This is a genomic window from Hydrogenophaga sp. GW101-3F08 (assembly GCF_059424585.1).
Genome location: NZ_JBWKZP010000016.1, coordinates 1 through 56,308 on the forward strand (window position 1 = coordinate 1; position 56,308 = coordinate 56,308).

Sequence of the window (56,308 nt, forward strand, 5' to 3'; positions counted from 1 at the left end):
GGGCGCCGCAGACCCAGAGCCAGACCGGGGCCACGTCGGCGGCCTGCCAGTCGCCGTCGGCGGGCGCGCCGCCGCGCAGCGTGTCGGCCACGGCCTGCTCGGCCAGGGCGGCGCGCCCGCGCAGGCCGGACACGGCCGGGCGCTGGGCCAGGTGCATATCGCGCAGACGCTCGTAGCGCGGGTGAAAACCGGGGAAGGCCTCCAGCGCGCGCCGGGTGGCGCGCCGGTTGTCGCCCACCCAGCTGCCGCTGTGGCGCCAGTGGGCCGTGAGCAGGGCCAGCCAGAGGTACAGGTCGCGGTTGAGCGCGGGTTCGGCGAACACCGCCACGCTCGGCGGCAGGGCCAGCACCTCGGGCTCCATCACGGCGAGCGCCGCGCGTTCACCGCTGCCCGCGAGCCGGTGCAGCCAGTGGCGCGGGGCGGTGGTGCGCTGCAGGCCCGCCTCGGCCAGCCGCACGTGGGCCTGCCCGCCCGCGGCGCGAAACAGCAGGCCGATGGCCGCTTTCATCTCGGGCAGGTGCACGGCGGCGGCCGCGTGTTCGGGCCGGGTCAGGCGCGTCAGGGCCACGTGCCACCAGCGTCCCACCATCTCTTCCATCAGCTGTGCTCCGGAGGGTGGGCGCGGCGCTGCCGCAGGGTTTCGCGCAGGGCGTCCGCGCCGATGCGCCACTGCAGGGTGGGGCTGCGGCCCTGGGCGGTCTGGGTGCTGTCGCAGGCGTCCAGGCATTGGCCGCACTGCACGCAGGAAAACATGCGCCGCTTGATGTTGCGCGGCTGCAGCCGCATGGGGCACACGCTGTCACAGGCGTTGCCCAGCGGGGCGCTGGGCGCGGCCAGGGCGGCGTGGGCCGGGCCGCTGCGCTGCTCGCTCTGGCAGCTGCGGCAGTCGCGCGCGCGTTCGCGCTCGAACGAGACCACCAGCCCGCGCGGGTTGGCCATCCAGGCCAGGCTCTGGAACAGGCCCACCGCGCAGCCAAAGCGGCAGAACAGGTGGCGCGCGAACGCGAACTCGGCGCTGAAGACGGCCGTGCCCACCAGCAGGAAACGCAGCTGGTTGGCGCTGAGCGTGCCGCTGAACAGGCCGCTCCAGATCAGCTGCGGCGGCAACAGGTAGGTCAGCAGGGTGATGGCCCAGGCAAAGCCCGCGATCAGGCAGCTCAGCGCGAACAGCGGCCACCAGCGCCGCTGTGGCGTGACGCCAGCGCGGTGCACCGGCGTGCGGTCCCACAGGCTGAGCTTGCCGCAGGCGCGGTGCAGCAGGCTGTTGAGCGACTCCACCAGCGAAAAATGCGGGCACAGCCAGCCGCAGTAGATGCGGCCGTAACGGTAGGCCAGCGCGAGGAAGCCGCCCACCAGCAGCACGGCGGGCAGCAGCGCGCGCCACAGCAGGTTCAGGCCGGCCTGGGTGGCGCTGATCTCGCCGGTGAGCAGACCGTCGATGCCGAGCGACCAGCGCATGCCCAACACCCAGAGCTGGGTTTCGTACAGGTCGAAACGCAGCAGGTTGAGGCTGGGCGCGAGCAGGAACAGGACAAAGAAGCCGATCTGGGTGCGCCGCCGCCAGACCTGCAGGGCCTGGGCGCGGCCCGCTGCGGCGCCTGCGGGAGGGGCGGTGGGGGCCAGCAGATCCATGGGGCGGCGCGTTCAGCCCGCGTCGCCCAGCACCGCGCGCACCACCTCGAACAGCGCCTCGGCGGTGCCGGGGTCGTCGGTCAGGGCGTTGACGATGGCCACGCGGCAGGCCCGGGGCGGCGGCAGGCCGCCGGCCATCAGCCGGGCCGCACAGACCAGCAGCCGGGTGCTGGCGGTCTCTTCGAGGTCGTGTTCGGTCAGGCGGCGCAGGGCCTGGGCCAGCTGCACCAGCTGCGCGGCCTGGTCGGCCCCGATGCCGCCCTCGTTCATCACGATCTGGCGTTCGGTGTCGGCCGGCGGGTAGGCCAAGTCCAGCGCTACGAAGCGCTGGCGGGTGCTGGGCTTGAGGCCCTTGAGCAGGTTCTGGTAGCCGGGGTTGTAGGACATGACCAGCATGAAGCCGGGCGGCGCGATCAGCTGCTCGCCGGTGCGCTCAATGGGCAGGCAGCGCCGGTCGTCGGCCAGCGGGTGCAGCACCACGGTGGTGTCCTTGCGGGCCTCGACCACCTCGTCCAGGTAACAGATGGCGCCGGTGCGCACGGCGCGCGCCAGCGGCCCGTCGGACCACACGGTCTCGCCCTGGCCGATCAGGAAGCGGCCGACCAGGTCGGCCGCGCCCAGGTCGTCGTGGCACGACACCGTGATCAGCGGGCGGCCCAGGCGGGCCGCCATGTGTTCGACGAAGCGGGTCTTGCCGCAGCCGGTCGGCCCTTTGATCAGCAGCGGCAGCTGGGCGCGCCAGGCCTGGCTGAACACCTCGCACTCGCCCGCCTGCTCGGCGTAGTACGGCAGCGGGTTGGCCCGGGCGTGCAGTTCGGTGACGGTCATGGCGCTCACCCGGGACTCAGGCGCCGCGCATGCGCAGGGCCGAGGCGCCCTCGGGCACTTCGCGGGGCACACCGCCGACGAAGAAGCTGGAGAGGTAGGTCATCAGGCCGAGCAGGAAGCCCACCCCGCCGCCGACGCGGATCCAGTAGAAGAAGCGCAGCTGGTCCTGGGTGTCCATGAAGGACATCGCGCCCGAGGTCGGCATGCGCTGCAGCCAGATCTGCAGGATGCCCGCGCCGGTGAGCGCCAGCACCATCACGGCCATGCCGATGGTCATCATCCAGAAGCTCCACATCTCCACGTTCTGCGCCTTCTGGCTGTTGGCCACGCGACCGCGAAGGATGGGCATGGCGTAGCTGATGATCGCCAGCACCACCATCACGTAGGCGCCGTAGAAGGCCAGGTGGCCGTGGGCGGCCGTGACCTGGCTGCCGTGCGTGTAGTAGTTGACCGGGCTCAACGTGTGGATGAAGCCCCAGACACCGGCGCCCAGGAAGGCCACCACCGAGCAGCCCACGGCCCACAGCAGCGCGGCCTGGTTGGGGTGTTCGCGGCGGCGGCGCTGCACCATGTTGAAGGCGAACACCGTCATCATGAAGAAGGGGATCGGCTCCATGGCCGAGAAGATCGAGCCCACCCACAGCCAGTAGCCGGGCATGCCGATGTAGAAGAAGTGGTGACCGGTGCCCAGGATGCCGGTGATCAGCGCCATGGCGATGATCACGTAGAGCCATTTGTCGATCACCTCGCGGTCCACGCCGGTGGTCTTGATCAGCACGAAGGCCAGCAGCGCGCCCATGATCAGCTCCCAGGTGCCTTCCACCCACAGGTGCACCACGAACCACCAGTACATCTTGTCGCGCACCAGGTTGTGCGGGTTCACGAAGCTGAACAGGAACAGCAGGGCCAGGCCCCACAGGCCGATCATCAGCACCAGGCTGATGCTGGTCTTGCGGCCCTTGAGCACGGTCATGCTGATGTTGAACAGGAAGCCCAGCATCACCGCCACGATGCCCAGCTTGGTGGGCAGGGGCTGCTCCAGGAACTCGCGGCCCATGGTCTGCAGCAGGTCGTTGCCCGTGAGTTCGGCCAGCTTGGCGTAGGGCACCGCGAGGTAGCCCACGATGGTCAGCGCGCCGGCCACGAGGAAGATCCAGAACAGGGCGATCGCCAGCTTCGGGCTGTAGAGCTCGGTCTCGGACTCCTCGGGCACCATGTAGTAGGCCGCGCCCTGGAAGCCGAACAGCAACCACACGATCAGCAGGTTGGTGTGGACCATGCGGGCCTGGTTGAACGGGATGTAGGGGAACAGGAAGTCCCCCAGCAGGTACTGCAGGCCGAGCGCCAGACCGAAGACGATCTGGGCCGTGAACAGCGCCAGCGCGGCGATGAAGTAGTACCGGGATACCGACTGCGAGGCGTAAGGGAGTCTGGTCGCGGGCATGGGGAAGTTCCTTGTGGTGTCGGGTGTGCGCATGGCTCTCAGCCTTCGATGTTCGGTGGCCATTTTTCGGTGTCGACGCCACCGGTCCAGCGCAGGAACTCGACCAGGTCGTCGAGCTGCTGTTCGGTGAAGTTGAACTGCGGCATCTGGCGCCGGCCCTCCACGTGGGTGGGCTGGATCTTGATCCAGGTCTTGATGAAGTCGGGCCCGCGGCGCGCGTACACATTGCCCAGCTCGGGCGCAAAATAGGCGCCTTCGCCGAGCAGGGTGTGGCAGCCGATGCAGTTGCGCGTCTCCCAGAGCTTCTTGCCGTTGATCACGGCCGGGGTGATGGCCTGCGCGTTCGAGCGCGTGGGAATGCGGCGTTCGCTGTCCCAGATCAGGCCGACGAACACGAGAATGAAGAACACCGATCCTCCATAGAACATGTTGCGGGCCATCTGCTTGGTGAATCCGCTGGAATGGGGTTGGCTCATTGGGGTACGCTCCTGTGGCTGTAATGCTGGAGCCGAGTTTGGGAGCGGGTGGGTTTTCTTTCCTTGAACCGGTTCAAGTTTCCCGTCGAAAATGCCAAGAATCGGCCGGGGATATCCGGCTGGATTCCGGCCCCCCACACCTACAATCCGGCACCGCCGCAGCCCCCACACGGGCAAAGGAACCGATGGACACCAGCGACTTCAACATCCCGCGCTTCCTGGCGACCCAGGCGCTCTTCACCGACCTGTCCACCGAAGAGCTGGAGCGCGTGGCCCAGGGCTGCCAGGTGCGCCGCCTGGCCCGGGGCGACACCGTGTTCCGCTACGGCGAGCCCTGCCGCGAATTCCACGTGCTGGTCATGGGCCAGGTCAAGCTGTTCGTGCTCTCGCCCGCCGGGCAGGAAAAGGTGATCGAGCTGGTGCAGCCCGGCCACAGCTTTGCCGAGGCGCTGATGTTCACCGACAAGCCCTACATCCTGAATGCACAGGCCCTCACCAGCAGCCTGCTGCTGAGCGTGGGCAAGCAGGTCATCGTCAACGAGATCCAGCGCGACCCCCGTTTCTCGCTGCGCATGCTGGCCGGCATCTCCCGGCGCCTGCACGGCCTGGTGCACGACATCGAGACCGGCGCGCTGCACACCGGCATGCAGCGGGTGATCGGCTATCTGCTGCGCGAACACCAGGTGGAAGACTGCTCCACGGGCGAGGTCTACATCGTCTCGCTGCCGGTGAGCAAGGCCACCGTGGCCTCGCGGCTGTCGCTCACGCCGGAGTATTTCTCCAAGGTGTTGCACGAGCTGGAAGCGGCGCAGCTGATCCGCATCGACAAGCGCGACATCCACATCGTGGACGTGCCCCGGCTGGCGAACTACGGCGTGCAAGCTTAGGGAACACCCCCGCCGCGCTGCAGGCGATTCCCTCCAGGGGGCTGCGGGCCGGGCGAGCGGTGCGCCATGGCCCGCCCGTCGGGCTCAGACACCCAGCTGGAACCGCTCGACGAGGAACTCTCGTGTCAGGGGCTTCACCAGGTAGCCACTCACACCGGGGATCGAGCCCGCCATTTGCTTGTCCTGCGTCGATCCGGAGGAGGTGAGGAAGTGCAGCTCGAAGCCTGGGGTGTTCTGCAAGACCGGCGAGACACTGCGCGCGACGTCGAAGCCGCTGAGCAAGGGCATGTTGATGTCCAGGAAAACGCAGGTTCGCAGACTCAGGGCATCCTGTTTCAAGAACGCCAGGAAATCGGTGCCCGACTCAAACACCCGGACCTCACCCTTGAAACCGGTCTTGCGGATGACGATCTCGTGAAAGACGTTGTCCAGGTCGTTGTCGTCCACGAGGATGATGCGTTCTAGAGGGTTCATGCCAAAGGGTCACCCGACGGGTTCGAAACACATGACGGCAAATGCAGCGAAAAGCAGCTGCCGACGCCCGGCTCGGATTTCACGCTGAGCCAGCCCCCATGCATTTGCGCGATGCGCTTGCAGATCGCCAGCCCCAATCCCGTGCCTTCGTACGTTCTTCGGTTGTGCAGACGCCGGAAGGCATCGAACACCTCGGCCTGGTGTTCGTCTGAAATGCCGATGCCATTGTCTTCCACCTGCAGGACCACGTCGCTTCCCTCGGTGATCGACGAAACCCGAACAATGGGCGTGATCGATGGATGCCTGAACTTGAGCGCGTTGGACACGAGGTTCTGCAGCGCGATCCTCAGAAACGAAGCGTTGCCCTCAACCACCGGCAATTCGTCGATGTGGAGTTGCGCTCCCACGTCGAGGGTCGCCGAGAGCAGGTCGTCGCGCACCTGGGCCGCCAACTGGTTGAGGTCGACCGCTTCGAGGTCCAGGGTGTAGTTCTCCAGTTCCGTGAACCGGATGAGGTCGTTGAGCAGCCGCGTCATGCGCGCGCCCCCCGCGGACACATAGTCCAGGTAGCGCTGAGCCTCCCGGGGCAGGCTCTCGCGGTGGTCCTGCACGAGAAGCGAGGTGAAGTTGTTGATCGAGTTCAGCGGTTCGCGCAGATCGTGCGAGACGATGTGGATGAAGCGCTGCTGCTCGATGGTCTTGCGTTCGAGCAGTTGCACGGTTTTTTCGAGCTCGAGCTCATGGCTCTTGAGTTCGTGGATGTCTTGTACCCGGACAACAACGCCCTTGCAGGGGACCCCCACTCTTGCACCTGAGGGCAGATAGGTGATCTTGACGTGTCGCTCGCCTTTGCCAGGAAAGTTCACGACAGACTCGTAGGAAACGACCTGGCCCCCAAAAGCCCGATCCAGAGCGGGCTTGGCGACTTTCTGGAACATGTCTTCGCCCAGCAGCGAGGCAACGGACTTTCCGACGATCTCTTCCCTTCGCCGTTCCCAGTACTTCAGGTAGGCATCGTTGGCGAAGCGGTAGGTGTACGTCCGGTCAACATACGAGGTGAGGTCCAGCGCGGCTGAACTCACCGCCTGGAGGAACTCCTCTTCCTGCTCCCATTGCACGAACCGGGCCTGGGACCGCGCTCGCATCGATTCGGCATGCTCCAGCAGTCGCGCCGCCAGACCGGCCAGGTTTTCCAGCGAGCGGCGTTGCCCGCCGCTCAGCCGCCGGGCAACGCGATCGAGCACGCAGACAGCCCCGCGTGCGATTCCATCGGACGTCACGATGGGTGCCCCCGCGTAGAAGCGGATGTTGGGCCCACCGGTGACCATGGGATGCGCAGCAAACCGCACATCGGTCGTGGCATCCTGGACTTCCATGACCTGGGTGGGTTCCAAAATCGCGTGCGCGCAGAACGACCGATCCGGGTCCATCTGGCCGATATCCAGCCCACGTGCGGACTTGAACCACTGCCTGTCCTGGTCGACCAGGGCAATCACCGCGATGGGCGTTTCGCAAATCGAGCATGCCAACTCGGTCACGCTGTCCAAAGCCGCGTCTGGCAGGGCATCCAGGAACCCCATGCCCTGCGGGTGCTTCGAACGCCGGTTCTTGTTCGCGACAAAGCCCTTCGCCGTGTGGAAGGTCTCTTTCATGGGGCGCCTCGTTCGGTGAAGCCACCAGGAGCGCGGATTTCACATGAACAAGGGGTTGGGTGCTTCCCCCATGGGAGGAAGGCAGAACCCCAGTGAAATCGATCGCCAGAAAGAGCGCGCATGTTTTGGCCGAAAGGAATGTGGCCAAGGTTAGCGCAAGCCTGCCCCCTGAATCGTTAAAAAACTCATGGATACGGCACCCAGTTCGGGCCTTTGGACCCCAAGGTCGTGGATGGACCGGACAGTATCAAGAACCCATCAGCTGATCAAACAGCGGCGCCATGCGGGCCGTCACCGCCGGGTCCATGGCCATCACCCGGCCCCATTCGCGTTGTGTTTCGCCGGGCCATTTGTTCGTCGCGTCCAGGCCCATCTTGCTGCCCAGGCCGCTCACGGGCGAGGCGAAGTCGAGGTAGTCGATGGGGGTGTGCTCGATCAGCATCGTGTCGCGCACCGGGTCCATGCGCGTGCTCATGGCCCAGATGACTTCGCCCCAGTTGCGCACGTCGATGTCCTCGTCCACGACCACGACGAACTTGGTGTACATGAACTGGCGCAGGTGGCTCCACACGCCCATCATCACGCGCCGCGCGTGGCCGGCGTAGGCCTTGCGGATCTGCACCACCGCCATGCGGTAGCTGCAGGCCTCGGAGGGCAGGTGGAAATCGGTGATCTCGGGGAACTGGCGCTGCAGCAGCGGGATGAACAGCTCGTTCATCGCCAGCGCGAGCATGGCGGGTTCGTCCGGCGGCTTGCCGGTGTAGGTGGAGTGGTAGATGGCGTCGCGCCGCTGCGTGATGCGCTCCACCGTGAACACCGGGAACTCGGCGCGTTCGTTGTAGTAGCCGGTGTGGTCGCCGTAGGGGCCTTCGAGCGCGTGCTCAAAGCCGCTGGGGTGCAGCGGGTCGGGCCGGATGTGGCCTTCGAGCACGATCTCGGCCGAGGCCGGCACCTGCAGCGGCACGCCCAGCGCCCGCACAACCTCGGTGCGTGCGCCGCGCAGCAGGCCGGCGAACTGGTATTCGGAGAGGCTGTCGGGCACCGGCGTGACCGCGCCCAGGATGGTGGCCGGGTCGGCCCCCAGGGCCACGGCCACCGGGTAGGGTTGGCCCGGGTGCTGCCGGCCGTGGTCGCGGAAATCGAGCGCGCCGCCGCGGTGCGCGAGCCAGCGCACGATGAGCTGGTTGCGCGAGAGCACCTGCTGGCGGTAGATGCCCAGGTTCTGCCGCGTCTTGTGCGGCCCGCGCGTGATCACCAGGCCCCAGGTGATGAGCGGGGCCACGTCGTCGGGCCAGCAGTGCTGGATGGGCAGGCGCGCCAGGTCCACGTCGTCGCCTTCCCACACCCGATCCTGGCAGGGCGCCGAGCTGCGTTCCTTGGGGCTCATGTGCCACAGCGTCTTGAGCAGGCCGCTCAAGGCCACCATGTCTTTCAGCCCGCCCGGCGCCTGCGGCTCCTTGAGGGCGGCGAGCACTTCGCCGAACTGGCGCAGCTCGCCCAGGCTGCCCACGCCCATGGCGCGCGCCACGCGGCCCGTGGTTCCAAACAGGTTGCCCAGCACCGGCATGCTGTGGCCGGTGGGCCGCTCGAACAGCAGGGCCGGGCCGCCCGCGCGCAGCACGCGGTCGCACAGTGCGGTCATTTCCAGGTGCGGGGAGACCGGCTCGCTCACGCGCCGCAGCTCGCCGGTCTGTTCCAGCTGGGCCATGAAATCGCGCAGGTCGTGGTAGGTCATTCGAGACCTTCCCAGCGGCGGCTCAGCGCGTGCGGCACGTCGAGCAGGTCCAGCACGCGCGCCACGCTGGCGTCCACGATGTCGTCCAGGCTCTGCGGGCGCAGGTAGAAAGCGGGCATGGGCGGGCAGACGATGGCGCCCATTTCCGTCACGGCGGTCATGTTGCGCAGGTGGGTCAGATGCAATGGCGTCTCGCGCGCCATCAGCACCAGGCGGCGGCGCTCCTTGAGCATCACGTCGGCCGCGCGCGTGACCAGGTTGTCCGACAGGCCGTGCGCGATGGCCGCGAGCGTGCGCATGGAACACGGCGCGACCACCATGCCCTGGCAGCGGAACGAACCGCTGGCCGGCGCGGCGCCCAGGTTCGCCGCGTCGTGCAGCGTGTGCACCAGCGGGCGCAGCGCCTCGGGCGCCAGGTTCAGTTCGTGGCGCAGCGTGAGCCAGCCGGCGTCGGACACCACCGCGTGCGCCTGCACCCCGGGCGCGTGTTGCAGGGCCTGCAGCAGGCGCAGGCCGTAGACCGCGCCGCTGGCGCCGGTGATGGCCACCAGCAGGCGACGAGGTTCAGGCAGTTGGGGGCTCATCGGGTGGCGGGGCGGTGTCTTGCAAGAGGCGCTGCAGGTCGTTGCGCACCCGGAACAGCACGGCCTCGGCCTGGTCCGGGTCGAAGTCCTCGTGCAGGCGCTTGCGCACGCCGTAGATGTTCAACTGGTGGTGCTGGGTGGGTTCGATGCCGTGGCGGCCCAGGCAGTGGCGCGCGCATTCCAGGGGGCAGCCGTCCAGGACCACGATGGGCCGCCCCGAGCGGGCTGTCTTTAGCAGGCTGGGCACGTCACCACCGATGCCCGCGATGCAGGACATCTCGGCCGTGCCCATGCGGTCCAGGCGCACCGCCACGTGGTTGGCCAGCTGCGCGGCGCTGGAGCACCCGGAGCACGCGTAGACGATGGGCAGCTTGGCTTCAGCGCGGGCCATGGCGGGGCTCCGGCGCCCACGACGGGCGCAACTGCCGCAGGCGGGACAGCACCGCCGTCGGCGCCCACGGCGCGAAGTCGAACACCGGCAGTTCCAGCGCGTCGAGCGCGTTCTTGACCACCAGGCCCAGCTCGGTGTCGCCCTCCATGGAGAGGCGGCGGTTGAAGAACAGGGTGTCGGGGTCGTCCAGCCGCTGCGCCAGGCGCAGGAAGTCGTGCGCGTTGGCGCTCAGGGTGAGCTCGGTGGCGGGCTGCGGCGCGCTGGCGCGAAACATTGTGCCCCGCCAGGCAAAGTCGAACTTCAGGCCGGCGTCCCGCACGTGGATGCGGATGCGCTGGCCCTGCAGGCGCTCGACCACGTCGGCGGGCAGCTGCCGCGCCAGCACCAGGTTGAGCCCGGTGACCAGCAGCAGCGAGCCGGGGTAGGCGGGCAGGCGCGAGAGCAGCGCGGCGAGCGGCGGCGGGACGGTGTGGCGCTGGGCGTTGGCAAGGGTGTTGGTCATGGGCGGTGGGGGTGTTCAGGCCAGGGCGGGTTCGACGCGCTCCTGCCCGGGCTGGCCGTGCCAGTAGCCGTTGCAGTCGCGGTCGGGCAGCAGGCCGAGCAGCGCGGCGCGCGCCGCCGGGCCGTTCAGCGTTTCGCGGCGCACCGCGTCGTACAGCGCGATCACCTCCGCCGTGTGCAACGACTGCGGGCTGATGCGCGCCACGTCCACACCCAGCGCCGTCAGATCGTCCCAGGCGTCGATCAGGCTGTGCACCCGCGCCGACTGGGTCTGGATGCCGTTGAGCACCAGGAACTCGGCGTTCTCGCGCGTCTTGAGCATCAGGCCGTCGGGGTGATCGATGCAGCTGAAGCGGCAGTCGTCCTTGGGCAGGTTGCGGTGGCGCGCCGTGAAGCAGCGGGCCGAAAACGCCAATGGCAGGCGGCCGTGCACGAACACCTCGGTCTGCAGGCCGGCCGGGCGCTGCTGCTGCAGCAGGGCCAGGTCTTTGCGCGGCATCTCCAACGGCGCGACCCAGCGCGATGCGCCCAGCGACGCCATCCATTGCAGCGTGGGGCCGTTGTAGACGTTGAGGTGCGGGCCGGCGACGAAGCCGCGCTGGCCGGTCAGCGCGCTCACCGCGCCCATGTCGTTGGCCTCGATGCCGAAGTCGGTGTTCGCCGCGATCTTCTGCATCGCGCTCACGTCCGAGCCCGATTCGAGCAGCACCTGGGTGGAGAGCACCGCGGTCTTGCCCGAAGCGCGCATCAGCTCGGCCACGTCCAGCCAGTCCGACAGGCGCAGCTCGTGGCGGCGCGAGCAGGTGACCTCGCCGAGGTAGACGATGTCCACCGCGGTCGCGGCCATGGCTTCGTAGAAGTCGAACACGGTCTGGCGCGGCCAGTGGTACAGCAGGGGTCCGAGGGATAGTTTCACTTCAGTTGTTCCAGTGTGTGCGGCGGCCCCTCACCCCAACCCTCTCCCCAGAGGGGCGAGGGAGTGAATGCCAAGCCTCCGGGGCGCGTGCCTTGCCAAGCACACGCCGAAGATCCGGCTCCGCCGGTCCAAGGGCGTGGTCCCCCTGGGGGGAAGCCGCGAAGCGGCGCAGGGGGGAGCCATCATTTCCACGGCCGGTGGTAGGCACCCAAGGTGTGCTGCTGACCTTCCGCGACTTGGTCGAGCGAGGCCATCCAGGCGCTTTTGGGCGTGTAGTGCTGGGGCTGGGCCTGGCAGCTGTCGATGGCCTCGCGCCAGACCTTCGTGACCTGGGCCACGTAGGACGGGCTGCGCTGGCGGCCTTCGATCTTGATCGCGCGCACGCCCATCTGCGCCAGCTGCGGCAACAGCGAGAGCGTGTTGAGGCTGGTCGGCTCTTCGATCGCGTAGTAGCTCGTGTCGTCTTCCACGTCGAAGCGGCCCTTGCACAGCGTGGGGTAGCCCGCGCTTTCACCGCTGGCGTAGCGGTCGATCAGCACACCGTTGAGCCGCGACTCCAGCCCCTTTGGCGTTTCCTGCCAGCGCACCGCCTTGGCCGGCGAACACACGCCGTGCGTGTTGGGCGACTCTCCAGTTACGTAGGACGAGAGCGCGCAGCGCCCTTCGACCATCACGCACAGGCTGCCGAAGCCGAACACCTCGATCTCCACCGGGGTCTTCTGCACCACCTGGCGCACCTGGTCGAGCGAGAGCACGCGCGGCAACACGGCGCGCGAAATGCCGAACTCGCGGTGGTAGAGGTTGATCGCCTCGTGGTTGGTGGCCGAGCCCTGCACCGAGAGGTGCAGCCGCAACGTCGGGTGGCGCTGCGTGGCGTAGCGCATCAGGCCCGGGTCGGCCAGGATCACCGCGTCCACGCCCAGGTTCACAGCCTTGTCCATCGCCTCGCGCCAGCGCTCCGGCTGCGCGGCCTGCGGGTAGGTGTTGAGCGCCATGAACACCTGGCAGCCACGCGCATGCGCGTAGGCCACGCCGCTGGCGATGGCCGCGTCGTCGAAGTTCAGGCCGGCGAAGTTGCGCGCGTTGGTGGCGTCGCGCAGGCCCAGGTAGACGCAGTTCGCCCCATGGTCCACCGCGGCCTTGAGCGCGGGCAGGCTGCCGGCCGGGCAGACCAGGTCCAGGGTGTTGGAATTTTCGTGCGTGCGGTCGATGGCCATGGGGGAGTTGCGTCGTGAAAAGGGCAGCGCGGACAGGCCGGTGCCAAGCGGGCGCGACCTTAGCAACCGCCCGCTGTGCGGGCGTTGACCTGGGTCAATGGGCTCATGGCTTGATTTGGCGCAAGTGGGTCTGGCCTCAAGCGCAGCCGCAGGCCGAGCCGCAGCCGGTGGCGGGTTGTTGCTGTTCCGCTTCTTCGAATTGCGGGAACAGCAGGTTGTTTTCCGTGTGGATGTGGTTGATCAGGTCGTCGGAGAACTGCGCGATGCCCGTGTACAGGGCGCGCCAGGTGTTGCAGGCGCCCATCGGCGGCGTGGCGTCGTTCGTCAGCGCCATCAGCCGGTCCAGTTGCACGCCGTGGCTGGTGTGCTCGCCGCGCATCACGTTGATCGGCCCGGCCGCCAGCGAGCGGCCACCGCTTTTGAGCAGAGGGAACAGGATCTGTTCTTCCTTCTCCATGTGGTCCAGCAACTCGGCCTCCATGATCTCCAGGTGCTCGGCCAGGCCGGCGGGCACGTCGGGGTTGTTGCAGTGCACCGCTTCCACGCGGCGCGCCATGCGGATCAGCTCGGGCAGCTGCTCGCGGTGCACCGCGTGGTAGCGCAGCAGGAGGTGGTCGACCATCGCCTCGGGCGATTCGGTGACGGGCAGGGTGTTCGGGCGCTCCAGCTGCGAGAGCTCGTCGAGCACCGCGTCCAGCGGCAGGCCCTTGCTGGCGCAGGCCTGTTGCAGCGGAATCTGGCCGCCGCAGCAGAAGTCGAGCTTGAGGCGGCGAAAGACCGCGGTGGAGCCCGGCAGGTCAACGGCGATCTGGCCGATGGCCTGCTGCGCGCGGTCGGCAGCGGCGGCTTGGGTGGGGCGGGCTTCGGTGGTGGTGTGGTTCATGGGGTTTCCTGAAATATGCATTGTGACTGCATGTATTAGAAGATAAAATTCATATGAAGTGAATATTTCCATAGAACAACACGGGGTATCCGAAAGAACGATGACCCACCGGCCCCGGGAGATCACCGCATGCGACTGACCCACTGGACCGACTACAGCCTGCGCGTGCTGATGTATTGCGCGGCCTGCACGCAGCGCGAGAAGCCCGCCACCATCAGCGAGATCGCCGGGGCGCACGGCATTTCGCGCAGCCACCTCACCAAGATCGTGATGACGCTCTCCGGCCTGGGCCTGCTGGAGACCACGCGCGGGCGGGGCGGCGGCCTGCGCCTGCTCAAGCCGGCGCACCTGATCGTGCTGGGCGACGTGGTCCGCCAGACCGAGACCGACTTCACCCTGGTCGAATGCTTCAGCGCCGAGCACAACACCTGCCGGCTCGAAGGCTATTGCCGACTCAAGGGCACGCTGCAAAAGGCGATGGACCGCTACCTCGCGGAACTCGACGGCGTGACGCTGGCCGATCTGCTCGAACCCATGCCCCCGGGCGCCGGCGTGCGCAAGGTTGTGCAGCTGAAGCATATTCCGGGGATGCCTGATTTGTAGGGGCGGTTCAGCGGTCTCTTCAATGGGGCAGCGGGAAGCTGGTTCACAACAAGAAGCGCGCCCAATAGGTGCAGGCCTGCGCCGCCCGCCGGCTTATAGTGCGATTCGCGGCTGCCTTCGTGCACGGGGTTCAGCCCGCGGCCGGAAAACAGCCAATCAGGCATCAAGACATACCATGACCACCGCTCTTCTCATCATCGATGTTCAGCACGCCCTGTGTTCCGGCGAGCACGCGGCCTTTGAGTCCAGACGCGTCATTGATCGCATCAACGTTGTCGCCAGAAAGACGCGCGAAGCTGGCGCACCGGTCGTTGTGATCCAGCACGAAGCGCCGGGCAGCCCGCTGGAGTACGGAACGGAGGGCTGGGGCCTTGCCGCCGGGCTGGATGTCCAATCCACCGACATCCGCCTCCGCAAGCGGGCAACGGACTCGTTTCACAACACAGATCTGCAGGCCCTCCTGCAGGCACACGGGGTGACGAAGCTGGTGATCTGCGGTTTTCAGAGCGAATTCTGTGTGGACACCACGACCCGCAGGGCGCTCGCCCTGGGTTATCCGGTCACGCTCGTGTCGGATGCCCACTCCACTGTGGACAACGCCGTCTTGTCGGCCGCACAGATCACGGCCCACCACAACGAAACGCTGGCCAACATCACCAGCTTCGGGCCTCGGGCCGTGGCAGTGCCTTCGGACGAGGTGAAGATTGATGTCTCATGAGAACCAACCGGCTGTCACAGCGTCCATCGCCCAGCAACAGCCTCTGAACGGAGCGCACCTCTCACGCAAACGTCGGGCATCTGGGGACTGTTGAGTGTTCAGCAAGTTGTTGAAGCGTGAGCCAGCGCGACTGTTTCTCGGTGCGCTGAGTATCACCACGGGCCGCAACTTGATCCGCCATCTGGAGAGTCTGCCCGGTGGTGCACCTCCCGCGCTCGATCGAGCACTTCTCGTCGAGCTCACCGAGTTGCTTTCTTTCCCAATGGCTGCCACGGTCGAGGCGCCACGGTCAACAGACATGGCCTTCGATGTCGTTTTGCAAGGCTATCGGTTTGGGAGCGCAACAGACCTGTCGCTGGATGCGGTCGGCCTTCCCATGTATGGGAGGCCCAAAATTCGCCTCGCGGCAAGGCTCTTCGATCTTCAATCGAACAAGACGAAGACGACCTTCCATGTCACTCAGAAAATGCCTTGGCCCGTGTATCTGAACAGAGCGCTGTCTTGGCGCGTTCTGGTGGGTCTGGAGCGGCCAGCTCGACGAAGCGAGATGGAGGCCCTCTTGCGTCAGGCCTGCGAGAAGCTGGTGGCCCGGCTTCGGGATGCCGCATGACGCACGCCCCTTCGCGCGCGTTCCCCTCAGCTCAAACGTGAGGCCCATTTGAATCTCTCCAACCTTGCCGCCGCAGCACTGCTGGCCCCGATCCTTGCCTGCGGTGCTGAGAGTCAGTGCTACGGCTCCGTGAGCAACGGGCGAATCGAAAGAAGCGTCAAGCTCCCCCTCAGCGGGGCCAACTTCTCCGCGTACAGCACGCTTGCCGCCACCGCTGGCCGGACGCACGTTCACTCCACAGTCGCAGCAATTCTCTCAACCAGCTACAAGGCTCTGGCCGCAGCGAACCCCGATGTGCACTACGTTTACGGTGAAACCGGTTGGCCCGCGGGGGGAAGGCTGCGGCCGCACCGCACCCACCAGAACGGGCTGTCCGTCGACTTCTTTGTCCCGGTGAGGGACGGCAAGGGCCGGTCCGTGCCTCTGCCCACAAACCTCTCGGACAGGTTGGGCTACGACGTGGAGTTCAACCAGGAGGCCCTATACGGCGAGTACTCGATCGACTTTGAAGCACTGGCTGAACACCTCTATCAGCTCAGCGTGGCCGCCAAAGGGGCAGGCTCCGGTTTGGCGTTGGTCATCTTCGACCGCCAATACCTACCCCGTCTGTTCGCCACCAGCCGAGGCGCTTACTTGAAAGCGAACCTGCCATTCATGAAGGGGAAGCCTTGGGTGCGTCACGACGAGCACTACCACGTGAACTTTGTCGTGCCTTGCAAGGCGCTGATCCATCAATCGAGAGGACACCCCCGGTAACGGGCGCCACTTCTCATCTCAAACATTCGGTGTCATGAACAGACCAAACTACGGTGAACCGCGCGATCTCTGGGAACGAGATGGCTCGTTCCGGGACGTCTGCATTTTTGATGCCTCTGCGAACGACTGGAACGTCCTGTGCGACCTGGCGAGAGAGTACGGCCATCGATACACATATGACGGATCGGAGAAGCCACTACCGGAAGTCCATGGCATCTTCGAGAACCGCAACGGGTCACATCTACTCCAGATAACTGTGGGCCGAGTGTTCGCCAACTGCCACTTCTTTGTGCCCACCGAAATCGAGCTTGATCTGGATCCTCGTGAAATCAACGATGCACAAGATCACACCGAAGTTCTCCTCTTCCTGGAGCGCTTGTCCGAACGAACGTCCAAGACTGTCACGGTCACGGCGGAGAACGCAGAAGACATCCCCTACTTACAGTACGACCCACATTCACGCGAATGGAGGGTCTACGAGCCTGGGCGAGGTCACGCGCAATGACCCCGCCCACCTCAACGAGATGATGGCGCGTGCGCTGAAGACGCCCTTGACCTCGCTTCAGAAAACGAGACCTACCGGTCACCCGCAGCGCATCAAACGGATAGCATCAATACTGCGGCACGATGAACGTGCTCTTCACCTGAACCGGCTCGCGCGCGCCGCCCGTGTCGGGCCCGATCTGGAACACCACCGCCAGCGTCTGGCCGCTGTGGGCCTGCGCCGTGGTGGCGGGCAGCACCAGACGCAGGGCCTGGTCGCCGGTGCTGGTGGCGGCCACGGTCAGGCTGGCGTCGGTGTCCAGCCGCAGGCCTTCCACGCCCGAGACGCTGGCGGTGTAGCGCTGGGGCTGTTCGGTGCTGTTGGTGATCTGCAGGCGGTAGGTGTTTTCGATGTTGCCGTTGCCCACCATGCGCGCGAGCGCGCCGCGGTCGCGGCTGACGGCCACCACGAAGTCGTTGCGGTTTGACAGGCTCCACACGAAGGCCGTGCCCAGCACCAGCAGCAGGGCGCCATAGATGAGCACGCGCGGGCGCCAGACGCGGCGCAGCATGCGGGCGCGGCTCCAGCCCTTTTCGATGCCGTTGCCCGAGGAATAGCGGATCAGCCCGGGGGCGTAGCCCATCTTGCCCATGACGTCGTCGCAGACGTCGATGCAGGCGGCGCAGGCGATGCACTCGTTCTGCAGGCCGTTGCGGATGTCGATGCCCGTGGGGCAGACCTGCACGCACAGGGTGCAGTCCACGCAGTCGCCCAGGCCCAGCGCTTTCGGGTCGGCCTTGCGCGGGCGGGCGCCGCGGTTTTCGCCGCGGCCGGCGTCGTAGGCGATCACCATGGAATCCATGTCGATCAGCGCGCTCTGGAAACGCGCGTAGGGGCACATCTGTTTGCACACCTGCTCGCGCAGGAAGCCGGCGTTGCCGTAGGTGGCGAAACCGTAGAAGAACACCCAGAAGGTGGCCCAGGGCGAGAGCTGAAGCGCCAGTGTCTGCGCGGTGAGGCCGTGGATGGGCATGAAGTAGCCCACGAAGGTGAAGCCGGTGAACAGTGCGATGGCGAGCCAGGCCAGTTGTTTGCCGCCTTTGCGCAGCAGCTTGGTGGCGCCCCAGGATTGGGCGTCCAGGCGCATGCGTGCGCTGCGGTCGCCCTCCAGGTGGCGCTCGACCCAGAGAAAGATCTCGGTGTAGACGGTCTGCGGGCAGGCGTAGCCGCACCAGAGCCGGCCGGCCAGGGCGGTGAAGAAGAACAGCGCCAGCGCCGAGAGCACCAGCAGCGCGGCCAGGTAGATGAAGTCCTGGGGCTGCAGGACCAGGCCAAAGATGTAGAAATGGCGCTGCTCCAGGTCGAACAGCACGGCCTGGCGCCCGTTCCAGGTCAGCCAGGGTATGCCGTAGAACACCAGCTGCGTGAGCCACACCATCACCCAGCGCCAGCGCGCGAAGCGGCCCGTGACCGAGCGCGGGTAGATCTTGCGGGTGTCCTCCACCATGGAGAACAGCACCGGCTTGGCGGCGATCGGGTTGGCGGGTGGCATGGCGGGTGTTTCAGTGGGGCCGGCCTGGGCGGTGGCCTGGATTTAATATGCATTTTAAATGAATCTAAAATACCCCAGGCTGGCGACCGGGTATCCGGCCCCCGGGCGGGGCGCAAGCCCACCCTCGGCCCGGGCACAAAGCCGCGCAGCCGCGCCGAAAGCCGCTAACCTATGCGCATGAAATCCACCGCCTCCCTGTCGACCAAGCTGGTGCGCATCGGCGCGGGCCTGCTGATCGTGGCGCTGGCCTCGATCGGGTTGACCCTGTGGGTGACCTGGCAGCTCGAAGGCGGTGCCGCGGCGGTCAACGAGGCCGGGCGCATGCGCATGCAGACCTGGCGCCTGACCAGCGCGGTGCAGGCCGGGCTGCCGGCGCCCGAGGTGGCGGCGCTGGTGGCGCAGTTCGACCAGAGCCTGGGCCTGCTGCGCGCCGGCGATCCGAGCCGCCCGTTGTTCGTGCCCTGGGACGACGAGGTCGAGCGCGAGTTCGCCAACGTGGAATCGCTCTGGCAGGTGCAGCGCGGGCTGTGGCTGCGGGACGGCCCGCTGGACGCCCAGCAGTCCATGCACGCGGCCGAGGCCTTCGTCACCGGCATCGACCGCTTCGTGCAGTCGATCGAAAACCACCTCTCGGGCTTCACGGCCATCCTCAACCTGTTCCAGTTCCTCATGATGGCACTGGCCATTGCCGCCGCCGTGGTGATGCTCTACACCGGCTACCTGTACGTGATCAACCCGCTGGGGCATTTGCGCGGGGGGCTGCGCCAGCTGGAGACGGGCGACTTCGCGGTGCGGGTCAACGTGGACACGCACGACGAATTCGGCCAGGTGGCCGCCGGCTTCAACCGCATGGCCGCCACGCTGCAGTCGCTCTACGAGGGGCTGGAGAGCAAGGTGCAGGCCAAGACGCAGCGCATCGAAGCGCAGCGCGCGCGGCTGGAGGCGCTGTACGAGGTGAGCGCCTTCCTGGCCGGTGCCAACACCATCGAAGAGCTTTCGCGCGGTTTCTCGCAGCGGGTGCGCCAGGTGGTGAAGGCCGACGCGGTGGCGGTGCGCTGGTCCGACGAGGCCAACCAGCGCTACCTGATGCTGGCGTCCGACTGCTTTCCGCAGGACATGGTGGACGAAGAGCGCAGCCTGCTGGCCGGGGCCTGCGCCTGCGGCGCGCTCAAGTCCGACGCGCGCACCCGGGTCATCCCCATCCACAGCCACGACGAGGCGCCCATGCGCCACTGCGCGCGTGCGGGCTACCAGAGCCTGGTCAGCGTGCCGGTGCGGCTGCAGCACCGCCTGATCGGCGAGATCGATCTGTTCTTTCGCAGCGAGGTCAGCCTCAACGTGGACGAAATCGGCCTGCTCGACGCGCTGGCCAGCCACCTGGCGAGTTCGCTCGAAGGCCTGCGCGCGGCCGCGCTGGAGCGCGAGGCCGCGGTGGGCGAGGAGCGCGCGCTGATCGCGCGCGAACTGCACGACTCCATTGCGCAGTCGCTGGCGTTCCTGAAGATCCAGGTGCAGCTGCTGCGCACGGCGGTGCAGAAACAGCAGCCGCAGCAGGTGGACGCCACGCTCGACGAGCTCGACGTGGGCCTGCGCGAGAGCATCAACGACGTGCGCGAGTTGCTGGTGCATTTCCGCACCCGCACCAACACCGACGACATCGAGGCCGCGCTGCAGGAGACGCTGCAGAAGTTCCAGCACCAGACCGGCCTGCCGACCCGCCTGCAGGTCGAAGGCGACGGCCTGCCGCTGCCGGCCGACGTGCAGGTGCAGGTGCTGCACGTGCTGCAGGAGGCGCTGTCCAACGTGCGCAAGCACGCGGGCGCCAGCCACGTCAGCCTGGACGTGGCCAAGGGCTCGCAGTGGCGCTTCACGGTGCGCGACAACGGCAGCGGTTTCGACCCCCAGCACACCCGCGGCGCTTCGCACGTGGGTCTGAAGATCATGCGTGAGCGGGCCCAGCGCATCGGCGCCGAGGTGGACGTGGTGTCCAGCGCCGGCCAGGGCACAGCGGTCACCCTGACCCTGCCGCCCTACCCGGTGACCGCCAGCCCGGTGGCCACGCTCGGCCTCAACCTCAACGGCATTGCCACCACCCCATGATCCAGACGCCCCCGCCCCGTATCCAGCTGATGCTGGTGGACGACCACTCCCTGTTCCGCCGTGGCCTGAAAGCGCTGCTGCAACAGGACGAGCGTTTCGACGTGGTCTGCGAGGCCGCCGACGTGGGCGAGGCGCTGCGCGGCGTGGCGCAGCAGCGGCCCGACCTGATCCTGCTCGACAACCACCTGCCCGGGGTGCGCGGGGTGGACGGCGTGGCGGCCCTGAAAGACGCGGCGCCGGGCACCCGCATCCTGATGCTCACCGTGAGCGAGAACGAGGCCGACCTGGCCGCCGCGCTGCAGGCCGGGGCCGACGGTTACCTGCTCAAGACGGTGGAGTCCGACCAGCTGTGCGACGCCATCGTCAAGGTGCTTGACGGCGAATCGGTGGTCAGCCCGGCGATGATGGGCAAGCTCTTCAGCATGTTCCGCGGCCAGCCGGCGGCGGCGGACACGGGCCCGGCGGCCTTGTCGACCCTGGTCCCGGCGACCGAGGCCAAACCCGACCCGGGCATCGACAAGCTCTCGGCGCGCGAGCGCGAGATCCTGGCGCTGATCGCGCGCGGTGGCAGCAACAAGCAGATCGCGCGCGACCTCGACATCGCCGAGACCACGGTCAAGATCCACGTGCAGCACATCCTGCGCAAGCTCAATCTGACCTCCCGCGTGCAGGCGGCGGTATACGCGGCCGGTCGCGGCCTGGGTTGATCTGGGTCAAGACCCGGTGAATCAGGCGCCGAGGTAGTTCTTCAGGACGATGGGGACCGGTGCCCCCATCGTCCGTCTGGCGAGGGCCGGGTGTCCCACCGGTGGATACCGGAAAAACCCTACAGCGCCGACAGTCATGCCATGTCTCTGGAGAAAGAACATGGCCTCTGAACTTCGAAACGAAAGAAAAGCCTGGTCGGTGCTGATCGTCAGCACGCTGGCCTTCACCGTGTGCTTCATGGTCTGGATGATGTTCGGCGTCATCGGCATTCCGATCAAGAAGGCGCTCGACCTCAACTCCACCCAGTTCGGCCTGCTCATGGCCACGCCGGTGCTCACCGGTTCGCTGGTGCGCGTGCCCCTGGGCATCTGGACCGACCGCTACGGCGGCCGCATCGTGATGGCGCTCCTGATGGCGCTCACCGTGCCCGCGATCTGGCTCATGAGCTACGCCACCGCCTACTGGCATTTCCTCACCATCGGCCTCTTCGTCGGCCTGGCCGGCGGCTCCTTCTCGGTCGGCACGCCCTACGTGGCGCGCTGGTTCCCGAAAAACCGCCAGGGCATGGCCATGGGCGTGTACGGCGCGGGCAACTCGGGCGCGGCGGTCAACAAGTTCGTGGCGCCGGTGTTGCTGGTGGCCTTTGGCTGGACCATGGTGCCGCAGGTCTACGCGGCCATCATGCTGGGCACGGTGATCCTTTTCTGGCTCTTCAGCCACAGCGACTCCTCGCACCTGGTGCCGAGCAACGTGAAGTTCACCGACCAGCTCAAGGCGCTGAAAGACCCCAAGGTGCTCAAGTACTGCCAGTACTACAGCATCGTGTTCGGCGGCTACGTGGCGCTCTCGCTGTGGATGGTGCAGTACTACGTGGGCGAGTTCGGGCTGGACATCCGCGTGGCCGCCCTGCTGGCCGCCTGCTTCTCGCTGCCCGGCGGCGTGCTGCGCGCCATCGGCGGCGTGATGTCGGACAAGTTCGGCGCGCACAAGGTCACCTGGTGGGTGATGTGGGTGAGCTGGATCTGCCTGTTCCTGCTGTCCTACCCGCAGACCGACTTCACCGTGCTCACCGTGAACGGCCCCAGGACCTTCCACATTGGCCTGAACGTCTATCTCTTCACCGGCCTGATGTTCATCCTGGGCATCTCCTGGGCCTTCGGCAAGGCCAGTGTCTTCAAGTACATCAGCGACGACTACCCCAAGAACATCGGCGCCATCAGCGGCATCGTCGGCCTGGCCGGCGGCCTGGGGGGCTTCGTGCTGCCCATCATGTTCGGCGCCCTGATGGACCTCACCGGCATCCGCTCCAGCGCCTTCATGCTGATGTACGGCGTGGTCTGGGTCTCGCTGATCTGGATGTACTGGACCGAGGTGCGCAAGGCCCAGGTCATGGGCACCGAAGCCAAATCCTTTTCTTTCCAGAACTGACTCCACCGTCAGGAACCCCACCATGAACACCAAAGCAAACCCCCTGCCTGCCTCGGTTGCTGTTGCCAGCGGCCAGGGCGCGGACATCTCTGACTGGCGGCCCGAAGACGAGCGCTTCTGGGAAAGCACCGGCAAGAAGATCGCCTACCGCAACCTCTGGATCTCGGTGCCCGCGCTGCTGTGCGGCTTCGCCGTCTGGGGCATGTGGGGCATCATCACCGTGCAGATGCTCAACCTGGGCTTCCCCTTCACCCAGGCCGAGCTGTTCACGCTGACCGCCATCTCCGGCATCTCCGGCGCCACCATGCGCATCCCGGCGTCCTTCCTGGTGCGCCTGGCCGGTGGTCGCAACACCATCTTCCTCACCACCGCCATGCTGCTGGCCCCGGCCATCGGCACCGGTGTGGCGCTGCAGCATCCCGAGTGGCCGCTGTGGGTGTTCCAGCTGCTGGCGCTGTGGTCGGGCGTGGGCGGCGGCAACTTCGCCAGCTCCATGTCCAACATCAGCACCTTCTTTCCGAAGCGGCTGCAGGGCACGGCGCTGGGCCTGAACGCGGGCCTGGGCAACTTCGGCGTCACCACCATGCAGATCGTCATCCCGCTGGTGATGACGCTGCCGCTGCTGGGCGCCTTCGGCGGTGAGTCCATGACGCTGGTGAAAGACAGCGGCTGGATCTTCGGAAAGATCGCCGCCGGCACCCCCACCTGGATCCAGAACGCCGGCTTTGCCTGGGTGCTCTCGCTGGTACCGCTGTCGATCCTGGCTTGGTTCGGCATGAACAACCTGAAGACGGTGTCGCCCGAGGCCGGCCACCCGGTGGGCGCCTTCGCCAAGGTCACCTACCTCTACACCCTGGCCTTCGTGCCGGCCATCTTCATCCTCTGGCTCTACCTGCCGGCGCCCACCGGCTTGGGCCTGCTCAACATGTGGGTGGCCATTCCGCTGGACATCATCCTGGCGCTGCTGATGATGAAGCTGGCCGCGTTCGGTTCGATGAAAGAGAACGTGAGCAAGCAGTTCGCCATCTTCCGCAACAAGCACACCTGGTCGCTCACGGCGCTCTACATCGTTACCTTCGGTTCCTTCATCGGCTTCTCAATGGTGCTGCCCCTGGCCATCACCGTGATCTTCGGCTTCCAGCACGTGGCCGACGCGGCCGGCGCGATGACGCACACGCTGAAAAACCCCAACGCTCCCTCGGCCCTGACCTACGCCTGGATCGGCCCCTTCGTCGGCGCCGCCGTGCGCCCGGTGGGCGGCTGGATCTCCGACAAGGTGGGCGGTTCCATCGTCACGCAGATCATCTCCGCCGTGATGGTGTTCGCCTCGGGTGCGGTGGGCTACGTGATGATGCAGGCCTACGGCTCGGCCACGCCCGAGCAGTACTTCCCGGCCTTCCTTGGCCTGTTCATCGCGCTGTTCGTGGCCAGCGGCATCGGCAACGGCTCCACCTTCCGCACCATCGGCGTCATCTTCGACCGCCAGCAGGCCGGCCCCGTGTTGGGGTGGACCTCGGCCGTCGCCGCCTACGGTGCCTTCATCGCCCCGGTGGTGATCGGTGCCCAGATCAAGGCCGGCACGCCGCAGCTCGCGATGTACGGCTTCGCCATCTTCTACGCCGTCTGCCTGGTGCTGAACTGGTGGTTCTATCTGCGCGCTGGTGCAGAGATCAAAAATCCATGAACACCCCCCGCGTCGCCTTCGGCGCCACCCCCCTGGGAGGGGGGCGACACCAGCCGTCTGGCAAAGCCAGCCCGGCGGTGTCCTTGGCTTCGACCCCTTCACGCATTGCGGTTGCACGGGTTGCAACGGCCCCACTTTTTTCCGGAGACCAACGATGAGTCACTTTCTCGACCGTCTGAACCATTTTTCCGCCCCGAAGGAAGCCTTCTCGGGTGACCACGGCGTCACCACCGGCGAAGACCGCACGTGGGAAGACGCCTACCGGGACCGCTGGGCCCACGACAAGATCGTGCGCTCCACCCACGGCGTGAACTGCACGGGCTCCTGCTCGTGGAAGATCTACGTCAAGGGCGGCATCGTCACCTGGGAAACCCAGCAGACCGACTACCCGCGCACCCGCGCCGACCTGCCCAACCACGAGCCGCGCGGCTGCGCCCGCGGCGCTTCGTACTCCTGGTACCTGTACAGCGCCAACCGCGTGAAGTACCCCATGGTCCGCGCGCGCCTGCTCAAGCACTGGCGCGCCGCGCTGGCCGTGGCCAAGAGCCCGGTCGACGCCTGGGCCGCCATCGTGCAGAACGACGAAGCCCGGCGCGAATGGCAGCAGCAGCGCGGCCTGGGCGGCTTCGTGCGCAGCACCTGGGACGAGGTGAACCAGCTCATCGCGAGCGCCAACGTCTACACCGCCAAGAAGTACGGCCCCGACCGCGTGCTCGGCTTCTCGCCCATCCCCGCCATGTCCATGGTGAGCTATGCCGCGGGCTCGCGCTACCTGTCGCTGATCGGCGGCGTGTGCATGAGCTTCTACGACTGGTACTGCGACTTGCCCCCGTCCAGCCCGCAGGTGTGGGGCGAGCAGACCGACGTGCCCGAGTCGGCCGACTGGTACAACTCGACTTTCATCATCGCCTGGGGCTCCAACGTGCCCCAGACCCGAACGCCCGACGCCCACTTCTTCACCGAGGTGCGCTACAAGGGCGCCAAGACGGTGGCGATCACGCCCGACTACGCCGAGATCAGCAAGCTCTGCGACCTCTGGATGCACCCCAAGCAGGGCACCGACGCGGCCGTGGCCATGGCCATGGGCCACGTGATCCTGAAGGAGTTCTATTTCGACAAGCGCTCGGCGTACTTCGACGACTACGTGCGCCGCTACACCGACATGCCCAACCTGGTGCAGCTCGAAGAGCGCACCCTGCCCGACGGCCGCACGGTGCTGGTGCCGGGGCGCTACCTGCGCGCCAGCGACTTCAACGGCAAGCTCGGGCAGGAGCACAACCCCGAGTGGAAGACGGTCGCCATCGACGAGCACGACAAGATCGTGCTGCCCAACGGTTCCATCGGTTTCCGCTGGGGCGCCGAGGGCACGGAAGACGCCGGCCAGTGGAACCTGGAGAACCGCGAAGCGCGCAACGGCGAGACCGTGCAGCTCAAGCTCAGCCTGATGGAGGGCGTGCAGCCCGACTACCAGGTGGGCGAGGTCGGGTTCCCGTATTTCGGTGGCATCGACACCCCCAACTTCAGCGCCAACAAGCAGGCCGGCGCGGTGGCCGACGTGCTGGTGCGCCAGGTGCCGGTGCGCCGCGTCAAGCTGGGCAAGGCCGGTGAAGAGCGCTACGCGCTGGTCGCCACGGTGTTCGACCTGACGGTCGCCAACTACGGCGTCAACCGCGGCCTGCCCGGCGACACGGGTGCCGCCAGCTACGACGACGACACCCCCTACACCCCCGCCTGGCAAGAGAAGATCACCGGCGTCAAGCGCGACCAGGTGATCGCCGTGGCGCGCCAGTTCGCCGACAACGCCGACAAGACCCGCGGCAAGTCCATGGTCATCATCGGTGCGGCCATGAACCACTGGTACCACTGCGACATGAACTACCGCGGCATCATCAACATGCTGATGATGTGCGGCTGTATCGGCCAGAGCGGTGGCGGCTGGTCGCACTACGTGGGCCAGGAAAAACTGCGCCCGCAGACCGGCTGGACCGCGCTGGCCTTCGCGCTGGACTGGGTGCGCCCGCCGCGCCAGATGAACAGCACCAGTTTCTTCTACGCCCACACCGACCAGTGGCGCTACGAAAAGCTGGGCGTGGAAGAAATCCTCTCGCCGCTGGCCGACAAGACCAAGTTCGGCGGCAGCCTGATCGACTACAACGTGCGCGCCGAACGCATGGGCTGGCTGCCCAGCGCGCCGCAGCTGCAGACCAACCCGATGCAGGTGGTGAAAGACGCCACCGCCGCCGGCATGGACCCCAAGGACTACGCCGTCCAGGGCCTCAAGGACGGCACGCTCAAGATGAGCTGCGAAGACCCGGATAACCCGTTGAACTGGCCGCGCAACCTGTTCGTCTGGCGCTCCAACCTGCTGGGCTCCAGCGGCAAGGGCCACGAATACTTCCTCAAGCACCTGCTGGGCACCACCCACGGCGTGCAGGGCAAGGACCTGGGGGTCGACGAGGCCAAGCCCAAGGAAGTGAAGTGGCACGACAAGGCGCCCGAGGGCAAGCTGGACCTGCTGGTCACGCTGGACTTCCGCATGAGCACCACCTGTCTGTACTCCGACATCGTGTTGCCCACCGCCACCTGGTACGAGAAGAACGACCTCAACACCAGCGACATGCACCCCTTCATCCACCCGCTGTCCACCGCGGTGGACCCGGCCTGGCAGAGCAAGAGCGACTGGGAGATCTACAAGGGTTTCGCCAAGGCCTACAGCGAGGTCTGCGTCGGCCACCTGGGCGTGGAGCGCGAGGTGGTGCTCACGCCGCTGATGCACGACACCCCCGCCGAACTGGCCCAGCCGTTTGACGTGAAGGAGTGGAGCAAGGGCGAGTGCGAGCTGATCCCCGGCAAGACCGCGCCGCAGATCCAGGTGGTGGTGCGCGACTACCCCAACACCTACAAGCGCTTCACGGCCCTGGGCCCGCTGATGGAAAAAGCGGGCAACGGCGGCAAGGGCATCGGCTGGAACACCGACACCGAGGTGGCGCAGCTCAAGGAGCTCAACGGCACCGTCAAGGCCGAGGGTGTGACCCAGGGCATGGCCCGCATCGAGAGCGACATCGACGCCTGCGAGGTGGTGTTGCAGCTCGCGCCCGAGACCAACGGCCACGTGGCGGTGAAGGCCTGGGAAGCGCTCAGCAAGATCACCGGCCGCGAGCACGCCCACCTGGCGCTGCACCGCGAAGACGAGAAGATCCGCTTCCGCGACATCCAGGCCCAGCCGCGCAAGATCATTTCGTCGCCCACCTGGTCGGGCCTCGAATCGGAAAAGGTCTCGTACAACGCCGGCTACACCAACGTGCACGAGCTGATCCCATGGCGCACCCTCACCGGCCGCCAGCACTTCTACCTGGACCACCCCTGGATGATCGCCTTCGGTGAAGGCCTCACCAGCTACCGCCCGCCGGTGGACCTGAAGACGGTGGGCGACATGATCGACCGCAAGCCCAACGGCAACAAGGAGATCTCGCTCAACTTCATCACGCCGCACCAGAAGTGGGGCATCCACAGCACGTACAGCGACAACCTGCACATGCTCACGCTCAACCGCGGCGGCCCGGTGATCTGGCTGAGCGAAGACGACGCCAAGGGCGCCGGCATCGAGGACAACGACTGGGTGGAACTGTTCAACGCCAACGGCGCCATCGCGGCGCGCGCGGTGGTGAGCCAGCGCGTGAACCCGGGCATGGTGCTCATGTACCACGCGCAGGAAAAGATCATCAACACCCCCGGCTCGGAGATCACCGGCACACGCGGCGGCATCCACAACTCGGTCACCCGCATCGTCACCAAGCCCACCCACATGATCGGCGGCTACGCGCAGTTCAGCTACGGCTTCAACTACTACGGAACCATCGGCACCAACCGCGACGAGTTCGTCATCGTGCGCAAGATGCGCAAGATCGACTGGCTCGACGGCCAGGGCACCGACACCGTTCAGGCTTGATCAGCACAGGAGAAAACAACATGAAAGTTCGTGCCCAAATCGCCATGGTGCTGAACCTGGACAAATGCATCGGTTGCCACACCTGTTCGGTCACCTGCAAGAACGTCTGGACCAGCCGCCCCGGCGTGGAATACGCCTGGTTCAACAACGTCGAGACCAAGCCCGGCATCGGTTACCCCAAGGAGTGGGAGAACCAGGACAAGTGGAACGGAGGCTGGGTGCGCAAGGCCGACGGCTCCATCGAGCCCAAGCAGGGCGGCAAGTGGAAGCTGCTCATGCGCATCTTCTCCAACCCCAACCTGCCACAGATCGACGACTACTACGAGCCCTTCACCTTCGACTACGACCACCTGCAGTCGGCCGCCGAGACCAAGGCGCCGCCGACCGCGCGCCCGCGCAGCCTGATCACCGGCCAGCGCATGGAGAAGATCGAGTGGGGTCCGAACTGGGAAGAGATCCTGGGCGGTGAGTTCAGCAAGCGCAGCAAGGACGCCAACCTGGCGAACTTCGAGCAGGTCCAGAAAGACATGGTGGGCCAGTTCGAGAACACCTTCATGATGTACCTGCCGCGCCTGTGCGAGCACTGCCTGAACCCGGCCTGCGTGGCCTCGTGCCCCTCGGGTTCGATCTACAAGCGCGAGGACGACGGCATCGTGCTGATCGACCAGGACAAGTGCCGTGGCTGGCGCATGTGCGTGAGCGGCTGCCCCTATAAGAAGATCTATTACAACTGGCAGACCGGCAAGGCCGAGAAATGCATCTTCTGCTACCCGCGCATCGAGGCCGGCCAGCCCACCGTGTGCAGCGAAACCTGCGTGGGCCGCATCCGCTACCTGGGCGTGGTGCTGTACGACGCCGACCGCATCCAGGAAGCCGCCAGCGTGGAAGACGAGAAAGACCTGTACCAGGCCCAACTCGACATCTTCCTCAACCCGAACGACCCCAAGGTGATCGAGCAGGCCCGGCTTGACGGCATCCCCGAGAACTGGATCACCGGCGCGCAGAACAGCCCGGTCTACAAGATGGCGATCGACTGGAAGGTCGCGCTGCCGCTGCACCCCGAGTACCGCACCCTGCCCATGGTCTGGTACGTGCCACCGCTCTCGCCCATCTCCTCGGCGGTCAACGCCGGCCAGATCGGCGTCAACGGCGAGCTGCCCGATTTCACGCAGATGCGCATCCCCGTGCAGTACCTGGCCAACCTGCTGACGGCCGGCGACACCGGCCCGGTGGTGCGCGCGCTCGAACGCATGCTGGCCATGCGTTCCTACCAGCGCGGCAAACACGTCGACGGCGTGCAGAACCTGGCGGTGCTGGAGCAGACCGGCCTCACGGTGGCGCAGGTCGAGGAGATGTACCACGTGATGGCGATCGCCAACTACGAAGACCGCTTCGTGATCCCGACCTCGCACCGCGAGTACGCCGAAAACGCCTTCGACCTGCGCGGTGGCTGCGGCTTCTCGTTCGGCAATGGCTGCTCGGACGGCGCTTCGGAAACGAGCCTGTTCGGCGGCGACAAGCGCCGCACGATCCCGATCCAGTCGGTTGTATGAAAGAGCGCAAGACCATGAAAAACACCCGTTATTCCCTGCGCGCCCTGGCCCGCCTGCTGGCCTACCCGGACGCTGCCTGGCGCGCCGAACTGCCGGCCTTGCTTGACGTGATCGACGAGGAGCAGGCCGTGCCGGTCGCGCGCCGCGCCGAGCTGCGCGCCCTGGCCGCTGAACTGCTGCGGCTCGATCCGTTCGAGGTGGAGGCGCGCTACGTGGACACCTTCGACCGGGGCCGCGCCACCTCGCTGCACCTGTTCGAGCATGTGCACGGCGACTCGCGCGACCGCGGCCCGGCCATGATCGATCTGGTGCAGACCTACGAGAAGGCCGGCCTGTTCCTCGGTCCCGAGGAACTGCCCGACCACCTCTGCGTGGTGCTGGAGTTCGCCTCCACGCAGCCGTCGCAGCTGGCGCGCGCCTTCCTCGCCGAGATGGCCCACATCCTCAACGCCATCTTCAGCGCCCTGCTCAAGCGCGAGAGCCCCTACGCCGCCGTGCTGGCCGCCGTGCTGGAGCTGGCCGGCCAGAAGGCGCAGGCCGTGCCGTTCGCGGCCGACGAAGCCATGGACGAGGCCTGGGCCGAGCCACAGGCCTTCGACGGCTGCAGCACGCGCGGCCAGTCGCGCCCCGGCGAACCGCAGCCGATCCACATCGTGCGCCAGTCGCCCGCGGCCCGCGCGGCCGCTTGAGACCCCTTGGAGACGCTCATGACCCCCCTTGACCAATTCCTTTTCGGCTACTACCCCTACATCGCCCTCACCGTGTTCCTGCTGGGCAGCCTGATCCGTTTCGACCGCGACCAGTACACCTGGAAAAGCGACTCCTCGCAGCTGCTGCGCGCCGGGCAGCTGCGCTGGGGCAGCAACCTGTTCCACGTCGGCATCCTGTTCCTGTTCTTCGGCCACAGCGTGGGCATGCTCACGCCGCACTTCGTGTACGAACCCTTCATGGCGGCCGGCGCCAAGCAGCTCATGGCCATGATCTCGGGCGGCCTGTTCGGCCTGCTGGGCTTCATCGGCGTGAGCATCCTGCTGCACCGCCGGCTTTCCGACGTGCGCATCCGCGTCAACTCCAAGACCAGCGACATCGTGTTGCTGGTCCTGCTGTGGCTGCAGTTCGCGCTGGGTCTGGCCACCATTCCGCTGTCGGCCCAGCACCTGGACGGCGGCATGATGATGAAGCTGGCCGAGTGGGCGCAGCGCATCGTGACCTTCCGCGCCGGAGCGCCCGAGCTGCTGGCCGAGGCCGGCTGGGTGTTCAAGGGCCACATGTTCCTGGGCATGAGCATCTTCCTGATCTTCCCCTTCACCCGCCTGGTGCACGTGTGGAGCGGCTTTGGCACGCTGGCCTACGTGGTGCGCCCTTACCAACTGGTGCGCAGCCGTCGACTGGGCATGGCGCCGCGCGCGCCACTGAGCCAGCGCGACCGCGCCGCCTGAAGCTTCCGGAGACTTTCCATGAACGCAACATCCACCACCGGCTGCGGCAGCAGCACCTGCGCCTGTTCCGAGCTGGCGCAGCCCGCGATTGCCCATGTCAACGGCATCGCCCTGCACGAGCCGGGCGAGACCCTGGACACCCAGACCCTGCGCGAACGCGCCTGCACCGAGCTGCTGCGCCAGCAGGCCGTGCGGGCCGGGCTGCTGCCGCGCTACGGTGGGCTGATCGCGCGCGCGCCCGACGAGACGCAGCGCCAGATCATCGAGGCCATGGTCGACCAGGTGGTGAGCGTGCCCGAGCCCACCGAAGACGAATGCCGGCGCCACTACGCGGCCCAGAAGAGCCGCTTCATCGTGGGCCAGGCGCTGCACGTGCGCCACATCCTGTTCGCCGTCACGCCGGGGGTGAACGTGCACGCGCTCACGCTGCGCGCCGAGGCCGCGTTGCTGGAACTCACCCGCAAGGACGTCTCGCCCGGGCGCTTCGAGCAACTGGCCGGCGAACTCTCCAACTGCCCGTCGAGCGCCCAGGGCGGCGACCTGGGCTGGCTCACGCCGGACGACTGCGCGCCCGAGCTGGCCAACGAGCTGTTTTTCCAGAGCGATTCGCGCTGGGGCATGGGCGTGCACCCGCGCCTGGTGAACACCCGGTTCGGCCTGCACATCATCGAAGTGCTGGGCCGCAAGAAAGGCCGCCTGCCCGAGTTCGAGGAACTGCGCCAGCAGATCGCCTCGCGCCTGTTGCTGCAGTCGCGCACCACGGCGCTGCGCCAGTACATGCAGCTGCTGGTGGGGGAGGCGCAGATCGAGGGCGTGGACCTGATCGGTGCTGATAGCCCCCTGGTGCAGTGATGGCCCACCATGCCTGACGACCTGCTGCTGCGCCTGCGCGATTTCCATTCGGACTATTTCCCGCGGCACCAGCAGCGCTTTCAGGACCTGGTGGCGCAGGGGCAGCATCCCAAGACGCTGTTCATCGGTTGTTCGGACTCGCGTCTGGTGCCGTACCTGCTCACTGGCGCCGCGCCGGGCGAGCTGTTCCTGGTGCGCAACGTGGGGGCTTTCATTCCGCCCTATGACCAGTCGCACGGGCTGCACGGCACCATGGCCGCGATCGAGTTCGCCGTGCTCAACCTGAAGGTGGAGCGCATCATCGTCTGCGGCCACAGCCATTGCGGCGCCATCCGCGCCGCCTACGAAGGCGCGCCCGACGAGGCGGTGGCGCTCAAGGCCTGGCTCAAGCTGGCCGACGAGGCCCTGCTGCCGGTACAGGCCAGTACCGAGGCGCTGCGCCGCACCGAGCAGCGCGCCGTGGTGCTGCAACTGGAGCGTCTGATGGATTACCCCATGGTGCGCCGCGCCGTGGAGGTCGGTCACCTCTCGTTGCACGGCTGGCATTACGTGATCGAGGACGGAGAAGTCCACGTGTTTGACGCAGAGCAAGGAGCGTTCGTGCCCGCCTCGTTAGCCTCCCACAGCGGCACCGGGCCTTACCAGCCTTATGTGGAACACGATGGACAAATCCTTACGGACTGACGAAAAAGTGCATATGGATTCGGGGGAGGGCGGAAATAATCCACGAATTGGGCCCAACCGAAGAGCGGTTGCCCATGTCAAGGCAAAATGCGGCATGGCTTTCGACCGCCTCGCCCATCGCGGCCTGAGGGGCGGAAAGCCCGACATGGGCCAGTTCGGTATCGACCAGCAACTGGGCCACGCCTTCGATGGCGACCAGCGCAAGGGTCTTTTTCTCCGCGGAGCCGGGTTGTTGCCGTTTGGCAGCCACGTCCGCTCCGTTCATGATCTGATGCGGTGGTCGCTCGCGGGCATTCGACCCCAGGCTCTCGCCTGAGCCTTACACCAGAAAACAGACATGAAACGCGACAACACCATGCGTCCCCAGGACCTGACCGCCACCCAACCCATCAGCCAGGACGTGCTGGCCGAGAAGTACCTCAAACCCGGCGAAACCGGGCTGGAAGACCTGTACCGCCGCGTGGCGCGCGCGCTGGCCTCGGTGGAAAAAGAAGCCGACCGGGCCGAGTGGGAACAGCGCTTCCTGGACAACCTGCACGTGGGCGCCATCGGCGCGGGGCGCATCATGAGCGCCGCCGGCACCGAGATCCAGGCCACCCTGATCAACTGCTTCGTGCAGCCCGTGGGCGACGCCATCCAGGGCGTGGACGCCGAGGGTTACCCCGGCATCTACGAAGCGCTGCGCGAAGCGGCCGAAACCATGCGCCGTGGCGGTGGTGTGGGTTACGACTTCTCGCGCATCCGCCCCAAGGGCGCCGAGGTCAAGGGCACGCACTCCATGGCGTCCGGTCCCTGCAGCTACATCAACGTGTTCGACCAGTCGTGTTCGACGGTCGAGAGCGCGGGCGCACGCCGCGGCGCGCAGATGGGCGTGCTGCGCATCGACCACCCGGACGTGATGGAGTTCATCACCGCCAAGCGCACCCCCGGCCGCTGGAACAACTTCAACGTGTCGGTGGGCGTGAGCGATGCCTTCATGGAAGCCGTGGGCAACGACCAGCCCTGGGAGCTGGTGCACAAGGCCAAGCCCGGCAAGACCCTGATGGAAAAAGGGGCCTACCAGCGCGGCGACGGCCTGTGGGTCTACCAGACCCTGGCCGCCACCGAGCTGTGGGACACCATCATGAAGTCGGCCTACGACTTCGCCGAGCCCGGCATCCTGTTCCTCGACAAGATCGGCACCGACAACAACCTGCACTACTGCGAAACCATCGCGGCGACGAACCCCTGCGGTGAGCAGCCGCTGCCGCCCTACGGCTGCTGCGACCTCGGTCCCATCATCCTCACGCGCTTCGTCAAGAACCCGTTCGGCTTCGGTGGTGTGCCGGCGTTTGATTTCGAGGCCTTCGAGCAGGCGGTGGCGACCCAGGTGCGCGCGCTCGACAACGTGCTCGACGTGACCTTCTGGCCGCTGGAGCAGCAGCGCGCTGAAAGCGCCGCCAAGCGCCGCATCGGCGTGGGCTTCACCGGCATGGGCAATGCGCTGGCCATGCTCTGTGTGCGCTACGACCGCGAGGAGGGGCGCCACATGGCAGCCCAGATCGCCGAGCGCATGCGCAACGCCGCCTACCTCGCCTCGGTCGAGCTGGGCAAGGAAAAGGGCGTGTTTCCCAAATTCGACGCCGAGGGTTACCTGGCCCCCGGCACCTTCGCCAGCCGCCTGCCCGAGGCGATCAAGAAGGCCATCCGCAAGCACGGCATCCGCAACAGCCACCTGCTGTCCATCGCGCCCACCGGCACGGTGAGCCTGGCCTTTGCCGACAACGCCTCCAACGGCATCGAGCCGCCGTTTTCCTGGATGTACCGCCGCAAGAAGCGCGAGGCCGATGGCTCCACCAGCGAGTACGCGGTGGAAGACCACGCCTGGCGCCTGTACCGCGAACTCGGCGGCGACGTGGACCAGCTGCCCGAGTACTTCGTCAACGCGCTGGCCATGAGCGCGGGCGAACACATCGCCATGATGGAAGCGGTGCAGCCCTTCGTGGACACCGCCATTTCCAAGACGGTCAACGTCGCGGCCGACTACCCGTTCGAAGATTTCAAGAGCCTGTACCAGAAGGCCTGGCGCGCCAACCTCAAGGGCATGGCCACCTACCGGCCCAACAACATCCTCGGCTCGGTGCTCGACACCGGCAGCGCCGCGACCGACGCCAAGGCCGCTGCCGCGCCCGCCGCCCCGGCCCCGGTGGACCCGATGCGCACCGTGATCGAGAGCCGGCCCAAGGGCGCGCTGTCGGCCGTGGCCGACAAGATCGAGTACTGGACGCAGGAAGGCCACAAGACGCTGTACATCGTGGTTTCGTTCCTGCCGGTGCCGGCCGCCGATGGCGTGGGCACGGTCGAGCGCGCGATCGAGTTCTTCATGCCCGTGGGCCAGAGCGGTGAGTCGCAGCAGTGGATCACCTCCACCATGCGCATGCTCTCGCTGGCCGCGCGCGGCGGTTTCCTGGGCCGTGCGCTGTCCGACATGCGCAAGGTGGCCTGGGACCGCGGCCCGGTGCGCCTGGGCACGTACCAGAAGGCCGACGGCACACACGTGCCGATGTGGCACGACTCCGAAGTCGCCGCCATCGCCTTCGCGCTGCAGAACATCATTGCGCGCCGCGCCCAGTCGGGCGTGGTGGCGGCCAGCGCCGCCCCGTCGGCGCCGGCCATGCCCGAGCTCGTCGGCATGCCCTCGGGCGTGATGGCGGGCAAAAAATGCCCCGAGTGCGGAGCGCACGCCATGATCCGCAAGGACGGCTGCGACTACTGCACCTCGTGCGGCCACCTCGGCAGCTGCGGATGAACACGCCCGCGCGCCCGGTGCTGCCGATCCGGCCCGTGCGCGCGCAGGCGACAACATCCGCGCCCCGGGCCGAGCCGCCCGGGCGGCGGCCCTGGCGGCCTCGGCACCTGCTGCTGGCGCCGCACCGGCTGGGGTTCGCGCTGGCCGTGCTGCTCTTGCTGGCCTCGGGCGCCTGGTGGGCGCTGGTGCAGGTGGACCGCGTGAGCGGCCTGGTGGGGCTGTCCTACGCGGTCTCGCCCACACTGGGCCACGCCTCGGTCATGACTTTCGGCTTCATCCCGCTCTTTTTCTCGGGCTTTCTGTTCACCGCCGGGCCGAAGTGGCTGGGCGTGCCGCCGCCCGCCGTGACGGCGCTGGTGGCGCCGCTGCTGCTGCAGGCCGGGGGCTGGCTGGTCTGGCTGCTCGGCTTGCACAGCGCCGCCGGGCTGGCCATGGCCGGCGCGGGTGCCGCGCTGCTGGGCCTGGTCTGGATGGTCGCCCTGTTCTGGCAACTGGTGCTGCGCAGCACCCAGCCGGACCGCCTGCACGCCAAGACCGTGGGTCTGGCCGGGGCGCTGGGCGTGGCGAGCCTGGCGCTCATGCTGGCGGCCCTGTCGTTGGACGCCTTCGACGTGGCCCGCGCCGCCGTGCTCACCGGGCTCTGGGGCTTCGTGGTAGTGACCTACCTCGTGGTGGCGCACCGCATGATCCCGTTCTTCACCTCCAGCGCGGTGCCCATGCTGGACGCCTGGCGGCCGTTCTGGGTGCTGTGGGTGCTGCTCGGCGCCGTGGCGCTCGAAGTGCTGGCGGTGTGGGCGCCTCTGGCCGGCTGGCCCCAGGGCCGGGGCTGGATGCTCAGCCTGGGCCTGATGGAGCTGGCCGCGGGCAGCGTGATCCTGTGGCTGGCCTTCGTCTGGGGGCTGGTGCAGAGCCTGAGCATCCGGCTGCTGGCCATGCTGCACCTGGGCTTTCTCTGGCTGGGCCTGTCCTTCGTGCTCGCGGGCACCTCGCAGCTGTTCGGCCTGCGGCTGGGCACGCCGGTGCTGGGCCTGGGCGCGCTGCACGCGCTCACCATGGGCTGCCTGGGCTCGCTGATGCTGGCCATGGTCACGCGCGTGTCCTGCGGCCACAGTGGGCGCACCCTGGTGGCCGACAACCTGGTCTGGGCGCTGTTCTGGCTGCTGCAACTGGCGGTGGTGCTGCGCATCACCGCCGCGCTGGAGCAGGCGCCCGTGGGCCTGCTCATGGTCGCGGCGCTGCTGTGGGTGGGCGTGATGGCGGTCTGGGGCCTGCGCATGGTCGGCTGGTACGGCCGCGTGCGCGTCGACGGCCGCCCGGGCTGAGCGCTTGAGCGTCTTTCCCCATGCCTTCCATGCGCGCCACATCCCCCCATGACGCCGAGGCCCCCGACTGGGCCGCCATCGCGGGCGAGCTGATCCAGGCGCGCCAGACCGTGCTGCCCAAGCGCCTGGTGGCGCCCGGCCCCGACGCCGCGCAGCAGCAGACCATCCTGGCCGCGGCCGCCGCCGCGCCCGACCACCGCCAGCTCCTGCCCTGGCGCTTCATCGCCGTGCCACCCGAGCGGCGCGGCGCGCTCGCCGAGGCGTTTGCCCAGGCCCTGCTCGAACGCGATCCCGCCGCCGCCGCCGAGCAGGTGGCGCAGGCGGGTGACAAAGCGCACCGCGCGCCCTGGCTCATGCTGGTGGTGGTGGACAGCCTGTGCGGCGACCCCCGGGTGGATCTGCACGAGCGCATCCTGTCCGCCGGCTGCGCGGTGCAGAACGTGCTGCTCATGGCCACCGCGCTGGGCTTCGGCTCGGCGCTCACCAGCGGCCAGGCGCTCGGCTCGGACAGCCTGCGCCGGCTCTTCGCCCTGCGCGAGGGGCAGCACGCGCTGTGCTTCATCAGCATCGGCACCGCGCTGTCGCACGGCGGATCGCGCGTGCGGCCCGCCGTGGCCGATTTCTTTCGCACGCTGGGCGACGATTCGCCCGGCGCCTGACCCCCGATATGCAGGACCCTCCCCATGAACATCGCCAGTTTTGACGACCTGCTGAGCGCCGCCCGCGCCCAGCCCCTGCCGCAGCGCTTGCTGTTCGTGTTCGCCGGCATCGAGCTGCCGGACGACGCCACGCCCGAAGAGCGCGCGGCCTTTGAGCAAGGCCAGGGCGGTGCCCTGGTGCCGCAGATGTGTGTGGACAAAAGCCCGGACGAGCTGGCCTCGTTCGATCAGCTCAGGCAGGAAGCGGCCACTTTCGGCCAGCCCTGGGGCATGGTCTTCGCCGCCGCCATGTCGGGCGCGCCGGGCAAGGCGCTCACCAGCGCCGACGCCGACGAGCCGCTGCAGAAGATGGTGGAGGCGATCCGCCAGGGCCGCATCCAGGCCTACATCCCGTTCGACCCGCAGGGCCGGCCGGTGCAGATCGGCTGATGGCCATGGCCGGCATCCGCCTGCACGAGATCAGCCTGCCGGGCCATGCCTCACCCGGCGTGGGCTTCGAGGCGCCGTTCGAGATGCTCGACGCCTGCCACGAGCGGGTCGAGCGCATGCTGGCCCTGCTCGGAAAGATCCGCGAACACGTCAAGACCCACGGTGCCGACGAACAGGCCCGGCAGGCCGCACGCGACGTGATGCGTTACTTCGACCAGGCCGGCCCGCACCACCACGAAGACGAAGAGCGGCACGTGTTCCCGCCGCTGCTGGCGCAGCGCGACCCCGCCGTGGTGGCGGTGGTCATCCAGCTCAAGCAGGACCACCGGGCGATGGAAGCGCAGTGGGCGCTGGTGCGCGCGGCGTTGATGGCGCTGGTGGATGCTGGCGAGGGCTGGTCCGGGTTCTCTGCGGAAGATGGGCAGCGCTTCGATGCCTACGACGCGCTGTACCGGCGGCATCTGGTGGATGAAAACGGTGTGGTCTACCCGGCGGCGCGCTCGGTCATCCGGGGCGAGGCGCTGCAGGCGATGAGCGCGGAGATGATGGCGCGGCGGGGGGTGGTGGTTTGACAACCCGAGCCCGTGGGATTGCCGATTCTGGGTATCCTGCGTGTTGATATTTAGATCAAGGTTGGGCGGCCAATGAACCCGTTGCACCAATACGAAGCGTGGTTGGATGAACTCGATCAACGGTTACGAGTCGACAGCGGCAACATCGTTTGCGAGTTGGGTAGTGGACTGATCGCGCCACTTTCCGAACTGACGGACGTTGACGACATCGCCCTTTGGGCTGGCAAGCTCAGAGAGTCCTTGGCTGCTCATGAAGGGCATCTACCCCACGAGTACCTGGTCAAACGTTTTGCAAGACTCGCGAAGGAACGCACAGGGCTGCCAGTGAACGTAGATGAAATCGCTTGGGAAGCTACTGTCGGCTACCGTCGTAGGTAGCCTAAACATATAGATGGACTCCCTCTCAAGGGCAAGGGACTGACTGATTGGGGACTTGGGTCGCGAGGGCTCGCAATCATTGTCTTCCTTGCAGGTCAAGCGCCACACCGGCGCGGTCTGCTTAGATCAAGCGCTCGCCTGCGGTCAACAACGATTTTGGAGATGGAGTGAGTTGGCGCGGCGGTTACTCCGCCGGCCCAACGTTCAACGCCACCTCCGCCACGCCCTCCACACGCCCGGTGATCTTGTCCCCGCTGATCACCGCGCCCACGCCTTCGGGCGTGCCGGTGTAGATCAGGTCGCCGGGTTGCAGGTGGTAGAACTGGGACAGGTCGGCGATGATTTCGCGGATGTTCCAGATCAGCTTGTCCACGTTGGACGACTGTTTCGTCTGGCCGTTGACTTCGAGCGCGATGGCGCCGCTCTCGATCACCACGCCTTCCATGGGCACGATCTCGCTGCACACCGAACCCTCTTCGATGTCCTTGCCCAGATCCCAGGGGCGGCCCTTGTCGCGGGCGACCAGTTGCAGGTCGCGGCGGGTCATGTCCAGGCCGGCGGCGTAGCCGTAGATCACTTCGTGCGCGTCTTCGGCTTTCACACGGAAACCGGCCTTGCCCACGGCGAGCACCAGTTCCATTTCGAAGTGGTAGTTGTGGGTGCCGGGCGGGTAGGCCACGGTGGTGCCGCTCTGCACCAGGGTCTGCGGCGACTTGGTGAAGTAGAACGGCCGCTCGGCGCTCTTGTCGACCGGCTTTCCCATCTCGACGGCGTGCGCGTGGTAGTTGCGGCCGACGCAGAAGATGCGGTTGATGGGGAAACGTTCGGCCTGGCCACGGATGGGCAAGGACTGGACGGCGGGTGGGGCGAAGAGGTATGTGGTCATGGTGAACAAAGGAGTGGGGGTAGGGAGAAGTGTCTTGAACCGGGAGCACCGCGGAACCGGCTTTGCCGGGCCGCTGGTGTTGCCCCCTTGAGGGGGTGACGCGCGAAGCGCGGCGCGGGGGTGGGCTATCTCGTCTCGTAAACGCCCAGCTTGCGGTGCAGTGGGGATTCATCGGCAATGAAGACAAACGAAGGCTGGTCGACCGATCGGTTCTTCAGCGTCACGGGCTCGTAGCCCGGCGCGCAGCAGGTGTCGGCCTCGACCAGCTCGAAGCGTTTGCCGCAGGTGGACACGTCCACACCGCCTTCGATCAGGTGGAACACCTGCGAGGGCGAGCGGGCGGGCATTGTCAGCGTCTGGCCGGGTTTGAGCATGAGCGCGTAGAAGCCCAGGATGTTCTGTGCGTCGCCGCCGGTTTCGGGGTTCACGTAGGTCACCTGCACGCAGTCCAGCCCGGGCTGGTCGGCCGCCATGGCCACGAGGGCGGCGCGCGTGTCCACCCAGGGGTAGCGCAGCATGGGGTAGCGCTTGTCGCTGCGGTTGAACACCTGCGTCGGTACCACGCCTGCGCGGGTCCAGGCGCGGTCACCGCTGCCCTGCTGGACCTGCTGGCGCTCGCCGTTGATGTGGTAACTCGCCTCCATGTAATAGACCAGCGGCAGGTCCAGCACGTCGAGCCAGACCACGGGCTCGGTGCCGTCGTGGCCGTGTTCGTGCCACAGGCCGGTGGGGGTCAGGATCAGGTCGCCACGGCTCATCGGGCACTTCTCGCCGTCGACCGTGGTGTAGGCACCTTCGCCCTCGACGATCATGCGCACGGCGTTGGGCGTGTGGCGGTGGCTGGGCGCCCACTCGCCGGGCAGCAGCAGCTGCATGCCCAGGTACATCGCCGGGCTGGCCTTCATGTTCTCCAGGCCGTGGCCCGGGTTGGCCAGCACCAGCACGCGGCGCTCGGCCTTCTCGATGGGCGTGAGCTCGCCCGCTTTCAGCAGCAGCGGCTTGAGGGTGGCGTAGGGCCAGTGGATGGCCTGCGTGGCGCGCGTGGGCACCTTGGGCGGCAGCACCGCGCGCAGGCTGGGCCACAGCGGCACCAGGTTCAGCGCCTTGAGGTCGTCGCGGTAGTCCTGCGGCAGGTCTTCGAGTCGTCCGAGTTCGTGGCTCATTTGGTGTCTCCGGAAATATGGGTGTGAGGTGTCTTGTGCCAGAACGCCGCGGAACCGGCTTTGCCGGGCCGCTGGCGTTGCCCCTTGAGGGGCGGAGCGCAGCGACGGGGGTGGTTCATTGACTCAGGCAGTTGGTCACATTCCAGCTGTACAGCCATTCCATGGCATCGTAGAAGCGCTCTTGAGAACGCCCCTTCCACAGGCTGTTGCGCACCAGCCGCTCCACACCGACGGCGTGGTACAGGCGTCCCATCTCGCGGCCGCTGAGCACGATACGGGCGGCGCGGGTCACGCGGCTCTGCTGGTACAGCTGCAACGCAGCGTCCCAGTCCTTGCCGCACACGCGCAGCGCTTCGCCCAGCGTCACGGCGTCTTCCATCGCCATGCAGGCGCCCTGGGCCATGTACTGCGTGGTCGGGTGGGCGGCGTCGCCCAGCAGGGTGGCGCGGCCGAACACCCAGGTGGCGATCGGCTCGCGGTCGGCGGTGGCCCAGCGCTTCCAGGTCTTGGGCAGCTCGATCAGCTGGCGTGCTTTGGGGCAGATGCCCTGGAAGTAACTTTCCACCTCTTCCTTGCTGCCGTCCGTCACGCCCCACTGCTCGGGCTGGCGGCTGTGGAAGGTCACAACCACGTTGTACTGCTCGCCGCCGCGCAGCGGGTAGTGCACCAGGTGGCACTTGGGGCCGGCCCAGAGGCTGGCGGCGTTCCACTTCAGGTCGTCCGGGAAATCGGCCTTGTCCACCACGGCGCGGTAGACCACGTGGCCGGTCACGCGCGGCGGGTCGTTCACGTATTGCGCGCGCACCACCGACTTGCCGCCGTCGGCGCCGATCAGCGCCTGGCCGAGCCAGCGTTTGCCGTTCTGGTCGATGGCGGTCACGGTCCTGGCGGCTTCGTCCTGCTCGACCTTGACGATGCGGGTGCTGGTGAAGAACGCGACCCGGCCGGTTTCCACCGCGCCTTCGAGCAGCGACTGGTGGATGTCCACGCGGTGGATCACGGCGTAGGGGTTGCCGAAACGCTGGCGGAAGGCTTCGCCGGTCTCGATGCGGCCGACCAGCGTCTCGTCGATGGCGTCGTGCATGACCATGTGGTCGGTGTAGACGGCGCGGCCACGCGCCTTGTCACCCACGCCCAGCGCGTCAAACGCATGGAAGGCGTTGGGGCCGAGCTGGATGCCGGCGCCGATCTCGCCGATCTCGGCGGCCTGCTCGAACACCTGCACGGTGAAGCCCTGGCGCACCAGCGCCAGCGCGGCGGCCAGACCGCCGATGCCACCACCGGCCACCAGCACCGGCAGATCGGAAGAGCTTGTGTTCATGGTCGCGACTCCTGTGAAAGACGGCGTAAAAGGCGGCGGGCAAAAGACGGTGTCTGAAAGATTGCATGCACATCATCAGTATGCTTATCATAAGTGTAGTGCTAATATGGCCGGACGCCAAATCAGGGTTAACCCTGGACGCCGATCACCATGAGCACCACCGAACCCTCCGCCATCAACATCGACCTGCAGCCCGGCCACGCGATCCGGCGCCTGCACCAGATTTCCGTGGGCATCTTTCTGCAGGAAGCGGGGGAGCTGGGCATCACGCCCGTCCAGTACGCCGCGCTGCAGACGGTGGGCAACCAGCCCGGCATCGACCAGCGCACGCTGGCGCGCACCATCGCGCTGGACGCTTCCACCACCGGTGGCGTGGTGGACCGGCTCGAAGCGCGGGGCTGGCTGGTGCGCCGGACGGCGCCCGAAGACCGGCGCGCGCGCCAGCTGGCCCTGACACCCACCGGGCAGGCCCTGCTGGCCGAGGCCGTGCCCGCGATGCTGCGCGCGCAGGACCAGATCCTCGCGCCCCTGACCGAGCGCCAGCGCGCCGAGTTCATGCGGCTGCTGAACTTGCTGGTGACGCAGAACAACGAGATGAGCCGCGCGCCGAGCGAGGCCACGCGGTAATAAGCGCCAGGGCACTTGCCCGCCCGCCCTAAGCGCACGGGGCCATGGCCCAGCGTCTGTTCGACGACGCACAGACGACCGCACCGGTCGCGCAAAATCATGGCTTCCCGCTGCGCCGCCTTCCAGGCCGGTCGCGGCACCCGCACCTCAACCCCCAAGAAGGAAAACCCTCATGAACCTGCACCTGAGCATCGGACCGCTGGTGTCCCTCGTCGCCGGCATCCTCATCCTGGTGATGCCCCGCCTGCTGAACACCATCGTCGCCGTCTACCTGATCATCATCGGCTTGTTGGGGCTGTTTGGCCGCTGAACCCGGTCGGGCCGGCTTGAACCTGCGACCGCGCTCGCGAGGCGCCCGGGTAAACTGGCCCGATGAGCCTGTCGCATGAAGCCCGCCCCGAGACATGGACGCCTCGCGTCACCGCCGGGGCCGTGACGCTGGCCGCCGAGCACCGCGCCACCCGCGCCCCATCGGCGGCCTCTTGGTTTTCCGCTTTCTGAGCGCTTCATGCACGCCCGGTTCCGTTCGTCCCCCGCTTTGCTGGACATCGTCCAGTCCCTCGCCTACAGCCGCGCCATCATCTACATGGCCATGAGCGATCTGCGGGCGCGCTACAAGCGCAGCGTGCTCGGGCCGCTGTGGATGACGCTGGGCACGGCCATCGGCGCCGTGGGTCTGAGCTTCCTCTGGGCCGAGCTCATGCACAAGGACGTGCGCGAGTTCATGCCGACGGTGACCGCCGGCCTGATCCTCTGGCAGTTCATCGCCGGTGTGGTGGGCGACGCATCGGCCCTGTTCAGCCGCCAGGCGGCGCTGATCCGCAACATCAACCTGCCGCTGTCGATCTACCCGACCCAGCTGCTGCTGCGGCACCTGATCAACCTGCTGCACAGCGTGCCGGTCTTTGCCGTGGTGGCCTGGGCAGTGGGGCTGCAGCCCACCCTGAACCTGCTGCTGGTGGTCCCCGGGGTGGTGCTGGTGACGCTCAACCTGCTCTGGCTGGCCCTGCTCGTGGGCATGCTGGGCGCGCGCTTTCGCGATCTGGAGTACCTGATCGCGTCGGCGCTGCCCTTGCTGATGCTGCTCAGCCCGGTGTTCTACCGGCCCGAGTTCCTGCCCTTCAGCGAGGTCTACCTGTGGGCCAATCCCATTTCCCACTTCATCGAGGTCATCCGCTACCCCCTCATGGGTTCGGCGCCGCCGGGCTTCGTGATCTGGACCAACCTGGGCCTGCTGCTGGTGGGCGGCGGCGTGAGCCTGTGGCTGTTCGACCGCAAGCACCACCGCATCGCGTTCTGGGTCTGACCATGGCTTCCCTCAAATTCAATGCGGTGACCGTGCGCTACCCGGTCTACAACAGCCGGGGCATGTCGCTGCGCAACCACCTCGTGCGCATCAGCACCGGGGGCAGCATCGAGCGCGAGTCCGGGCGGGTGCAGATGGTGACCGCCCTGCAGGACGTCAGCTTCGAGCTGCGCCGGGGCGACGCGGTGGGCCTGGTCGGGCACAACGGCGCGGGCAAGAGCACGCTGCTGCGCACCATGGCCGGCATCTACTCGCCGACGCAGGGCACGATCGAACGGCAGGGGCGCGTGGCCACCATGCTCGAACTCGGCGCGGGCATGGACAACGAGCTCTCGGGCTACGAGAACATCACGCGCATGAGCCTGCTGATGGGCGAGCGCGTCGCCGACGTGCGGCAGCACATCGAGGAGATCGAGCGCTTCACCCAACTCGGCAACTTCCTGCAGATGCCGGTGCGCACCTACTCGTCGGGCATGGTCGCGCGCCTGATCTTCGCCGTCGCCACCTCGACCCGCCCCGACATCCTGCTGGTGGACGAGATCTTCGGCCTGGGCGACGCCGAATTCCGCGTGCACGCCCACGAGCGCATGGAGTCTCTGGTGAAATCCGTGGGCATCTTCGTGTTCGCCTCGCATTCCAGCGACCTGGTCAAGCAGTACTGCAACCGGTTCTTCAGGCTCGAACATGGACGCCTGCGGGAATGTCATGCCAGCGAGGTCTGAGTGCCGCACAATGCGCAGGCCCCCAGGTCGGGGGCGCACGCAGGCGCCATGAAGATCACGATCGACACCGAAGCGAAAACATTGGAATGCCAGTTCGGTGACGCCGCGCCGACGCGGCTGCCGCTGTATTCGCCCGAGGCGTTCCGGCTGGTGTCGGAGGTCTGGCTCAAGCAGGAGTGGAACCAGCTGCATTGGCAGTCGTTCTCCTGGCTGGGTTTCCAGCTCTGGCAGTTGCCGGAAGACGTGCTGCGGCTGCAGGAGGTCGTCGCCAGTGTGCGGCCCGACGTCATCATCGAAACCGGCGTCAACCGGGGCGGCAGTGCCGTCTTTTTTGCCTCCCTGTGCCGCGCGCTGGGGCGTGGACGGGTGATCTCGATCGACATCCACATCCCGCCCGAGGTGCGCGAGGCCGTGGCCGTCTGCCCGCTGGGCGACCTCATCACCCTGATCGAAGGCGACTCGGCCGCGCCCGCGGTGGTGGAGCGGGTCCGCCGTTCCGTGGGACCGGGCCAGACGGTGCTGGTGTTCCTCGACAGCGACCACAGCCGGGAGCATGTGCGCCGCGAACTCGATGCCTACGGCCCGCTGGTCACGCCCGGCTCCTACATCGTGGCGACCGACGGGGTGATGCAGCAGCTTGCGGACACGCCCCTGGGCCAGGCGCACTGGCGCGACGACAACCCGGCCGCCGCCGCGCGGGCGTACGCCGCCGAGCACCCCGAGTTCGCGCTGCGCCGCCCCATCGCGCTCTACAACGATGCCCTGGCGGCCCCCAACCTCACCTACTGGCCAGACGCCTGGCTGTACCGTCTGCACCCACCACCGAACTGAATCCATGCACGCCAGCTCCCATGACAAGATGCGCTCCATCGTTGACCAGTACCTGGGCAACCGCCGGGGGGAGCCACTGGTCATCCACGATCTGGGCAGTCAGGATGTGAACGGTTCCTACCGCGCCCTGTTCGACTCACCGAACTGGCGCTACACCGGGCTGGACATGGTGCCTGGCGCCAACGTGGACCTGGTGCTCAAGACGCCCTACGACTGGCGCGAGGTGGCCAGCGGTTCGGTGGACGTGCTGATCTCGGGGCAGGCCTTCGAACACATCCGCTACGTGTGGATCACCATGCTCGAGGTGGCCCGCGTGCTCAAACCCGGCGGCCTGTGCATCGTCATCGCGCCGTCGGGCGGGCCCGAGCACCGGTACCCGGTGGACTGCTGGCGCTTCTACCCCGACGGCATGGAGTCCCTGGCCCGGTTTGCCCAGCTCGACCTGCTGCGGGCCAGCACCCAGTGGCAGGCCGAGGGCTATGCCGACGGCAGCGATGCCTGGCGCGACTCGGTGCTGATCTGCCGCAAGCCCGACCACGGAGCGTGGTGGAACCTCAAGAGCGCGCTCAAGCGGTGGCTGCAGCACCGCAGCATGACCCAGGGCCTGGTGGATGCGCCGCCCACGCCCGCCGCGCCGCCCGAGCGGCTCCCCGTTGCGCCGGCCGTGCCCGCGCAAGCCACACAGCCCATACCGCACGAGCAGCTCAAGCAGCCCGGCCTGGCGCAGTGCCGCTTCTACCACTCGGTGGACCTGCCCGGCGGCGAATCGGTGAAAGGGGAGTGGGACCTGCGCCCCACCGTCGGCGCCTATCTGGGCGGTGTCGACTTTGCCGGGCGCACCGTGCTCGAAATCGGGCCGGCCAGCGGCTTTCTGACCTTTCACATGGAAGCGGCCGGTGCCAGCGTCACTGCGCTGGAGCCGCCCATGGAACACCTCTGGGACGTCGCGCCCATGCCGGGCTTCGATCTCGCCGCCTGGCGCGAGGACTTCGTCCACGTGATCACCGGGGTGCGTCACTCGTTCCAGTACCTGCACCACCTCCACGACTCCCAGGCCCGGCTCATCGTGGCCCATCTGGACGACCTGCCCGAATCGGTGGGTTCCTTCGACATCGGCCTGCTGGCCGCGGTGCTGCTGCACTGCCGCTCGCCGTTCTCGGTCATGGAGCACCTGGCGCGCCGGGTCACCGACACCCTCATCGTCACCGAGGCCTACGACGCCAGCCTCGGGGACCTGCCGGTCTGCCGCCTGCTGGCGGACACGGCCCACCCGCAGGTGCACACCTGGTGGGCGCTCACGCCCGCCTTTGTCATCCAGTCGTTGGGCCTGCTGGGGTTTCCCAAAGCGCGGCTCAGCGTTCACCACCAGAAGCGGGACCTGGATGGCGCCATGATCCCCATGTTCACCGTCGTGGCACGGCGCGCCTAGCGCCGCCTCACCCAGGACCCCAGGAGCCTCGATGCCCATGTCAGACACCCACTTGCTGGACCCATTGCTCTCGCCCGCGCTGGCGGGCCTTTTCCGGACACCCCAGCGCCTGGGCAAACCCAGCGGTTGGTGGGGCCACGTGCCCTTCGGTTTCTGGGTCGTTGAGGCCGCCGAGCCGCGCCAGCTGGTCGAGCTGGGCACCCACCATGGCGTGTCCTACGCCACCTTCTGTGATGCCGTGCTGCACCGCCAGTTGCCCACCCGCTGCTTCGCCGTGGACAGCTGGCAGGGCGACGCGCACGCCGGCTTCTTCGACGAGGCGGTCTACCGGGACGTGCGGGCCTTCAACGACGCCCACCATGGCGGATTCTCGGAACTCATCCGGGCCGAATTCGACACCGCCGTCGGGCATTTCGCCGACGGCTCGATCGACCTGCTGCACATCGACGGCTTCCACAGCTACGAAGCCGTGCGCCACGACTACGACACCTGGCGACCCAAGCTGTCCGAGCGCGCGGTGGTGCTGTTTCACGACACCAATGTGCGCCGCGACGACTTTGGTGTGCACCGCCTGTTCGGGGAGCTCGCGGCCCGCCACCCCCACTTCGAATTCCTGCATGGCAACGGTCTGGGCCTGATCGCGCACGGCGCGGCGGTGCCGGACGCCATCGCCCAGCTGTGCGCCGCCGCGGCGACCGAGCGCTGCGCGCCGATCCGGGAGCGCTTTGCCGCGGCCGGCGCGCGCTGGATCGGCCATGCCAACGAGCGGGAGATGGAGCGCTCTTTTGCGCTGCAGGTCGAGGCCCTGGTCGCTGCGCGGACCGAGGTGGGCCGCGAACGCGATGCGGCCCAGGCGGCGGTGGTGCGCCTGGACGCCGAACTGGCGCAGGCGCGGGTCGAGCCACAGGCTGCGGCCCGGCAGCGCGGCAAGGCCGATGCCGACGCCGAAATCACCCGCCTGGCGACCGAGCGCGATGCGGCCCTGCGCTCCGTGGCGCGGCTGGAGGGCGATCTGAGAAAAGCGCGCCAGGAGCGCGCGCTGGTGGAACACGGCCTGCTTGAAGCCCAACAGACCATCACCACCCTGACGGGCGGGCAGCACACGCTGACGCAGACCCTGCAGGCCACCGAGCCGGCCGTGCGCCGGCTGCTGTCCACGCTGCTCGCTCCCCCGAAGGTGCTGCCGGTCGTCGCGCGGCCCAGTGCCCTGCACCGGCTGCACCGGCGGCTGCGCCCGGGCGCGGACCCGACCCGGCACCAGCCCGTGGCCGATGCCATCCGCCGTTCGGCGCTGTTCGACGCCGCGTGGTACCTCGCGACCTACCCCGACGTGGCCGGCGCCGGGATCGATCCCGCCGACCACTACGCGCTGCATGGCGGCATCGCGGAAAACCGCGACCCTGGTCCCTGGTTTTCCACCCACGCCTACCTGCAGGCCAACCCGGACGTGGCGCAGCTCGGGCTCAACGCCCTGTTCCACTACGAGACCCACGGCCGCCGCGAGGGCCGGGAGTTCCCCTTGAAGCCGCTGCTGCCGGCGACACCACCCGCGCCCGTCGAGCCGGCAGCGCCCGCGCCGGCGCTGGACGCCAAGATGGTCTTCCGCCAGCGCAGCCAGGAAGAGCTCACGCAGTTCCTGCACGAGGGGCGCGAACTGCGACTGCCCACGGTGGAGGCGCCCCGGGTCTCCATCGTCATCGTGCTGCACAACCAGGCCGAACTGACCTTCAAATGCCTGGTCTCGCTGGTGGACGCGATCGATGCGCCCTGCGAGGTGCTGCTGGTGGACAACGCCTCCAGCGATCGCACTGGCGAACTGCTGGCGCGGGTGCACGGCGCCCGGCTGCTGCCCCAGAGCGAGAACCTGCATTTCCTGCGCGCGGCCAACCTGGGGGCCGCGCACGCGCGCGGCGAGCACCTGCTGTTCCTCAACAACGACGCCCAGCTCCGGCCCGGCTCGATCCCGGCCGCGTTGGCGCTGCTGGACAACCGCGCGAGCATCGGCGCGGTGGGCGGCAAGGTGGTGCTGCTCGATGGCCGCCTGCAGGAGGCCGGCAGCATCATCTGGAACGACGGCAGCTGCGTCGGCCACGGCAGGGGCCAGGACCCGGACGATGCCGAATTCCAGTTCCGCCGCGAGGTGGACTTCTGCTCGGGCGCATTCCTGCTGACGCGGCGCTCCCTCTTCGAGGCCCTGGGCGGGTTTGATCCGGCCTACGTTCCCGCCTATTACGAAGAAACCGATTTCTGCATGCGCATCCACCAGGCCGGTTACACCGTGGTGTACGAGCCCCAGGTGGAGATCCTGCACTACGAGTTCGGCAGCTCGGACACCGAGCAGACCGCGGTGGCGCTCATGGAAGCGCACCGCGATGTCTTCGTGGCCCGCCATGCCCGGGTGCTGGCCAACGAACACCGGCCCCACGGAACCCGGCCGATCGAAGCGCGTCAGCGCCCCGCCACGCAGCCGCGCGTGCTGCTGATCGACGATCGCATCCCCATCCCTTCCCTGGGCTCGGGTTTCCCGCGCGCGCGCCAGCTCGTGCACTGCCTGCACGAGGCGGGCGCCTTCGTGAGCCACTACCCGTTGGCCTGCCCGGATGTGGACCTCGACGAGGCCTACGCCGTGCTGCCGCGCGAGGTGGAAATCGTCACCGGCCGGGGCATCACCGGCCTGGCCGAGTTCCTGCGCGAGCGCGCCGACTACTACGACGCGGTGGTCGTCAGCCGGCCCCACAACATGGACCGCTTTCTGTGCGCCTGCCGCGCCGCGCCGGCCTTCCTGGCCAGCACCTCGCTGGTCTACGACGCTGAGGCGATCTTCGCCACCCGCGAGGCGCTGCGGGCCCAGGTGCAGGGAGACGCCGCGCTGGCGTCGGACAACGCCGCCGAACTGGCCCGCGAACTGCAACTGGCCGAAGCGGCCCGCTTCGTCTTTGCCGTGAGCGAGGCCGAGGCCGCACGGTTCCGGCAGGCCGGCTGCCAGGACGTGCGGGTGCTGGGCAACGGCATCGCGGCGCAGCCCACCCCGCAGGGGCACAGCGAACGGCGCGACCTGCTCTTCGTCGGACGGCTGGCGGAGGAGGCTTCGCCCAACGCCGATTCCGTGCGCTGGTTCGTGCACGAGGTCATGCCCCGGCTGGACCAACTGATCGGCGAGGGCTATGTGCTGCACCTCGTGGGCAGCCATTGCGAAAGTCTGCAGCAGGCGCTGGGCGGGCCGCGCGTCGTGTTCCACGGGCGTGTCGAAGACATCCGGCATTTCTACGAGCAGGCCCGCGTGTTCATCGCCCCAACGCGCTTTGCCGCCGGCATCCCCCTCAAGGTCCAGGAGGCGGCCGCGCACGGCGTGCCGGTGGTGGCCAGCGAACTCGTCGCGACGCAGCTGGGCTGGGCAGCACAGGGCGGGCTGCTGAGCGCGGGCAGCGCCGAGGACTTTGCCCAGGCCTGCGCCCGGCTCTATCTCGACACGGCCCTGTGGCAGCGGACCCGCCAGGCCGCCCTGTCGGCCGTGGCCCGGGACTGCGCGCCCCAGGTGTTTGCCGCGACGGTGCAGGCCGTGCTGCGCGATGCGCGCGACCAGCCACCCGAGCCCGCCCGCCCGCCCGCCCACGTGGCCACGCAGGACGATCAGGCCCGCGTTTCCGAGGCCTGGAGCGTGTCGCCCGCGCAGCGCGAGCAGGTCCAGGGCATGAACTGGATGGCGCATCCGCGCGTGATCGCCCGCCTCAACCACAAGGCCACCGGCGAAGAGGGCATGGATGTGTACATCCACCTGAAAGAGACCCTGAGCCGCCTGGGCTGGCGCCTGCCCATACCGCGCGTGGTCAGCCTGGGCTGCGGCTTTGGTGCCCTGGAGCGTGGCTTCGCCGGCATCCAGCTCGCGGGCCGGATCGACGGCTACGACATCGCCGAGGGGGCCATCGCCGGCGCGCGTGCGCTGGCCGCCGACATGGGACTGGACATGCTGCATTACCACGTCGCCGATCTGGAGCGGCTGGAGCTGCCGGAGGCGTCCTGCGACCTGGTGTTCGGCTTCCAGTCCATCCACCACGTCAACGACCTGGACCGCCTGTTCCAGATGGTCCGGCGCGCGCTGCGCCCCGGCGGCGTCTTCCATCTGCACGAATACGTCGGCCCCGACCGTTTCCAGTGGACCGACGCGCAGCTGACCCACATGAACGGTTTCCTGCAGACCCTGCCGGAGCGCTACAACCGCTTGCCCAACGGCATCGTGCGCGGCCCCCGGGAGCGCCCGCGCGCGGCCGATGTGATCGCCTGCGACCCGTCCGAAGCGATCCGTTCGTCGCAGATTATCCCCACGCTGGAGAAACACTTCCGGCTGCTGGCCCGCCGCGATCTGGGGGGCGCCCTGCTGCACATCGGGCTGAGCGACATCGCGCAGAACTTCGATCTGGAGAACCCGGTGGACATGGCCTACCTGGGGCGCTTCTTTGCGCTGGAGGACCAGCTGATGGCCGAAGGGGCGATCGGCTCCGATTTCGCGGTGCTCACCGCGATCAAGGACTGATCGCCATGGCCTTGATGCAGTATGGCAGTACGGCGCCCGACGCCGAATTGGTCATTCTGTACGGCAACTGCCAGATTCCGTTCCTGGCCCACCAGCTCGCCTGCGCCGACGTCAACCCCCGCCCACGGGGCTACCTGTGCGTGCTCAACCACGCCGCGTCGGGGCAGGCGGTCGAGCAACCCTCGGTGGCCGATCTGGCGCGCTGCGTGCTCTACCTGGAGCAGTACGAATACCGGCCGCGCTCCGAGGTCCGCGAGCTGCTGCGTTCGGGCGTGCCTGCGGGGTGTCCGAAGCGGGTCTTTCCGCCACTGGTCATGCACAGCCTGTGGCCCTTCGATGTGGTGGCCCAGCGCATGCCACCCGACGCGCGCTTTGTCTGGGGGCGCTACCCCATGGGCGACGCGATCGGGCTGGAGGTGGCCGCGCTGGGTCTGGAGATCGGTGCCGCGGTCGAGGCCTACTGGCGGCTCTCGGCGGAGCGCATGCCCGATCTGAACGCGCTGCTGGCGCACGATCTGGACCGCATGGACCAGCGCGACCGGGCATCGGACGTCAAGATCGCGGACCACGTGCGCGAGAACTTCCGGCACCGGCACCTGTTCTGGACCAACCGCCACGTGTCCATCGACCTGATCGGCGAGCTCGGTGTGCGCCTGTACCGCGCGTCCCTGCCGGTGCTCGGCGGGGACGAGGCCCAAGGGCTGGAGCGCATCCGCCTCGGCCTGCCTGCGCTGGGCGACGGCATGGGCGACTTGCAGGTGCCGATCCATCCGCAGATCGCCCGGACCTTCGGCCTGGACTACGTGGACGAAACCACCCACTACCGCTGGTACGACCAGCGCTGGACGTTCCACGAATACCTGCGCCACTACCTCGCCGCTGACAGCGACTGGTAGCGATTCACCAGCACCCCATGTCCCGCCCCGCGTCAACCCATCGAATCAAGCCATGAGCACCCTGCTGACCGACATGCAACTCTCCGCCGCCCGATCGCTGGGCTGGATGCCGGGCCATGTGCACCTCTCGGCCACCGACATCCGGGTGGACGGCTGGGCCCTGCGTCTGTGGGACCACGGCGAGCGCCCCCGTTTCCTGATCAACGGGGAGGACTTTGCCGAGGTGGAGTGGCCCCTGCCCGCGCCCGACGTGCACGACGCGTTTCCTGCGCTGATGCCCGAAGGCTGTACCCGGTTTCGCGCCCGGCATCCGGTGACACCGGGGGGCGGTCTGTTTCAGGAAGGATTCGCCCGGTTCAACGTGACGGGGCGCCTGGGCGAGCACCGTCACTCGTACCGCACGGCCTGGTTCGTGGCCGATCCCGCCACGGAGCCGCCGGTGCCCACACCCGAACGCATCACGCGCGTGATCGGCTCCGACAGCGCGCCCATGTTTCTGCTGGGCGGCGCCACCATCGCCCAGCGCATCCGGTGCCTGCTTCAGGACCGGTTCGACCGGCCCCTGAGCAGCTTTCGGGCCATCCTCGACTGGGGGTGCGGCGCCGGCCGTGTCACCCGGTACCTCGGCATGATGTCGCCGGTCGTCACGGGCGTGGACATCGACGCCGACAACCTGCAGCACAGCGCGGCCAGCCTGCCCGAAGTGGCCTTCGAGCAGGTCGGCCTGTACCCCCCCACCGCCTTTCCGGACGGGCGTTTTGACCTGGTCATCGGCTTGTCCGTGCTGACCCACCTCAAGGAGTCGGCCCAGGACCAATGGCTGGAGGAGCTGCGTCGCATCGTCGAGCCCGGGGGCATTCTGTTGCTGTCCGTGCAGGGGCTTGCGCAATCCGCGCTCTACCGCGCGCCCCTGGAGCGGCAGCTGCGCGCCCATCGGGAGGGATTCCTGTACGTCGGCCCGGACGGACAACTCGACGACGTGGTGGCCGAGGAGGGCTACTACAGCCACATCATCCAGTCCCACGAATACATCATGGTGCACTGGGGCCGGTACTTCGACGTGCTGGAGATCGTCGAAGGCATCGCCGGCAACCAGGACCTGGTGGTGCTGCGCCGGCCCCGGTGATCCTCGGCGGATCGGGCACGCTGGAGATGCCCGACCGGCCGTGCGCCTCACGACCGGACTTTGTTCTCTGCTGGTAAGGCCACCGTCTCCCAGCCCCCGCCGATCGCGCGGATCAGCAGCACCGTGGCCTGTTGCTGCGCGGCTTCCACGCGCTGCGCCTGGCGGCGGTTGAGCAGCTCGTTGCGGCGCGCGTCCAGCAGTTCGAGCTGACTCACCAGGCCGTTGCGGTAGCGCGTTTCCGAGATCGCGCTGGCGCGCTGCGCGGCACTCACCGCGCGGCCCTGGGCCTGCGACTGGTCCTGCAGCAGGCGCAGGGCCGACAGCTGGTCTTCCACTTCGCGGAAGGCGTTCAGCACCTGGCCCCGGTAGCTCGCGGCGGCGGCGTCCAGCTGCGCCTGCGCGCCCTGCACGCCGGCCTCGCGCCGGCCACCGTCGAACAGCGGCACGGACATCAGCGCGCCGATGCCCCAGGCGCGGGCCGACCACTTGAAGAGGTCGCCGATGTCGGGCGAGGCGTAGCCCGCGGCGCCGGTGAGCGACACGCTGGGGAACCACGCGGCCTGGGCCACGCCCACGCGGGCCTGCGCGGCCAGCAGCGAGGCCTGGGCCGCGGCCACGTCGGGCCGGCGCGCGAGCACCGTGCCCGGCACGCCGGCGGGGATCACCGGCAGGGTGCGGGCGCCGTTCGTGGGAGTGAGCGCGAAGCCCGAGGCCGGTTCGCCGACCAGCACGGCCAGCGCATGCTCGAGCTCGGCGCGGCTGCGACTGAGCGCGAACACCTCGGCCTCGGTGGCGGCCAGCTCGGTCTGGATGCGGATCACGTCCAGCTCGGCCACGTCGCCGGCCTCGAAGCGGCGCTGCGTGAGGCGCAGCGTGTCGCCATAGGCGGTGGCGGTGTCCTGCACCAGCCGGCGTTCGGTGTCGACCGCGCGCAGCGCCAGGTAGGTCTGGGCCAGCTCGGCCTGCACCAGCAGGCGCGTGCTCTGCAGCAGGGCTTCGCGCGATTGCGCGTCCAGCGTGGCGGCGTCTTGCACGCGCGCCAGCCGGCCGAACAGGTCCACCTCGTACGAGAGGTTCACGCTGGCCCGCAGCAGCGTGGCGGGCGTCGCGCCGTTGGCGGTGCTGGCACCGGCACCACGCGATGCGTCGGCCCCCGCGCCGATCTGCGGTGCGCGGTCGGCCTGGGCGCCGCGCACCAGCGAGCGCGCCTGGGCCAGGCGGGCCGCGGCTTCCTGGATGCCGGTGTTGTTCGCGCCGGCGCGCTCGGCCAGCTCGTCGAGCACCGGGTCGTTGAACGCCTTCCACCAGGTGCCGCGGCTCTGTGCCTCGGCGGGCTGGGCGATGGTCCAGGTCTCGTTCTGGCGCTGCTGCTCCTTGAACTGCGGCGGCGTCGGGACCGACGACGGCAGCGGCGGCAGCGCGGTGGCGCAGCCGGCCAGGAAGAGGGCGGCGGCCAGCGGCAACAGGTGATGGAGCTTTTTCATGGTGTGCACCTTCTGTGTCTTCATCAATGCGTCAATGGGCCAAGGGGGGCGGCGGGCACGGCGTGCACGCTGCCGCCACCGCCGGAGGCAAAGCCCTCGAAGTGGGGGATCTCACCGTGCTGGCGCAGCGCGCGGTTGCCCGCCAGGCGGCGCAGCAGCACGTAGAACACGGGGGTGAGGAACAGGCCGAAGGCGGTCACGCCGATCATTCCGGCGAACACGGCCACGCCCATGGCCGAGCGCATCTCGGAACCGGCACCGGTGGCCAGCACCAGCGGCAGCACGCCCATCACGAAAGCCAGCGAGGTCATGAGGATGGGGCGCAGCCGCAGGCGGCTGGCCTCGATGGCGGCCTGCACCGGCGAGCGCCCGGCAAACTCCAGCTCGCGCGCGAACTCCACGATCAGGATCGCGTTCTTCGCCGAGAGCCCCACCAGCACGATCAACCCGATCTGCGTGAACACGTTGTTGTCGCCCCCGTCCAGCCACACCCCGGTCATGGCCGCGAGCAGGCCCATGGGCACGATCAGGATGATGGACAGCGGTAGCGTGAGGCTTTCGTACTGCGCTGCGAGCACCAGGAACACCAGCAGGATGGCGAGCGGGAACACCCACAGCGCGGAGTTGCCGGCCAGGATCTCCTGGTAGGTGAGCTCGGTCCATTCGAAGGCGATGCCCTGCGGCAGCGTCTCGGCGGCGATGCGCTCGATCGCGTCCTGCGCCTGGCCCGACGAGAAGCCCGGTGCGGGGCCGCCGTTGATGTCGGCCGCGAGGTAGCCGTTGTAGCGCATGGCGCGCTCCGGGCCGAAGCTGGAGTTCACCTTCATCAGCGCCGACAGCGGCACCATCTCGCCCGTGTTCGAGCGCACCTTGAGCAGGCCCACGTCTTCGGCGCGCGCGCGGTAGGGCGCGTCGGCCTGGGCGCGCACGCTGTAGGTGCGGCCGAACTGGTTGAAGTCGTTCACGTACAGGCTGCCGAGGTAGATCTGCATGGTGTCGAAGATGTCCGTCACCGGCACGCCGAGCTGGCGCGCCTTGGTGCGGTCGATGTCGGCGTAGAGCTGCGGCACGTTGACCTGCCAGCTCGTGAACATGCCC

The 56,308-nt window shown here is 67.7% G+C and carries 51 protein-coding genes and 1 pseudogene (1 of these 52 cut by a window edge); 31 read left to right on the plus strand and 21 right to left on the minus strand.

Translation table 11 applies throughout. The features are described 5' to 3' along the window. From AC07YZ_RS24830 to AC07YZ_RS24850, 5 genes and pseudogenes are all read right to left on the minus strand, one after another. Positions 1–598: pseudogene (locus AC07YZ_RS24830) on the minus strand (nitric oxide reductase activation protein NorD); the annotation flags it as partial. Further along, a complete protein-coding gene (locus AC07YZ_RS24835; RefSeq protein WP_494796718.1) occupies positions 598–1,632 on the minus strand; it encodes a 4Fe-4S binding protein in 1,035 nt (344 codons plus the stop codon). The pseudogene AC07YZ_RS24830 and the gene AC07YZ_RS24835, both read right to left, overlap by 1 nt. A 12-nt stretch (positions 1,633–1,644) precedes the next feature. Continuing rightward, positions 1,645–2,460, minus strand: coding sequence for a CbbQ/NirQ/NorQ/GpvN family protein (locus tag AC07YZ_RS24840; RefSeq protein WP_494796719.1), 816 nt, complete (start codon positions 2,458–2,460; stop codon positions 1,645–1,647). Between the two features lie 16 nt (positions 2,461–2,476). Continuing rightward, a complete protein-coding gene (locus tag AC07YZ_RS24845) occupies positions 2,477–3,904 on the minus strand; it encodes a cbb3-type cytochrome c oxidase subunit I (protein WP_226490360.1) in 1,428 nt (475 codons plus the stop codon). Positions 3,905–3,942: 38 nt separating this feature from the next. Beyond that, on the minus strand, positions 3,943–4,380 hold the full coding sequence (locus AC07YZ_RS24850) for a c-type cytochrome (RefSeq protein ID WP_494796720.1): 438 nt from the start codon (positions 4,378–4,380) through the stop codon (positions 3,943–3,945). 185 nt (positions 4,381–4,565) lie between these two features. On the opposite strand from AC07YZ_RS24850, the gene AC07YZ_RS24855 reads away from it, so the two are divergent. Then, positions 4,566–5,267 carry a Crp/Fnr family transcriptional regulator gene (locus AC07YZ_RS24855; protein WP_226490358.1) on the plus strand — a complete coding sequence of 234 codons (702 nt, stop codon included), beginning with the start codon at positions 4,566–4,568 and terminating at the stop codon, positions 5,265–5,267. Between the two features lie 84 nt (positions 5,268–5,351). On the opposite strand, the gene AC07YZ_RS24860 is transcribed toward AC07YZ_RS24855, so the two are convergent. From AC07YZ_RS24860 to ytfE, 9 genes are all read right to left on the minus strand, one after another. Next, on the minus strand, positions 5,352–5,741 hold the full coding sequence (locus AC07YZ_RS24860; protein WP_494796721.1) for a response regulator: 390 nt from the start codon (positions 5,739–5,741) through the stop codon (positions 5,352–5,354). Further along, the gene (locus tag AC07YZ_RS24865) at positions 5,738–7,393 is read right to left on the minus strand and encodes a sensor histidine kinase (RefSeq protein WP_494796722.1); all 1,656 of its coding nucleotides are present in this window, start codon (positions 7,391–7,393) and stop codon (positions 5,738–5,740) included. Before AC07YZ_RS24865 ends, AC07YZ_RS24860 begins: the two co-directional genes overlap by 4 nt. 247 nt (positions 7,394–7,640) lie before the next feature. Then, a complete protein-coding gene (gene ubiD, locus AC07YZ_RS24870) occupies positions 7,641–9,128 on the minus strand; it encodes a 4-hydroxy-3-polyprenylbenzoate decarboxylase (protein ID WP_494796723.1) in 1,488 nt (495 codons plus the stop codon). Further along, a complete protein-coding gene (locus AC07YZ_RS24875) occupies positions 9,125–9,712 on the minus strand; it encodes a UbiX family flavin prenyltransferase (RefSeq protein ID WP_494796724.1) in 588 nt (195 codons plus the stop codon). Before AC07YZ_RS24875 ends, ubiD begins: the two co-directional genes overlap by 4 nt. Then, the gene (locus AC07YZ_RS24880; protein ID WP_494796725.1) at positions 9,693–10,103 is read right to left on the minus strand and encodes a putative zinc-binding protein; all 411 of its coding nucleotides are present in this window, start codon (positions 10,101–10,103) and stop codon (positions 9,693–9,695) included. Before AC07YZ_RS24880 ends, AC07YZ_RS24875 begins: the two co-directional genes overlap by 20 nt. Further along, the gene (gene ubiT / locus AC07YZ_RS24885; RefSeq protein WP_226490352.1) at positions 10,090–10,605 is read right to left on the minus strand and encodes a ubiquinone anaerobic biosynthesis accessory factor UbiT; all 516 of its coding nucleotides are present in this window, start codon (positions 10,603–10,605) and stop codon (positions 10,090–10,092) included. The genes AC07YZ_RS24880 and ubiT overlap by 14 nt, the downstream gene beginning before the upstream one ends. A 15-nt stretch (positions 10,606–10,620) precedes the next feature. Further along, positions 10,621–11,520, minus strand: a complete 900-nt coding sequence (ubiV, locus tag AC07YZ_RS24890) for a ubiquinone anaerobic biosynthesis protein UbiV (protein WP_494796726.1) — start codon at positions 11,518–11,520, stop codon at positions 10,621–10,623. A 182-nt stretch (positions 11,521–11,702) separates the two neighbouring features. Further along, positions 11,703–12,737 (minus strand): ubiquinone anaerobic biosynthesis protein UbiU, encoded by a 1,035-nt coding sequence (gene ubiU / locus AC07YZ_RS24895; RefSeq protein ID WP_226490350.1) that lies wholly within the window; start codon positions 12,735–12,737, stop codon positions 11,703–11,705. 136 nt (positions 12,738–12,873) lie between these two features. Beyond that, the gene (ytfE, locus tag AC07YZ_RS24900; protein WP_494796727.1) at positions 12,874–13,620 is read right to left on the minus strand and encodes an iron-sulfur cluster repair protein YtfE; all 747 of its coding nucleotides are present in this window, start codon (positions 13,618–13,620) and stop codon (positions 12,874–12,876) included. Positions 13,621–13,749: 129 nt separating this feature from the next. Here ytfE and AC07YZ_RS24905 point away from each other — a divergent pair, with 129 nt between their 5' ends. The 5 genes from AC07YZ_RS24905 (at position 13,750) to AC07YZ_RS24925 (ending at position 16,812) form a co-directional block, all read left to right on the plus strand. Continuing rightward, positions 13,750–14,223, plus strand: coding sequence for an Rrf2 family transcriptional regulator (locus AC07YZ_RS24905; protein ID WP_226490348.1), 474 nt, complete (start codon positions 13,750–13,752; stop codon positions 14,221–14,223). A gap of 175 nt (positions 14,224–14,398) precedes the next feature. Further along, entirely contained in the window at positions 14,399–14,941 is a 543-nt protein-coding gene (locus AC07YZ_RS24910; RefSeq protein WP_494796728.1) for a cysteine hydrolase family protein, read from the plus strand. Between the two features lie 94 nt (positions 14,942–15,035). Continuing rightward, positions 15,036–15,551, plus strand: coding sequence for a hypothetical protein (locus tag AC07YZ_RS24915; protein WP_494796729.1), 516 nt, complete (start codon positions 15,036–15,038; stop codon positions 15,549–15,551). Positions 15,552–15,599: 48 nt separating this feature from the next. Beyond that, positions 15,600–16,307 (plus strand): penicillin-insensitive murein endopeptidase, encoded by a 708-nt coding sequence (locus AC07YZ_RS24920; protein WP_494796730.1) that lies wholly within the window; start codon positions 15,600–15,602, stop codon positions 16,305–16,307. A gap of 34 nt (positions 16,308–16,341) precedes the next feature. Continuing rightward, positions 16,342–16,812 (plus strand): hypothetical protein, encoded by a 471-nt coding sequence (locus AC07YZ_RS24925; RefSeq protein ID WP_494796731.1) that lies wholly within the window; start codon positions 16,342–16,344, stop codon positions 16,810–16,812. Positions 16,813–16,918: 106 nt separating this feature from the next. Here AC07YZ_RS24925 and ccoG read toward each other — a convergent pair whose 3' ends face one another. Beyond that, positions 16,919–18,343: a cytochrome c oxidase accessory protein CcoG gene (gene ccoG / locus AC07YZ_RS24930; protein WP_494796732.1), complete on the minus strand. Its 1,425-nt coding sequence runs from the start codon at positions 18,341–18,343 to the stop codon at positions 16,919–16,921. 177 nt (positions 18,344–18,520) lie between these two features. Here ccoG and AC07YZ_RS24935 point away from each other — a divergent pair, with 177 nt between their 5' ends. The 10 genes from AC07YZ_RS24935 (at position 18,521) to AC07YZ_RS24980 (ending at position 32,740) form a co-directional block, all read left to right on the plus strand. Next, positions 18,521–20,443 carry a type IV pili methyl-accepting chemotaxis transducer N-terminal domain-containing protein gene (locus AC07YZ_RS24935; RefSeq protein WP_494796733.1) on the plus strand — a complete coding sequence of 641 codons (1,923 nt, stop codon included), beginning with the start codon at positions 18,521–18,523 and terminating at the stop codon, positions 20,441–20,443. Next, positions 20,440–21,150: a response regulator gene (locus AC07YZ_RS24940; protein ID WP_494796734.1), complete on the plus strand. Its 711-nt coding sequence runs from the start codon at positions 20,440–20,442 to the stop codon at positions 21,148–21,150. Before AC07YZ_RS24935 ends, AC07YZ_RS24940 begins: the two co-directional genes overlap by 4 nt. A 160-nt stretch (positions 21,151–21,310) precedes the next feature. Then, the gene (locus AC07YZ_RS24945) at positions 21,311–22,579 is read left to right on the plus strand and encodes an MFS transporter (RefSeq protein ID WP_226490340.1); all 1,269 of its coding nucleotides are present in this window, start codon (positions 21,311–21,313) and stop codon (positions 22,577–22,579) included. 22 nt (positions 22,580–22,601) lie between these two features. Then, positions 22,602–24,263 carry an MFS transporter gene (locus tag AC07YZ_RS24950; protein ID WP_494796735.1) on the plus strand — a complete coding sequence of 554 codons (1,662 nt, stop codon included), beginning with the start codon at positions 22,602–22,604 and terminating at the stop codon, positions 24,261–24,263. A 154-nt stretch (positions 24,264–24,417) separates the two neighbouring features. After that, a complete protein-coding gene (locus tag AC07YZ_RS24955) occupies positions 24,418–28,212 on the plus strand; it encodes a nitrate reductase subunit alpha (protein WP_494796736.1) in 3,795 nt (1,264 codons plus the stop codon). A gap of 20 nt (positions 28,213–28,232) precedes the next feature. Further along, the gene (narH, locus tag AC07YZ_RS24960; protein WP_226490337.1) at positions 28,233–29,765 is read left to right on the plus strand and encodes a nitrate reductase subunit beta; all 1,533 of its coding nucleotides are present in this window, start codon (positions 28,233–28,235) and stop codon (positions 29,763–29,765) included. Next, positions 29,762–30,454, plus strand: a complete 693-nt coding sequence (narJ, locus tag AC07YZ_RS24965) for a nitrate reductase molybdenum cofactor assembly chaperone (RefSeq protein WP_413465688.1) — start codon at positions 29,762–29,764, stop codon at positions 30,452–30,454. The genes narH and narJ overlap by 4 nt, the downstream gene beginning before the upstream one ends. Before the next feature lie 18 nt (positions 30,455–30,472). Further along, complete coding sequence (gene narI, locus AC07YZ_RS24970; protein WP_226490335.1) at positions 30,473–31,204, plus strand: respiratory nitrate reductase subunit gamma; 732 nt, start codon at positions 30,473–30,475, stop codon at positions 31,202–31,204. A gap of 18 nt (positions 31,205–31,222) precedes the next feature. Then, positions 31,223–32,056, plus strand: coding sequence for a peptidylprolyl isomerase (locus tag AC07YZ_RS24975; protein WP_494796737.1), 834 nt, complete (start codon positions 31,223–31,225; stop codon positions 32,054–32,056). Positions 32,057–32,065: 9 nt separating this feature from the next. Beyond that, positions 32,066–32,740, plus strand: coding sequence for a carbonic anhydrase (locus AC07YZ_RS24980; protein WP_226490333.1), 675 nt, complete (start codon positions 32,066–32,068; stop codon positions 32,738–32,740). Here AC07YZ_RS24980 and AC07YZ_RS24985 read toward each other — a convergent pair. Then, entirely contained in the window at positions 32,730–33,005 is a 276-nt protein-coding gene (locus AC07YZ_RS24985) for a hypothetical protein (protein WP_226490332.1), read from the minus strand. The genes AC07YZ_RS24980 and AC07YZ_RS24985 overlap by 11 nt on opposite strands. Positions 33,006–33,077: 72 nt before the next feature. Here AC07YZ_RS24985 and AC07YZ_RS24990 point away from each other — a divergent pair, with 72 nt between their 5' ends. From AC07YZ_RS24990 to AC07YZ_RS25015, 6 genes are all read left to right on the plus strand, one after another. Then, a complete protein-coding gene (locus tag AC07YZ_RS24990; protein ID WP_494796738.1) occupies positions 33,078–35,528 on the plus strand; it encodes an adenosylcobalamin-dependent ribonucleoside-diphosphate reductase in 2,451 nt (816 codons plus the stop codon). Then, complete coding sequence (locus AC07YZ_RS24995; RefSeq protein WP_494796739.1) at positions 35,525–36,850, plus strand: NnrS family protein; 1,326 nt, start codon at positions 35,525–35,527, stop codon at positions 36,848–36,850. Before AC07YZ_RS24990 ends, AC07YZ_RS24995 begins: the two co-directional genes overlap by 4 nt. 20 nt (positions 36,851–36,870) lie before the next feature. Next, positions 36,871–37,509 carry a nitroreductase family protein gene (locus AC07YZ_RS25000; protein WP_494796740.1) on the plus strand — a complete coding sequence of 213 codons (639 nt, stop codon included), beginning with the start codon at positions 36,871–36,873 and terminating at the stop codon, positions 37,507–37,509. A 24-nt stretch (positions 37,510–37,533) separates the two neighbouring features. Continuing rightward, positions 37,534–37,938: a ribonucleotide reductase subunit alpha gene (locus AC07YZ_RS25005; protein ID WP_494796741.1), complete on the plus strand. Its 405-nt coding sequence runs from the start codon at positions 37,534–37,536 to the stop codon at positions 37,936–37,938. Further along, the gene (locus tag AC07YZ_RS25010; protein ID WP_494796742.1) at positions 37,938–38,510 is read left to right on the plus strand and encodes a hemerythrin domain-containing protein; all 573 of its coding nucleotides are present in this window, start codon (positions 37,938–37,940) and stop codon (positions 38,508–38,510) included. Before AC07YZ_RS25005 ends, AC07YZ_RS25010 begins: the two co-directional genes overlap by 1 nt. Positions 38,511–38,582: 72 nt before the next feature. Further along, a complete protein-coding gene (locus tag AC07YZ_RS25015) occupies positions 38,583–38,888 on the plus strand; it encodes a hypothetical protein (RefSeq protein WP_226490327.1) in 306 nt (101 codons plus the stop codon). A 184-nt stretch (positions 38,889–39,072) separates the two neighbouring features. Here AC07YZ_RS25015 and AC07YZ_RS25020 read toward each other — a convergent pair whose 3' ends face one another. From AC07YZ_RS25020 to AC07YZ_RS25030, 3 genes are all read right to left on the minus strand, one after another. Then, positions 39,073–39,774: a fumarylacetoacetate hydrolase family protein gene (locus tag AC07YZ_RS25020; protein ID WP_494796743.1), complete on the minus strand. Its 702-nt coding sequence runs from the start codon at positions 39,772–39,774 to the stop codon at positions 39,073–39,075. 125 nt (positions 39,775–39,899) lie between these two features. Then, positions 39,900–40,937 carry a cupin domain-containing protein gene (locus AC07YZ_RS25025; protein WP_494796744.1) on the minus strand — a complete coding sequence of 346 codons (1,038 nt, stop codon included), beginning with the start codon at positions 40,935–40,937 and terminating at the stop codon, positions 39,900–39,902. A gap of 115 nt (positions 40,938–41,052) precedes the next feature. Next, positions 41,053–42,258: a 3-hydroxybenzoate 6-monooxygenase gene (locus AC07YZ_RS25030; RefSeq protein WP_494796745.1), complete on the minus strand. Its 1,206-nt coding sequence runs from the start codon at positions 42,256–42,258 to the stop codon at positions 41,053–41,055. A 150-nt stretch (positions 42,259–42,408) separates the two neighbouring features. Here AC07YZ_RS25030 and AC07YZ_RS25035 point away from each other — a divergent pair, with 150 nt between their 5' ends. The 9 genes from AC07YZ_RS25035 to AC07YZ_RS25075 all read left to right on the plus strand — a co-directional run bounded on the left by AC07YZ_RS25035 (position 42,409) and on the right by AC07YZ_RS25075 (position 53,726). Then, positions 42,409–42,885, plus strand: a complete 477-nt coding sequence (locus tag AC07YZ_RS25035; RefSeq protein ID WP_226490323.1) for a MarR family winged helix-turn-helix transcriptional regulator — start codon at positions 42,409–42,411, stop codon at positions 42,883–42,885. 172 nt (positions 42,886–43,057) lie between these two features. After that, on the plus strand, positions 43,058–43,195 hold the full coding sequence (locus AC07YZ_RS25040; RefSeq protein WP_226490322.1) for a DUF3096 domain-containing protein: 138 nt from the start codon (positions 43,058–43,060) through the stop codon (positions 43,193–43,195). 198 nt (positions 43,196–43,393) lie between these two features. Beyond that, a complete protein-coding gene (locus tag AC07YZ_RS25045; protein WP_494796746.1) occupies positions 43,394–44,191 on the plus strand; it encodes an ABC transporter permease in 798 nt (265 codons plus the stop codon). 2 nt (positions 44,192–44,193) lie between these two features. Next, positions 44,194–44,913, plus strand: a complete 720-nt coding sequence (locus AC07YZ_RS25050) for an ABC transporter ATP-binding protein (RefSeq protein WP_494796747.1) — start codon at positions 44,194–44,196, stop codon at positions 44,911–44,913. 48 nt (positions 44,914–44,961) lie between these two features. Next, complete coding sequence (locus tag AC07YZ_RS25055; RefSeq protein ID WP_494796748.1) at positions 44,962–45,744, plus strand: CmcI family methyltransferase; 783 nt, start codon at positions 44,962–44,964, stop codon at positions 45,742–45,744. 4 nt (positions 45,745–45,748) lie between these two features. Beyond that, a complete protein-coding gene (locus tag AC07YZ_RS25060; RefSeq protein WP_494796749.1) occupies positions 45,749–47,173 on the plus strand; it encodes a methyltransferase domain-containing protein in 1,425 nt (474 codons plus the stop codon). A 37-nt stretch (positions 47,174–47,210) separates the two neighbouring features. Continuing rightward, complete coding sequence (locus AC07YZ_RS25065) at positions 47,211–51,704, plus strand: class I SAM-dependent methyltransferase (RefSeq protein WP_494796750.1); 4,494 nt, start codon at positions 47,211–47,213, stop codon at positions 51,702–51,704. 5 nt (positions 51,705–51,709) lie between these two features. Next, positions 51,710–52,600, plus strand: a complete 891-nt coding sequence (locus AC07YZ_RS25070; protein ID WP_494796751.1) for a WcbI family polysaccharide biosynthesis putative acetyltransferase — start codon at positions 51,710–51,712, stop codon at positions 52,598–52,600. A 52-nt stretch (positions 52,601–52,652) separates the two neighbouring features. Further along, complete coding sequence (locus AC07YZ_RS25075; RefSeq protein ID WP_494796752.1) at positions 52,653–53,726, plus strand: class I SAM-dependent methyltransferase; 1,074 nt, start codon at positions 52,653–52,655, stop codon at positions 53,724–53,726. A gap of 47 nt (positions 53,727–53,773) precedes the next feature. Here AC07YZ_RS25075 and AC07YZ_RS25080 read toward each other — a convergent pair whose 3' ends face one another. Both AC07YZ_RS25080 and AC07YZ_RS25085 read right to left on the minus strand, forming a co-directional pair. Further along, positions 53,774–55,210, minus strand: coding sequence for an efflux transporter outer membrane subunit (locus tag AC07YZ_RS25080; protein WP_494796753.1), 1,437 nt, complete (start codon positions 55,208–55,210; stop codon positions 53,774–53,776). Between the two features lie 23 nt (positions 55,211–55,233). Beyond that, positions 55,234–56,308 carry the end of an efflux RND transporter permease subunit gene (locus AC07YZ_RS25085; protein WP_494796754.1) on the minus strand. 2,162 nt of this gene lie beyond the right edge of the window, so the window shows 1,075 of its 3,237 coding nt (coding positions 2,163–3,237); the start codon falls outside the window, past its right edge; the stop codon is at positions 55,234–55,236.

Bases quoted from the DNA above. Each gene is read 5' to 3' on its own strand.
- AC07YZ_RS24980 (WP_226490333.1), top strand. From the start codon at position 32,066: ATGCCTGACGACCTGCTGCTGCGCCTGCGCGATTTCCATTCGGACTAT.
- ubiD (WP_494796723.1), bottom strand. From the start codon at position 9,128: ATGACCTACCACGACCTGCGCGATTTCATGGCCCAGCTGGAACAGACC.
- AC07YZ_RS25055 (WP_494796748.1), top strand. From the start codon at position 44,962: ATGAAGATCACGATCGACACCGAAGCGAAAACATTGGAATGCCAGTTC.
- AC07YZ_RS25015 (WP_226490327.1), top strand. From the start codon at position 38,583: ATGAACCCGTTGCACCAATACGAAGCGTGGTTGGATGAACTCGATCAA.
- AC07YZ_RS25000 (WP_494796740.1), top strand. From the start codon at position 36,871: ATGCCTTCCATGCGCGCCACATCCCCCCATGACGCCGAGGCCCCCGAC.
- AC07YZ_RS24865 (WP_494796722.1), bottom strand. From the start codon at position 7,393: ATGAAAGAGACCTTCCACACGGCGAAGGGCTTTGTCGCGAACAAGAAC.
- AC07YZ_RS25060 (WP_494796749.1), top strand. From the start codon at position 45,749: ATGCACGCCAGCTCCCATGACAAGATGCGCTCCATCGTTGACCAGTAC.
- AC07YZ_RS24840 (WP_494796719.1), bottom strand. From the start codon at position 2,460: ATGACCGTCACCGAACTGCACGCCCGGGCCAACCCGCTGCCGTACTAC.
- AC07YZ_RS25080 (WP_494796753.1), bottom strand. From the start codon at position 55,210: ATGAAAAAGCTCCATCACCTGTTGCCGCTGGCCGCCGCCCTCTTCCTG.
- AC07YZ_RS24880 (WP_494796725.1), bottom strand. From the start codon at position 10,103: ATGGCCCGCGCTGAAGCCAAGCTGCCCATCGTCTACGCGTGCTCCGGG.
- AC07YZ_RS24850 (WP_494796720.1), bottom strand. From the start codon at position 4,380: ATGAGCCAACCCCATTCCAGCGGATTCACCAAGCAGATGGCCCGCAAC.
- AC07YZ_RS24945 (WP_226490340.1), top strand. From the start codon at position 21,311: ATGGCCTCTGAACTTCGAAACGAAAGAAAAGCCTGGTCGGTGCTGATC.
- AC07YZ_RS24860 (WP_494796721.1), bottom strand. From the start codon at position 5,741: ATGAACCCTCTAGAACGCATCATCCTCGTGGACGACAACGACCTGGAC.
- AC07YZ_RS24855 (WP_226490358.1), top strand. From the start codon at position 4,566: ATGGACACCAGCGACTTCAACATCCCGCGCTTCCTGGCGACCCAGGCG.
- AC07YZ_RS24950 (WP_494796735.1), top strand. From the start codon at position 22,602: ATGAACACCAAAGCAAACCCCCTGCCTGCCTCGGTTGCTGTTGCCAGC.
- narJ (WP_413465688.1), top strand. From the start codon at position 29,762: ATGAAAGAGCGCAAGACCATGAAAAACACCCGTTATTCCCTGCGCGCC.
- ubiT (WP_226490352.1), bottom strand. From the start codon at position 10,605: ATGACCAACACCCTTGCCAACGCCCAGCGCCACACCGTCCCGCCGCCG.
- AC07YZ_RS25040 (WP_226490322.1), top strand. From the start codon at position 43,058: ATGAACCTGCACCTGAGCATCGGACCGCTGGTGTCCCTCGTCGCCGGC.
- AC07YZ_RS24940 (WP_494796734.1), top strand. From the start codon at position 20,440: ATGATCCAGACGCCCCCGCCCCGTATCCAGCTGATGCTGGTGGACGAC.
- AC07YZ_RS25050 (WP_494796747.1), top strand. From the start codon at position 44,194: ATGGCTTCCCTCAAATTCAATGCGGTGACCGTGCGCTACCCGGTCTAC.
- narH (WP_226490337.1), top strand. From the start codon at position 28,233: ATGAAAGTTCGTGCCCAAATCGCCATGGTGCTGAACCTGGACAAATGC.
- AC07YZ_RS25035 (WP_226490323.1), top strand. From the start codon at position 42,409: ATGAGCACCACCGAACCCTCCGCCATCAACATCGACCTGCAGCCCGGC.
- AC07YZ_RS24835 (WP_494796718.1), bottom strand. From the start codon at position 1,632: ATGGATCTGCTGGCCCCCACCGCCCCTCCCGCAGGCGCCGCAGCGGGC.
- AC07YZ_RS25075 (WP_494796752.1), top strand. From the start codon at position 52,653: ATGAGCACCCTGCTGACCGACATGCAACTCTCCGCCGCCCGATCGCTG.
- AC07YZ_RS25025 (WP_494796744.1), bottom strand. From the start codon at position 40,937: ATGAGCCACGAACTCGGACGACTCGAAGACCTGCCGCAGGACTACCGC.
- narI (WP_226490335.1), top strand. From the start codon at position 30,473: ATGACCCCCCTTGACCAATTCCTTTTCGGCTACTACCCCTACATCGCC.
- AC07YZ_RS24910 (WP_494796728.1), top strand. From the start codon at position 14,399: ATGACCACCGCTCTTCTCATCATCGATGTTCAGCACGCCCTGTGTTCC.
- ubiU (WP_226490350.1), bottom strand. From the start codon at position 12,737: ATGGCCATCGACCGCACGCACGAAAATTCCAACACCCTGGACCTGGTC.
- AC07YZ_RS24905 (WP_226490348.1), top strand. From the start codon at position 13,750: ATGCGACTGACCCACTGGACCGACTACAGCCTGCGCGTGCTGATGTAT.
- AC07YZ_RS25045 (WP_494796746.1), top strand. From the start codon at position 43,394: ATGCACGCCCGGTTCCGTTCGTCCCCCGCTTTGCTGGACATCGTCCAG.
- AC07YZ_RS25020 (WP_494796743.1), bottom strand. From the start codon at position 39,774: ATGACCACATACCTCTTCGCCCCACCCGCCGTCCAGTCCTTGCCCATC.
- ccoG (WP_494796732.1), bottom strand. From the start codon at position 18,343: ATGCCACCCGCCAACCCGATCGCCGCCAAGCCGGTGCTGTTCTCCATG.
- AC07YZ_RS24925 (WP_494796731.1), top strand. From the start codon at position 16,342: ATGAACAGACCAAACTACGGTGAACCGCGCGATCTCTGGGAACGAGAT.
- AC07YZ_RS25010 (WP_494796742.1), top strand. From the start codon at position 37,938: ATGGCCATGGCCGGCATCCGCCTGCACGAGATCAGCCTGCCGGGCCAT.
- AC07YZ_RS24990 (WP_494796738.1), top strand. From the start codon at position 33,078: ATGAAACGCGACAACACCATGCGTCCCCAGGACCTGACCGCCACCCAA.
- ytfE (WP_494796727.1), bottom strand. From the start codon at position 13,620: ATGAACCACACCACCACCGAAGCCCGCCCCACCCAAGCCGCCGCTGCC.
- AC07YZ_RS24975 (WP_494796737.1), top strand. From the start codon at position 31,223: ATGAACGCAACATCCACCACCGGCTGCGGCAGCAGCACCTGCGCCTGT.
- AC07YZ_RS24995 (WP_494796739.1), top strand. From the start codon at position 35,525: ATGAACACGCCCGCGCGCCCGGTGCTGCCGATCCGGCCCGTGCGCGCG.
- AC07YZ_RS24875 (WP_494796724.1), bottom strand. From the start codon at position 9,712: ATGAGCCCCCAACTGCCTGAACCTCGTCGCCTGCTGGTGGCCATCACC.
- AC07YZ_RS24845 (WP_226490360.1), bottom strand. From the start codon at position 3,904: ATGCCCGCGACCAGACTCCCTTACGCCTCGCAGTCGGTATCCCGGTAC.
- AC07YZ_RS24985 (WP_226490332.1), bottom strand. From the start codon at position 33,005: ATGAACGGAGCGGACGTGGCTGCCAAACGGCAACAACCCGGCTCCGCG.
- AC07YZ_RS25030 (WP_494796745.1), bottom strand. From the start codon at position 42,258: ATGAACACAAGCTCTTCCGATCTGCCGGTGCTGGTGGCCGGTGGTGGC.
- AC07YZ_RS25065 (WP_494796750.1), top strand. From the start codon at position 47,211: ATGTCAGACACCCACTTGCTGGACCCATTGCTCTCGCCCGCGCTGGCG.
- AC07YZ_RS25005 (WP_494796741.1), top strand. From the start codon at position 37,534: ATGAACATCGCCAGTTTTGACGACCTGCTGAGCGCCGCCCGCGCCCAG.
- AC07YZ_RS24955 (WP_494796736.1), top strand. From the start codon at position 24,418: ATGAGTCACTTTCTCGACCGTCTGAACCATTTTTCCGCCCCGAAGGAA.
- AC07YZ_RS25070 (WP_494796751.1), top strand. From the start codon at position 51,710: ATGGCCTTGATGCAGTATGGCAGTACGGCGCCCGACGCCGAATTGGTC.
- AC07YZ_RS24935 (WP_494796733.1), top strand. From the start codon at position 18,521: ATGAAATCCACCGCCTCCCTGTCGACCAAGCTGGTGCGCATCGGCGCG.